Origin of the sequence: Pseudomonas sp. (assembly GCF_049590575.1) — a bacterium.
Lineage (GTDB): Bacteria > Pseudomonadota > Gammaproteobacteria > Pseudomonadales > Pseudomonadaceae > Aquipseudomonas.
On sequence record NZ_JBAWDE010000057.1, the window covers coordinates 1 to 47,562 of the forward strand.

The following is a 47,562-nucleotide window of genomic DNA, read 5'->3' on the forward strand; positions in this document are numbered from 1 at the left end:
TGTGGGAGCGGGCTTGCTCGCGAAGGGGGCGTGTCAGTTGGCGCATCCAATAACTGACCCACCGCATTCGCGAGCAAGCCCGCTCCCACATTTAGGCTGTGTTTTTTCAGGCATACCGCATAAAGAAAAGGCCTGGTTTTCGTGGAACCAGGCCCTTTCCGTGTTGCTCTTTAAATCAGCTGCGCTCGAGGGCCAGGGCCACGCCTTGGCCGCCGCCGATGCACAGCGTGGCCAAGCCTTTTTTGGCATCGCGCTTGATCATTTCATGCAGCAGGGTCACCAGCACGCGGCAGCCCGAGGCGCCGATCGGGTGGCCGATGGCGATGGCGCCGCCATTGACGTTGACCTTTTCCGCATCCCATTCCAGCTCTTTGCCGACTGCCAGGGATTGCGCGGCGAAGGCTTCGTTGGCTTCGATCAGGTCCAGGTCGCCCAGACTCCAACCGGCTTTGTCCAGGCAGCGGCGGGTGGCGGAGACCGGGCCGATACCCATGATCGCCGGGTCGACGCCGGCATTCGCGTAGCTGGCGATACGCGCGAGTACCGGCAGGCCGAGGGCCTTGGCCTTGTCGGCGCTCATCAGCAGCACTGCGGCGGCGCCGTCGTTGAGGCTGGAGGCGTTGCCGGCGGTCACGCTGCCGTCTTTCTTGAACGCTGGCTTGAGTTTGGCCAGGGACTCGGCGGTGGTACCTGCGCGTGGTTGCTCATCCACGGCGAAGGCCACCGGCTCGCCTTTGCGCTGGGGAATCAGGATCGGTGTGATCTCGTCGACAAACCGCCCAGCCTCAATGGCGGCGCTGGCTTTTTGTTGCGACGCGGCCGCAAAGGCGTCCTGGGCTTCACGGCTGATACCGTATTTGTCCACCAGGTTCTCGGCGGTGATGCCCATGTGATAGTCGTTAAACGCATCCCACAGGCCGTCGGTGATCATGCTGTCGATCATCTTCGCGTGGCCCATGCGCAAACCGGTGCGCGCGGCAGGTAAAACGTACGGCGCCAGGCTCATGTTTTCCATGCCGCCGGCGATGATCACCTCGGCGTCGCCACAACGGATGGCTTGGGCGCCCAGGTGCAGGGCCTTCAGGCCCGAGCCGCAGACTTTGTTCAAGGTCAGGGCCGGTACGGCGTGGGGCAGGCCGGCGAGGATCGACGCCTGGCGTGCGGGGTTCTGGCCGCTGCCGGCGGTGAGGACCTGGCCGAGGATCACTTCATCGACTTCAGCCGGGTCCAGGCCGGTCTGCTCCAGCAGGCGACGGATCACGGCGGCGCCCAGTTCCGGTGCCGGGATAGCTGCCAGCGAACCTTGAAAGCTGCCCACGGCGGTGCGGGTGGCAGCAACAATCACGACGTCTTGCATGGAATCTGTCCTCACTGGAAGTGCATTTCTGGAACGTGGTCCGGGACGATCAGTTTACCGGCGGTCTTGCTCACAATCTCTTCAACGCTGACGCCAGGTGCGCGTTCCTTGAGGACAAAAGCGCCATTTTCGATTTCCAGGTATGCGAGGTCCGTCAGTACACGCTTGATGCAGTTGGCGCCGGTCAGCGGCAGGCTGCATTGGCTGAGCAGTTTCGACTCACCGTCCTTGGACGCGTGGGTCATGATCACGATGATGTTTTCCGCGCCTGCCACCAGGTCCATCGCGCCGCCCATGCCCTTGACCAGCTTGCCGGGGATCATCCACGAGGCGATGTTGCCCTGCACGTCCACCTCAAACGCGCCGAGCACGGTGAGGTCGACATGCCCGCCGCGAATCATGGCGAAGGACTCGGCGGAGGAGAAGATCGAAGCGCCGATGCGCGCGGTCACGGTTTGTTTGCCGGCGTTGATCATGTCGGCATCGATGGTTTCTTCAGTAGGAAACGGCCCCATGCCCAGCAGGCCGTTTTCCGATTGCAGCATTACTTCCATGCCTTCGGGGATGTAGTTGGCCACCAGGGTCGGGATGCCGATGCCCAGGTTGACGTAGAAACCGTCCTGCATTTCGCGGGCGACGCGTTGGGCCATTTGTTCGCGGGTAAGCGCCATGGTTTTTTCCTCTTATTGTTCGGGCGGGGGGCGGATTATTTGCGCACGGTGCGCTGTTCGATGCGCTTCTCGAACGTGCCGCAGATGATCCGGTCGACGTAGATGCCAGGGGTGTGGATCTGCGCCGGGTCCAGCTCGCCCGGTTCGACGATTTCTTCGACTTCGACCACGGTGATCTTGCCCGCGGTGGCGGCCAGCGGGTTGAAGTTCTGGGCGGTGTGGCGGTAGATGACGTTGCCGAAGTGGTCGGCTTTCCAGCCTTTGACGATGGCGAAGTCGCCGGTGATCGACTCTTCCATCAGGTAAGGGCGCCCGTTGAACTCGCGGGTTTCCTTGCCTTCGGCGACCGGGGTGCCGACGCCGGTGGCGGTAAAGAAGGCCGGGATGCCAGCACCGCCTGCGCGCATTTTTTCGGCCAGGGTGCCTTGGGGGGTGAGGACCACTTCGATTTCGCCGCTGAGCAGCTGCTTCTCGAACAGCGCGTTTTCACCCACGTACGAGGCGATCACTTTGCTGATCTGCTTTTCTTCCAGCAGCACGCCCAAACCGAAACCGTCGACGCCGCAGTTATTGGAAACCACGGTCAGGTCGCGGGTGCCTTTGCGTTTGATCTCGGCGATGAGGTTTTCCGGAATGCCACACAGGCCAAAACCACCGGCGAGTACGGTCATGCCGTCCTCCAGGCCTGCCAGTGCTTCCTCGTAGGACGCCACGCGTTTATCGAAACCTGCCATATGCACCTCTTTTATTATGTGTGGGGCCAGCCAATGACGTGAGTGTTGCGCCGACGCATTGATTTGTTAAGTTGTTTTTTAAGGTTGATTGATTTAAAAAACAGCATAGTCGAGCCTTGGTCCGGAGCAGCTTCATGACAGTTAAACAGATGCGCGCCTTTCTCGCCGTGGCCCAGAGCCTGAGTTTTGCCGCTGCTTGCGAGCGCTTGCATCTCTCTCAATCGGCGCTGAGCCTGACCATCAAGGGGCTTGAAGAAGGCCTGGGCGGGCGCTTGTTCAGCCGCAATACGCGCAATGTCGCGCTCACCCCTGAAGGCGAATCGCTGCTGCCCCTGGCACGTCGGCTGATTGCCGATTGGGACAACGCCGAGGATGAACTGCGCCAGCGTTTCACCTTGCAGCGTGGGCGGGTCACGGTGGCCGCGATGCCGTCGTTTGCAGGCAACCTGTTGCCGCCGATCCTGAAGATATTCCGCGCACGTTACCCTCAGGTGAATGTGACGGTGCATGACCTGATCAACGAGCAGGTGCTGGAGATGGTCCGCGACCGCCAAGTGGAATTGGGCGTGGCGTTCGAGCCGTCGGAAAGTTCGTCGCTGGTCTTCACCCCACTGTACCTGGACCGCTTTATTGCCGTGGTGCCGGGTGACTCGCCCTTGGCGCAGCGTGGCGAGATCGACTGGAAAACCCTGCTGGAGCAACCCTTCATTACCCTGCAACGGCCTTCCACGGTACGCGTGATGCTCGAAGAGCACCTGGGCGCCTTGCAGATGAAGTTACCGGTCGCTCTGGAGAGCCATCAACTGGCGACGGTGGGCAAGATGGTCGCCAGCGGCTTGGGGGTCAGCGCCGTGCCGGCGTTGTGCGCACGGCAGATGGAGGAGGCGGGCGCCCGGTGCATCACCTTGAACGGCCCGGTCATCGAGCGGCCGATTGGCGTATTGAGCAAACCTGGGCATGAACTCTCGGCGGCGGCGCAGGTGTTGTTCGATATCTTCCGCGAGGAAGCAGCGAAGGGCAGGTTTCCCGCGTTGTTGTAATGCAGGAAATAAAAAGCCCGCTCGATCAAACGAGCGGGCTCATATATTGAGTGGCGCTGTTATCAGCAGTATCTATCAATCACTTTAACGTGCGATTGGCCTTTAAGGTTCTGCCATTCGGTATTAAGTGTATGGAACACTTGCTCGATAAAGTTACGATCGGCCGCGGCTTTCTTGCCGACATAACCCTGACCGCGGCGGTACATCTTCAGGCGCGCCGCCAGTTCACGGTGATTGCGGTCGAACTCGGCTTCTTCGGTGTGGGGCGCCAGGCAGTCAATTTGCACTTCGCCGGATTTTCCAATCCACAGGATATGGTCGTCGAGTGTGTCTTTCTGCGCTGCGAACATCTCAGCCAATTCATCGATAGTTGGTTGGTTGTTCAGATTCATAGTGTAAGCCCCTTGACCAGTTGGCGATCTATCAGTTGATTCCGTTAAAACTGCTTAGTTGTCTCCGGCTTCGAAAACCGGGCGTCAGTGACGGTCTGCCGAATACGGGCAGGGTCTTGAACCTGATGCATGTAGTCTTGCTGATGAACTGCTACGCAATGGTTTCATAACGAAGACAAGCAGCGTTTGAGCTCCTTGTACCGAACCTTGCGGGCCGGTCAGCTTCATCAATCTGCCTTGTGGGCAGTGCACATCCGGAAAAAACAGCTCGGCGGTCAGACGAGCTCTTTCAAAACACGTGTTACCAACGCTCCCGATCCGGGAGACGTCTAGATCATGCAAGGACAAAAAGCCTACGTCAACGATTATGTAGTGATTATTTTAAGGCACTACATAAATCGTTGTCGGGGCGGGAGAATACGGAAAAACGTGACTTGGGCGTCATTTTCTGGCGGTACAGGTCGCGGGGATGGTTTGCGGCGAGTCGGTTTCCTGTGGCAAGCCCGCTTGCCACAGGAGGCCACTGTTCAGTCTCAGCTCAACCGGTCTACAAGCAATGGCAATAGCCGCTCGCAGGATGCCTGGATCTTCACCTGCAACAGCTCATCCCCACGGGTTTTGCCCAAGTTGATGGCAATCACCGGCTTGCCTTGTTCGACCATGGCCTTGCACAGGCGAAAGGCTGAATAGGCCATCAGCGACGAGCCCACAACCAGCAAACCGTCGGCATGCTGCACCGCGCTCATTGCCCTGGCGGCTGTCGCCGGCGCCACGTTTTCGCCAAAGAACACCACATCCGGTTTCAGGCGCTCTCCACCGCAATGGGGGCAGCGCGGCACCTGGAAGTGTTCTTCAAATGTCGGGTCGAGCAGGGTGTCGCCGTCGGGCGCCTGCACGGCATGTACCTGCGCCAGGTACGGGTTATCCATTTCCATCTGCCGCTGAACCACATCGCGGGCACTGCGTAGTTGGCAGTCCAGGCACAGCACCCGGTGCAGGCTGCCATGCAGCTCGATCACAGCATGGCTGCCCGCCTGGTCATGCAGGGCATCGACGTTTTGCGTGATCAGCCCGGCGATGCACTGGCGTTGCTGCAGCGTCGCCAGTGCCAGGTGGGCCTTGTTCGGTTGCGCAATACGTACCCTCGGCCAACCCAGCATCGCTCGCGCCCAGTAGCGGCGGCGCGCCTGTGGGGTGGCAAGGAATTCCTGGTACATCATCGGCGCCTTGCCGCGCCGCACGCCTTCGCTGTCGCGATAGTCAGGGATGCCCGACGACGTGCTGATCCCTGCACCGGTCAACACCACGAAGCGCCGTTCAGCCATCGCGCGTTGCAGTATGTCCAGGTGGTCTTCTTGATGTTCCAGTGTGTCGAGCATGGGGTCCCCTATTCGCCGCGGATGTACTGCTCCAGCTGTTTGATCAAGTCGGCCTGTTCGGCGATGGCTTCTTTTACCAAGTCTCCGATCGACAACAGGCCCAGCAGTTTGCCGTCTTCGACGACGGGCAAGTGGCGCAAGTGGCTGTCGGTCATGATGTTCATGCACTCATCGACACTTTTATGGGTATCCACGGTGATCACAGGCGAACTCATCACCTCATCGACCCGTGTGGTGACCGACGACAAACCTTTGAGAATGAGCTTACGTGCGTAATCCCTTTCGCTGATGATCCCTACCACTGCGCCTTCCTTGACGACCGGCAAGGCCCCGACGTTTTTCTCCGACATCCGCACCAGCGCTTCAAATACGGTGTGGTCCCATTGGATGGTATGGACGTCCTGGTTTTTCTGGTCCTTGGCTTTGAGCACTTGTGCAACGGTTTTCATGGCGGCCACTCCGGTGTTGTTGTTTGGAAGTCAGCGGGTCCCCTACAGAATCCTAGACCGCCTACGCCGGGGCAAGGTCCAAAGCGGCGTTAAACCCGTCGAAAAACGTCATTTGCCGGATTTTTTCAGTGTTTACCCGGTACTTGTCGGCTTTTTGGCCCGTTTGGGGCTGGCCGCCGTCTTGCTCTTGGTGGACTTGCGCTTGGTTTTCCAGGGCGTGGCACCTCGGCCTGCCGGGCTCGCGGGCCCGGTAATGGTCATGCGCATGCCGTTGCAGCGGGCCACTTGTTTACTCATCCAGGCCGCCTGTTTGGCGACGAATTCTTCCAAACTCATTTCACCGCTTTGCACCATGTCCAGCGCCTGCTCCCAGATCGCGGTGGTGCCAGGGTCGGCGATAGCCCGCGGCACCGCGTCGATCAGGCTGAACGCTGCCGGTGTGGCCGACAGCGCCTTGCCGTTCTTCACCAGGTAACCACGGTCCAGCAAACCCTGGATAATCCCGGCACGTGTGGCTTCGGTGCCAATGCCGGTGGTGTCCTTGAGCTTTTGCTTGAGCAGCGGGTCCTGCACCAGCTTGGCAACATTTTTCATCGCCTTGATCAGGTCGCCTTCGGTAAAGGGCTTGGGCGGCTGGGTCCACAGGTCCTTGAGATTGACCTTGGCCACCGCGTAATCCTGGCCCTGTACCAACCTTGGCAAGGCTTGAGGGGCAGGCGCTTCACGGCCCTTGGCCGGCGCCAGCGCTTCGGGCAACGCGCGTTTCCAGCCGGGCTCGATCACGACTTTGCCCACGGCGCGCAAGGCCTGGCCTGCGCAATCGAAATCGGCCTGGGTGCGATCAAACTCATGGTTGGGCAGAAATTGCGCCAGGTAACGCGCGCGAATCAGGGTGTAGACCGCGCGATGTTTGCCGGTGAGTTGGCCGACATCCTTGCCGGCCCCGGTGGGAATGATGCCGTGGTGGGCGCTGACCTTGGCGTCGTTCCAGGCCCGCGAGCGGCGTTGCGGGTCGATGTGCGGCATCAGTTCATGCACCGCCGCATCCGCACGGCCCAGCGCCGCGAGTATTTTTGGCGCCTCACTGTGCTGGCTCAGTGGCAGGTAGCCGCAGTCGCTGCGCGGGTAGGTGATGACTTTGTGGGTTTCGTAGAGGGATTGGGCGATATCCAGGGTTTCCTGGGCGCCCAGGCCGAGTTTCTTCGAGCAGATTTCCTGCAGGGTGCCGAGGTCGAAGGGCAGGGGGGCCACCTCGCGCATGCGTTCGGTGCGCAGCTTGACCAGCCGCGCGCTCGCGGCATGGGTCATGGCGGCGGCAGCCTCGCGGGCCAATTGCTGATTAAGGCAGCGGCCCTGGTCATCACAGGCATCCTCCGTGGCGCGCCATTGTGCGGTGAAGGTCATGCGCTCGTGTTGCAGGTCGACATCGATGGCCCAGTACGCCACCGGCACAAAGTCAGCAATGCTACGGTCGCGGTCCACCACTAGGCGCAAGGTCGGGGTTTGCACCCGGCCCACCGGCAACACGCCCTGGTAGCCGGATTGACGCCCCAGCAGGGTAAACAGGCGGCTCATGTTCATGCCGATCAGCCAGTCCGCGCGGGAGCGGCCCAGGGCCGAGTGATACAGGCTGAAAGTTTCGGCGCCGGGCTTGAGCGCGGCCAAAGCCTTGCGAATGGAGGCATCGTCCAGCGCCGACAGCCACAGCCGCTGGATCGGCCCGCGGTAGCGGCAATGCTCCACCAGCTCGCGGGCAATCATCTCGCCCTCCCGGTCGGCGTCGGTGGCGATCACCAGTTCCTGGGCTTCCCCCAGTAAACGCTTGACCGCCTTGAACTGGCTGGCGGTCTTGGGCTTGACGCGCATCTTCCATTTATCGGGGACGATCGGCAGGTCGGCGAGTACCCAGCGCTTGTACTTGGCGTCGTAGGCATCGGGCGGGGCGGTTTCCAGCAGGTGGCCGATGCACCAGGTGACTGTGATGCCACTGCCCAGCCAGCACCCGTCGCCGCGCCGATTGGCGCCGAGTACGGCCGCGATATCCTTGGCCTGGGAGGGTTTTTCACAGAGGTACAGCCGCATGGTCATCACATCAGATCAGGTCGATGCCTGGCAGGATGCTGAGTCGGAGCGCTTTGATCAACCTTTATCTGTATGGATGTACAGCAATATGTGTGTTTATCACAAAACAAATGTGGGCGCGGGCTTGCTCGCGAAGGCGGTGTGTCAGTCAAAAGTGCAGTGACTGATGTACCGCTTTCGCGGGCAAGCCCGCTCCCACAGGGGATTTCCACTGTTCAGGAGATCGGGTCAGTTGTTATCGATGTCCACGTGCCGGGTTTCCTTGAGGCAGAACAACCCGACGATCAGGCTCACCCCGGTCACCACCACCGGGTACCACAAGCCATAGAAGATATCGCCGGTGTACACCACCAACGCAAACGATACGGTCGGCAGGAACCCGCCAAACCAGCCGTTACCGATGTGGTAGGGCAGGGACATCGAGGTGTAGCGAATGCGCGTCGGGAACAGCTCTACCATCAATGCCGCCAGCGGGCCGTAGCACATCGCGGCAATCAGGATCAGCGCGACGATCAGCACCACCACCATGGTTTTGTTGACCTGGGCGACGTCCGCCGAAGACGGGTAGCCGGCCAGGGTAACGGCGCCGCGCAGGGCTTTTTCGTCGAACCCGTCGATACGCACGTCGCCCACGCTCACCTGCACCGGGCTGCCCGCCGGGGCGGCGGCGCTGCTGTACGGCAGGCCTTGCTTGACCAGGAACGTCTTGACCTTGTCGCACGGGCTGTCAAATTTCGCCTTGCCCACCGGGTCGAACTGGAAGGTGCAGGTAGCCGGGTCAGCCAATACGGTGATCGGCGCCTGGCGGCTGGCCTGGTCCATCGCCGGGTTGGTGTAGTGCGCCAGGCCCTTGAAGATCGGGAAGTACAGCGCAGTCGCCAGTAGCAAACCAAGCATCAGCACCGGCTTGCGCCCGACTTTGTCCGACAGCCAGCCAAACAGGATAAAGAACGGCGCGCCAATCACCACGCTGATGATCAACAGCATGTTGGCCAGGGCCGGGTCCATTTTCAGGAATTGCGTGAGGAAGAACAGCACATAGAACTGCGCCGCGTAGAAGGTCACGGCTTGCCCGCCGTTGATGCTGAACAACGCAATCAGCACCACCTTGAGGTTTTCCCATTTGCCGAACGAATCGCGGATCGGCGATTTGCTGGCCTTGCCTTCTTCTTTCATTTTCAGAAAGGCCGGCGACTCGTGCAGGCTCAAGCGAATCCAGGTGGAAATACCCAGCAGCACGATGGAAAACAGAAACGGAATACGCCAGCCCCAGACTTCAAACTGGTCACCGGTGAAGTAACGGCAGGCCAGCACCACCAGCAACGACAGCAGCAGGCCGAGGGTGGCGGTGGATTGAATCCAGCTGGTGTGCAACCCGCGTTTGCCGGCCGGCGCGTGCTCGGCCACATAAGTGGCGGCGCCGCCGTACTCGCCGCCCAGGGCCAGGCCTTGCAGCATGCGCAGCACAATCAGGATCACCGGCGCGGCGATGCCGATGCTGGCGTAGGTCGGCAACAACCCGACGCAGAACGTCGCTACGCCCATCAAAATGATCGTGACGAGGAACGTGTACTTGCGCCCGATCATGTCACCCAGGCGGCCGAATACCAGCGCGCCGAACGGTCGCACCACAAAGCCGGCCGCAAAGGCCATCAAGGCAAAGATAAACGCCGTGGTGTCGTTGACCCCAGCAAAGAATTGCTTGCTGATCACCGCCGCCAGCGCGCCGTAGAGGAAAAAGTCATACCACTCGAACACCGTCCCCAGGGACGAGGCGAAGATGACCTTTCTTGAATCATTGCCGGCGCTCGCGGTAACCGCCGAGCCCAGGGGTTGAGCATGTTCTGACATCGGGTAGCCCTCACAGTGATTATTTTTGTTGTTCCACTGTCGGCGCCAGGTGTGGCGCCGCTATTCAGATTGCATGAACCAGTTCTTTCTCCGGGGCGAGACTCCTTGTATTCGGCGAAAGGATCAGCTGCGCGGCCTTCTCCGCGATCATCAGCGTAGGTGAACAGGTATTGCCGGAGGTGATACGCGGCATGACTGAAGCATCGGCGATGCGCAGGCCCGGTACACCGTGAACGCGCAGTTGCGCGTCGACCACTGCGTCTTTGTCGTCGCCCATGCGGCAGGTGCCCACCGGGTGGAAAATCGTAGTGCCGATGCGCGCAGCGGCTTCGTGCAATTCTTCCTCGGTTTGCAGCGAATCCCCAGGCAGGTATTCCACCGGTTTGAATTGGCTCAGCGCCGGTGCGGCAACAATGCGCCGGGTCAGGCGGATGGCATCGGCGGCCACCCGCAGGTCTTCCGGATGGCTGAGGTAGTTGGGCCGGATCAGCGGCGCATCCGCCGGGTTGGCCGAGCGAATGTCGATGCGGCCACGGCTTTGCGGGCGCAGGTCGCAGACCGACGCGGTAAACGCCGGGAAGGCGTGCAGCGGTTCGCCGAAGCGCTCCAGGGACAGCGGTTGCACATGGTATTCAAGGTTGGCCGAAGCCTGTTCCGGGCCGGAGCGGGCAAACGCGCCGAGCTGGCTGGGCGCCATCGACAGCGGGCCGCTGCGGTCATACAGGTAGCGCAGGCCCATGCCCATTTTGCCCCACACGGTGCCGGCGATCTGGTTCAGGGTGCGGGCTTTTTCCAGTTTGTAGATAAGCCGCAGTTGCAGGTGATCCTGCAGGTTGCCGCCGACGCCGGGCAGTTCATGCAACACATCGATGCCGAGCGGTTTGAGCACGTGGGACGGGCCGATGCCCGAGCGCTGCAGGATGCCGGGCGAGCCGACGGAGCCGGCGCACAACACGATTTCCTTGCGCGCCTTCCAGCTCATCTGCTGGCCGTTTTGGCGCCCGAGCACTTTTGAGGCGCGGCCGTTTTCCAGCAGCACGCGGTCCACGTCCACTTCGGTCAGCACGGTGAGGTTGGGGCGTTGACGGATCGGTTTGAGAAACGCCTTGGCCGCATTCCAGCGCACGCCGGCCTTCTGGTTGACCTGGAAGTAGCCGCAGCCGTCGTTATCGCCTCGGTTGAAGTCAGTGATAGGCGCGATGCCGCTCTGCGCTGCCGCATCGCGAAAAGCATCGAGAATCGGCCAGTGCAGCCGCTGTTGCTCAACCCGCCATTCGCCACGGTCGCCGTGGAATTCGGCGTCGCCGGCAAAGTGGTTTTCGCTCTGTTTGAACAGCGGCAGCACATCTTTCCAGGCCCAGCCGGGGTTGCCTTCGGCCGCCCAGCCGTCGTAATCGCGGGCCTGGCCGCGCATGTAGATCATGCCGTTGATGGAGGAACAGCCGCCGAGCACCTTGCCCCGTGGGTAACTCAGCGCACGGCCTTGCAGGCCTTCCTCGGCTTCGGTCTTGAAGCACCAGTCGGTGCGCGGGTTACCGATACAGAACAGGTAGCCGACGGGGATATGGATCCAGGGGTAGTTGTCGCGGCCACCGGCTTCGAGCAGAAGCACGCGATGGGCGGGGTTGGCGGACAGTCGATTGGCCAGCAGGCAGCCTGCGGGGCCGGCGCCTACTACCACGTAATCGTATTCAGCAGCTGCAATGGGCATCTGGGGCCTCGCTTGTTTTTCTTATGGGGCCCATCCTAGTTGTTAGTTTTCGTCTTAAAAATGTTAGTTTTTACCCAGCTGCTGTGCGTTTTTAGACAGTGCAGCTCAGGCGCTTGCAAGGGAGGCAACATGTTCGACTGGAATGACCTGCGGTTTTTTCTCGAGTTGCAGCGCAGTGGCCGCCTGCTCACCGCCGCGCAGCGCCTCAAAACCACGCACGCCACCGTGGCGCGGCATATCGAGGCGATCGAAAAGAGCCTCGGCACCGCGCTGTTTGTGCAGCACGCCCAGGGCTACGAACTGACCCCATCCGGCGAGGCGCTGCTCAAACACGCCGAAGCGATGGAAAACGTCGCGCTGCTGGCCGAAGACGAACTCACCCATTCTGCCGCGCCCCTGGGCAAGATCCGCCTGGGTGTGGCCGAAGGGTTGGGCGTGATGTTTCTTGCCAGTCGCATGGGCGGCCTGTTCGAACGCTACCCCGGGCTTGAGGTGGAGCTGCTCGCGGTGCCGCGTTTTGTCAGCATTCTTAACCGCGAAGCGGAAATCAGCATCCACCTCGAGCGGCCCAGCGTCGATCAACTGGTCACGCGCAAGCTCACCGACTACCGCCTCGCGCTCTACGCCAGCCGCGCCTACCTGGAGCGCAACCCGCCGATTGAAAAGCGCGAAGACCTCGCCGCCCACTCATGGATCGATTACGTGGACGATCTGCTGTTCAGCCAGGAGCTGAAATTCCTCAGCAGCTTCTGCCGCAACCCCAAGGTGGTGTTTCACAGCACCAGCGTCATCGCCCAGCACCAGGCCGCGCGCTCAGGGCTGGGAATCGCCGTGCTGCCGTGCTTCATGGCCTCCGGCGATCCGGACCTGGTGCCGTTGCTGCCGGCGGAGGGGATACAGCGCAGTTACTGGATCAGCTCGCGCCGGGAGTTGCACAAGTCGGTGCGGCTGAGGGTGTTGTGGGATTACGTGGTGGAGTTGTGCGCGCGGGAGCAGCCCCTGTTGCTCGGCGAATCTACCTGAAGAAACCCGGGCGAATGTGGGAGGGGGCACTGCCCAACTTGGAGCAAGCCCCCTCCCACAGTTGATCGGTGGTGTGAATTGGAGCGCGTCAGTCGCGCAATTCAAATTCGGCGCTGCCCAACCGCTCGCCATTCACCAACACATACACCTTGTGCTTGCCGGGGTAGTGCTTGCGCGTCGTCAGCTCGCGGATGTGTTGCGCGCGGCTGATGTGTTGATGTTCACCCGCGCCGAGGGTGAATGCCTTCAGCTTGAACACCTTGGCCGCGCTGTGGCCGGCGCTCTTCACGTAGTCGATGGCGTAGTCGACCACCAGCTTTTGCGCGGTTTCAGCGGTGGATTCCAGGCTGAACGACAGGTTGATGCGCTCGCCTAACGCGATCACCGCTGGCGTGACGCTCAGGTGATGGAGCTTCACTTCAGCCTTGGCACCCGCGCCCATGATCGTCAGCGCGCGGGTGTTGCCCTGTTTGATCAAGCTGCGCAGCGCATGGCGGGCGATCCAGGCGGTGTGGGGGTTTTCCAGGTTCCAGCCTTCGATCAGGCTGAGTACCCAGTCCGGGTGGTCCTTGGTGATGTCGTTGAGGTGGTTGGCCACGGACTTGCGCACATACAGGCTGCTGTCGGCCTTGAGGTTATCGAGAATCCGTACGCACAGCTCAGGGTCGGCTTGCACCTCGGCCAGGCGGAACGACCACGGCAGGCGTGGCCGCGAGCCTTCGCTGGCAAGGCGGCGCACGTGTTCGTTGGCATCCAGTGACCAGTCGTGCATCACCGCCAGGGTGCGCTTGAAGTCGTGCAGCAGGAAATGCCGGATCGCGAATTCGGCGGAACCAAAGGTGGTGAAGTAGCTGAGCGCGGCCATCGAACGCTTGAAGTCGTCCCGGCCGTAACTCGCCACGTAGTGTGGCAGGCTCAGGCTGACAAACCCGCTGTTCAGGCGCGGGGCCAGGGCGTAAAGCAGCTTGAGCGTCTGCGCATAGTCCAGCGGGATCACCGCGTGCAGGCTTTCGCTGACCCGCGCCATGCGCTGCATCACCGACAACTCGGCAAGCCCGGCCGTGGCGTGCTTGAGAAAGCCCTTGGCGTCGAACGCCGGGTACACCGCCGTCATCTCGGTCGCGATGTGTTGCAGGCGTTCGAGGTTGAAGAGTTCCTTGAGGGCCGGGGCGCTTTGGTCGGTCATCGGTAGTCCATGGTTAGAGAAACCAGCGGTATTCCCGCGCGTTGATCTCTTGTTGAAAGGCCAAGTGATCCTGGCGTTTGTTCTCGCAATACACGTCGACAAATTCGGCGCCCAGCTTATCGCGTAACACCGGCTGATGTTGCATGGCGCGCACGGCGTCGAGCATTTCCAGGGGGAAATCGGCGCCGCTGTGGCGGTCCTCGTTGAGTGGCGCGATGGGCTCCTGCTTGGCTTCGAGGCCATGTTCAAGCCCGGCCAGGATCGCCGCCAGCACCAGGTACGGGTTGGCGTCGGCACTCGCCAGGCGGTGTTCGATGCGCAGGTTGCGCGGGTCGGACTCAGGGATGCGCACGCACGCATCGCGGTCTTCAAAACCCCAGCTGGCGCGAGTCGCCGCGTTCACCGTGCCGCCCAGGCGGCGGAACGCATTGTGGTTGGGCGAGAAGATCGGCATGCAATGCGGCAGCAGTTCCAGGCAGCCGGCCACGGCATGGCGCAGCGGTTGTTGCTGATGCGCCGCGAGCAAATTATTGCCCGCCGCGTCATACAGGCTGACATGCACATGCATGCCACTGCCGGGGAATTGCAGGTAGGGCTTGGCCATGAAGCTGGCGCGGTAGCCGTGTTTGAGTGCCACGCCACGGGTGCTGCGGCAGAACAGGGCGGCCCAGTCGGCGGCGCGCAGGCCGTCTTCCAAGTGGCCGAAATTGATCTCGAACTGGCCAGGGCCGAGCTCGGCGGTGATCACCGTGATGTCGATGCCCTGGGCCTTGGCGGTGTGCGCCATGTCGTCGAGCACGTCACTGAAACGCGACAGCCTGTCGATATGCAGGGTGGGCTGGTCGTCGGCGTCGTCGCTCAGCGGGTCGCGGGCGAATTGCGGCAGGCCGTTGTCGAGCTTTCTGTCGAGCAGGTAAAACTCCAGTTCAAACGCCACCACCGGGTGAATGCCTTTGTGGTGCAGGCGGTCCAGGACCTTGGCCAATACTTCCCTGGGTTCGAATTCGATGGGTGCGTCGGTGCCGTCGGAGGTAATCAGCATCTGCCCCAACGGCTGCGATTCCCAACTTACCGGCTTGAGTGTGCCGGGCACCAGGCGGCGGTTGGCGTCCGGGTCGCCGTCGTGAAAGCAGTAGTCGCCAATCTTGAACAGCCCGCCCTGAGTGCCGAGCAGCACGGCATTTTGCGGCAGCTTCAAGGGGCTGCCGGCGGCGACCTTTTCCAGCATCTCTATCGGGTAGCGCTTGCCGTAAAAATGCCCGGGAATGTCCAGGGCGATCAGGTCGACATAACGCACCTCGGGGTGATGCTGGCGAAAGGTCCGTACTTCGGCCAGCAACGTGGAAGATTGGCTTTTCACAGGTGTTGCTCCTAGTTGTAAACCCACAGCACGCGGGCGGGCAGGTCGGTCAGGTTGGCGTATCGGCAGTGGGCGAAACTGGCCAGGTGGAAGCTGTCGCCGGGGCCGAGGGTGACCGAATCGGCTTCACCTTCCACCCACAGGGTCAATTCGCCCTCCAGCACAAAACCGGCCTGTTCGGCGCGGTCGCTCATGGTGTGCTCGCCGCTGTTGGCGCCGGGGGCCAGCAGGCTGTCGAGCATCGAAAACGCGCCGTTCATGCTCGGCGAGACGAGGATGTCAGTGATGCCATTGGCGTAATACACCGTGCGTCGCTCGGTGGGGCGGGTCACCCAGGCCACGGCCTTGGGTTTGGGCAGGCTGTAAAAATAAGTGGTGGGCACGCCGAGCGCGTGGCTGATCGCGGTCAGGTCCGCCACCGTGGGCCGCGACAGGCCGCGCTCGACCTGCGACAGGAACCCCACCGAGCGCTCGATCTTTTGCGCGAGTTGGGCGAGGGTGAGCTTCTTGTGCTTGCGCAGGTCGTGGATCAGGCTCGCGAGGGCGTCGAGTTCTTCTTTCTGGTTCATGAAATTTATATCTAATAATTTCATGAAAAATTACAGGATTAATTTCATGGCGGCAATGGGCGCGATGCTGTCTCTGGTTTATGGACTGATCTGGGGCGCTCCCTCACCACAAGGCTTTGCCTCAAACGCTGCTGAATGATTCCGTGCGCCTGCGGTCCGAAGCTGGGTACGCGTCATTAATTGAAGGAGCACCCATGAAGTCCAAATCCCTGATTGCCGGCGTTTTCCTTGCTGCCAGCCTGTCCACCGCCAGCTTTGTCGTGCAGGCCGGTGATACCCCGCAGGAAACCGTGCAGCCTTCCACTATCAACACCCGCGATCTGAAAGAGGGCGACCGCGCCCCGGACATGCTGATGCGCAAGGAGTCGGCGGTCAGCGACTGGAAAAAACGCGGCCTCAAGCAGCCCGAGGAAGACAGCCAGTGGGCGCGGGTGGGTGACAAGTTCGTGCTGCTGAAAACCACCAACGGCACAATTCTCGAGATCACCCCGGTCAAAAAATAGTTCGGCGTTTTTGCTTGCTCTTGCGTTAAGGTAACCGGCCCTGAAAGGCCGCGTTACCCTTAAGAAAGAGAGCAGGATGCTTGCCAGAATAAGACACTACCCCCGCACCGTTACCTTGTTGTTGTCCGCCACGCTGATACTGACGCTGGCCAGGGCAATCACGTTTCCCTACCTGGTCATTTACCTCAGCAGTCACTTCTCCCTGAGCATCACCCAGGTCGGCCTGGTGATGGGCAGTTCGCTGGTGGTCGGTTCATTGCTCAGTGTGTATGGGGGTTTCCTGGTCGACCGCATCAATAGTTATCGGTTGTTGCTGGGCTTGAGCGCACTGTATGTACTGGGCTTTATCGGCACCGTCGTCGCGCAAGATATCTGGACGTTCTATAGCTGCCTGATTCTGATCAACCTCGCCTACGCGGTGGTCGACATCGCGGTCAAGGCCGGTTTCGCCAGCCTGCTGCCCGAAGAGGCGCGCAGTGAAGTGTTTTCCATCAAATACACGCTGACCAACATCGGTTACGCCGTAGGGCCGTTTTTTGGCGCGATGCTGGCCAAGCTGGATATCAGCCTGCCGTTCATATTCTCGACGCTCTTGGGGGCGGTGTTTTTCCTGCTGTACTGGCGCTGGGGTGATCGCACGCTGGTGACCGTCGACGCTACGCAAAAGCCGGTGTCGTTCCTCGCCGTTGGCCGTGTGATGCTGCGTGACTACCGTCTGGTGTGCTTCACCGTTGGCGGCTTGCTCAGTGCCGTGGTGTTTGGCCAGTTCGTCGCCTATTTGTCGCAATACCTGGTGACCACCACCACGGCCGAATACACCTACACCATTATCAGCGCGGTGCTTACCACCAACGCGGTGCTGGTGATTGCCTTGCAGTACGTGATTGGTCGCCGCATTTCCCACCGTCACCTCAGCCGCTGGCTGATCTTCGGCCTGAGCATGTTCATGTTAGGGCTGATTGGCTTCGCGCTGTCCACCAGCGTGCTGTCCTGGGTGCTGGCGATGGCCGTGTTTACGGTGGGGGAGATTGTCGTATTTCCGGCCGAGTACATGTTTATCGACCGGATCGCACCGGACCACTTGCGGGGCATGTACTACGGCGCGCAAAACCTGTGCAACCTGGGCGGCGCGCTGGGGCCGGTGTTGTGCGGGCTGGTGCTGGCCAGCCTGCCGGCCCACTACATGTTCTACATGTTGGGGATGTTTATCGTGGCGGGCGGGGTGTTCTATTTCATTGGTTCGTCGTTGAAGGCAAGTCATCCAGCGTGAGCTTGCCCATGTTGTTGCTCTGCAGCTCGTAGCGCAGCTCTTCCACCATTTTTTCCACTTCTTGCGGGGTCTGCAGCCGGTTGGTGCTGATCCCCGTCACCACCAGGTCCACCCGGCCGGTGTCGGCGTCATAGACCTTGAGGGTCAATGAGGCATCCCGGCACAGTGTGAACTCGCACGTCAGCGGCGCGAGGCCTTCTTCGATGCAATTTCGCAGTTGAGAGAGCGTAAACATGTGGGTTCCTTCAAGGTGTCGTTTCGCGACGGCACAGGGACTGGCCCTGTACTCACCCCTGAAGGTTAAGGATTACGCCCCTGCGCCATAAGGCGAATTCGCACTAGCCGTGCTAGTGCATTTGCACTTTCAGCGCTTGCTTTTTATGCGCAGTTCACCGGCAAACAGCCCGCGTTCACGGGCCCAGACGATGGCTGCGCTGCGGCTATGCACCCCCAGTTTGGAATATACCGTGGCCACATGGTTGCGTACGGTGTTGGGGGCCAGTTTCAGGCGCGAGGCGATTTCCTTGTCGGCCAGGCCTTCGCAGATCAGCCCCAGCACATCACGCTCGCGTGCGGTCAGGTCGGTGAAGGCCACGTTCGGCAGGTTGGGGCTGTTGACGCTCTTGGCGTTGGCCAGCTTCTCGATCAGGGTCTGGCTGAACCACGAGGCGTCCTGCATGACTTCCTCGATGGCTGCCACCAGCTCCAACTCCGAGCGTTTACGCTCGGTGATGTTCATCAGCACCAGCAGGTAGCACGGCACATCCTGGATGATCACGGTGTCGGCGGACAGCACGCAGTCGATCACTTCATTGCCTTTCTTGCGCACCTTCAGGTCTTGGCCGTCGAGGTTGCCGGCTTTCTCCAGCGTGGCGAACAGCTGCGCAGCCGCCGGGCCGCTGTCGATAAAGTTGATTTCTTCAATGGCTTTGCCGATCAGTTCTTCACTGGTGTACCCGGTAATGGTCATGAAGGCTTCATTGATATCCACCACCTGCCGGTTGGCGGCGTTGCACACCAGGGTCGGCACTGGCGTCAGGCGGAAGGATTTTGCGAAGCGCTCTTCACTCTGGCGCAGGGCGATTTCTGCCTTGCGGCGCGGCTCCAGGTCGGTGAAGGAAAACAGCATGCAGTCTTCCTCGTTCATGTCCAGCGGCTGGCCGGCGACGATCACCAGTTTGCTGCCGCCTTCGGGTAATTTCAGCTCGGCCTGCATCTGCGGGATGGTCGCGCCTTCGCCCAGGCGCTGCACGGCCAGGTCCTTGCGCTCGGCCTGCTCCAGCACATCCAGCTCGTACACCGAACGGCCGATGACCTGGTCGCGGTTGTAGCCGGTCATTTCCAGAAAGCCCTGGTTCACCTTGATATAGCGCAAATCGCTGAGACGGCAGATCACTGCGGGCGCTGGGTTGGCGTTGAAGGTTTTCTCGAAACGCTGCTCGGCGCTGGCCCACTCGGTGGCGTCGCTGAGGATCAGCACCAGCAGTTCCGGCTCGCCGTGGGAGTCATTGATCAGCAGGCTGCGCAGGCGGTGGACCCAGGTCTTATCTTCATCGGCGACAGGCGTGACTTCCACCACCACGTCACTGAATTCCTCCCCCGCGGCCGCGCGCGCGAGCGGGTAGCTCTCAAGCGCAAGCGGATGATTATTGCGATAGCGCAAAGCGAAGCGTTCGGCGTACTCCTGGGTGTTGGCGCCCAGGGCGGCGACTTCATCGACCCCATGCATTTTCAGCGCGGCTTCGTTGGCCCAGAGGAGGGTCTGGTCGACCTCGGCAAGGATGATCCCGTCGGATAGCCCGGAGATGATCTGCTGCAATTGGCGGCGGTTGGTTTCTTTGGCAAGAACATCCTGGCTCATGGTTTCTCCTGGAAAAAGACGCATAAACCTACGACAGATGGGGCTCGGGATAGTGCAAAGAAATTGCACCTATGGGAGTGCGAATGCACCAGTGGTGCTGGTGCATTTGGGCCACGACTGAACCGATGTCCTTTCGCCACACTCACACCCAACAAGGCAACTTGCCTTGCTCCTATAACTTGTGAAGGACCTTTGTATGACCACTGTCTATGAAACCAATCGATCGCTGTTTCGTGTGTCCTGGAGCTCGGTATTGGCCGGTAGTGCAATTGCCCTGGTGACCTACCTGGTGCTCAGCGTACTGGGCACTGCCATCGGCGCGAGTGCCGTCGACCCGATGCAGGCCGGCAACCCGTTGAGCGGTTTCGGCACCGGCGCCGGTATCTGGCTGTTTGTCTCGACGCTGATCTCCATCGCCCTGGGTGCATTCGTGGCTGGCCGCACCGCGCCGGATCGCGGCGGCCTGCACGGTGTGCTGACCTGGACCCTGACCACCTTGTTCACCACCTGGCTGCTGGCCGGTCTGGCCGCCAGCGTCGTCGGCACTGCCGGTAATGTGGTGGGCAAAGGCTTGTCGGCTGCCGGTAGCGGCATTGCTGCAGCGGCGCCGGGCATCAGTGACAGCGTCAAGCAGCAACTGAACGAGCAGGGCATCCAGCTGGACTGGAACAGCCTGCAAGGCGAGCTGGATACGTTGCTCAAGCAGAGCGGCAAGCCTGAGTTGGACCCGTCCAACGTCGAGCAGAAAACCGACCAGGCCGCAGCGGATGGCAAGCAATCGGCAACTGACGCAGCAGCCAACCCAGCCCAGGCTGGCGACGCGCTGAAGCAGTGGTTCGAACGCGTGAAAGCCTCCGGTGAGCCAGCGCTGAATGCAGCGGACAAAGACGCGTTGGTCAACATCGTGGCCGCCCGCACCGGCAAGAGCAAAGAAGAAGCCACGCAGATCGTCGACAACTACGCCCAGGCTTATCAGCAAGCCATGCAGAAGGTTGACGAGCTGAAGCAGCAGGCCGAGCAGAAAGCCCGCGAAGCCGGTGAAGTGGCTGCCAAGCAACTGTCCCGCGCAGCCTGGAGCACCTTGGCCATGCTGTTGTTGGGCGCGGCGTTGAGCTTCTTCGTGGGCCGTATGGCGCTGACTACACGTCGCGTGCCGTTGGCTTAATCGTTCGTTGAGTTCAAGTGTGGTTAGGGGGCAAGCCCCTAACCACATCCTTCAAGCGGCCAGCCAACCTACGACTGGCACAATCATCAGCGTACTCAAAGCCATTGAGCTGACGTTACCGATATAGGGATGAAAGTGAGCCGGCAGCCTCGCTGCAATGGCACACGCCAGAGGTGGTGCGATCAGCGCACCTAACAAGGCGCTTGAGCCGATCACCATCCAACTCCCGCCATGGGTCAGCACGGCCGCTGGAACGACCGATACCAGCGGAACGTACGTCGGATACCAGCTCCGCTTTATCCACTGATGTCTCCAGATCATGACGCCCAATGCTGACGTCAGCGCTTGCGCGCCTATCAGGTGCAGAATCAGGCCCGACCCGTAAGCCGGGCTCATTGGGTTCAGAAAATAGGCCATCAGCACGCCCGCTAACAGCCCAAGACTGGCGAGTTCATTGCCGAAGAAGGGCGCTTCAGAAAAGTCCGCCAGCACTCTACGCAAGCTCCATATCAATCCATAGTTGGGCGCCGTGGCGGGAATTGGCATGGTTGGGCTGATGTAGTCTGAACGCACCAGCGAAGGTATCAGGCGGCACAGCACGAATGCGATGACACTTCCAACCGCCATACCCAGCACACTACCGATCACTGCTGGCAACCCCAGCGGTACGCACACGAAATTGACGATCAGTAAGCACATCGGGGTGACCAGCAACGCCCCCAGCACCGCACCATTGAGCGCGACTTTCCAACCGCCACCGAACATCAGCACCATCGCTGCCGGCAGAGAAACAAAGGCTGCAAAAGTAGGCTGCCAAGTGTCGGCGGTGACGCTCCAGCCCCACAGCAGGTTGCTGAGTAATAGCCCGATCAGTGAACTCGTCACCAACCAAGGCCATAAACCACTGCCATAGCAGATCGAAAAACCTTGCCATGCCTTGCCGCGCTTGCTCGCCCACCAGGCCAGGTAGGCGCCGCTCAGCAGACCCAGTGAAGCGAGTTCATGCTTGTAGAAGGCAACCTCGCTGACATCCCCTACTATCCAACGCAACCATGCGAGAGGATCATGCAAGGCTGTCACCATCTCTGCGTATCCCGGCCAGGAGCCTTGATAGCTGAATACAATCCACAGCACCAGCGCGGTGGTGAACAGCCCCAGGGCTAGCACCGTGATATCCGCTCGTGAGTGGGTTGGCGCCTTCTTGGTGAGTAACGTTTCCATGGTTTGCCCTCCACTCAGCGAGGCAGGGCAGGGTGTTGGGAATACCCGAGCATCTGATCATAAAGATCATTGCGTCGGTCGCGTTGCAAATCATTGAGGCTGTTCCAGATCGGCGCACTGCGGGCGCTCGTGATATCGATGTCGGCGAAGAGAATTTCCTGGCGATTGGCAGAAGCCACTGCGCCGATTGGCCATCCATTGGTCCCGGCAATCAACGAGCATCCAAGGTAGCGGGCATCACGCTCTTCGCCGATGCGACTGGCAGCAGCGATAAACACATTGTTAACGTGTGCTGCTGTCATCGTCAGGTAGGACGCCATGCACTTCCCGGCCTCATCGAACAGCGGGGGAGGCGTCCACACCCAGTTGTTCAGGCTGCAAATGATATCGGCACCTTGCTGGCCGAGAATTCGCGGCACTTCCGGGAACCAGATATCCCAGCAAATCAGCAAGCCGATGCGCCCGATTGGCGTTTCAAACACTGGAAAGCCAGTGTCACCTGGCGTGAACCAAAGCTTTTCCATGTTCCATAGATGGGCTTTGCGGTACTTGCCGATGAACCCTTCGGGGCCCACCAAAACGGCAGTGTTGAATAACTGCATGCCATCAATTTCGCTGAGGCCTGCTACCAGATACACCTGGTGCCTGCAGGCAAAATCAATCCATTCCCGGGTACTCGGCCCCTGCGGAACCGCCTCGGCATGATCAAAGGCGTCCTGGCGGTTACTGAAAAAATAGCCGCAGTTGGATAGCTCCGGCAGCACGATCAGGTTGGCGCCACCGTTTGCCGCTTCGGTTGCCAGTACCAGGGTTTGGCGCAGGTTGTCGCCCCGATTCGCCATGCCGACTTGTGGGTCGAATTGAATAACGGCAACGCGGGCAGGGCTGGTTCGTTCACTCATGGGGTTGACCTCTTATTGTTATGCAACCGGGATTGGTTGGATGTTTATAAGAGGCGACAAAATGTTTAAATGAAAGTCAGATGGTTCCTGCTGCTCTGTAGTCGATTTCTCTTATATAGATTCAATTCTCTGTTTTATATTCAGGGTAGTCCTGCATCGTAAAGCCACCATTGAAGCGTGCGTGGGTTTTGCTGCAGATGTTAATCACAGTGTCTAAGGCGCCTCTGAAGCAAGGTTCTGTCCAGCCGGCGTCAACGGAAAAAGATTCACCGCAGAGATAAAGACCCGAGTGGTGGGAAAAATCTCTGTTGTATTTCATCAGGCTGACAGCGTCGTAGTAGGTGCCGGGGCGATAGAGCTTTGCACAGCCAAGGGCGTGTTTGTCATTCATCCAGCGTTGGACGACGGCCTGCTCACGTCCTATATAGGGGGAGATTCGCTCTTTGATGTTTGTTGACTTTAAAAGTATTCTGTCTAGCTCTGCTATGCATTTATCGATAAGTTCTTTATCGCTGAACAGTGATAGCTTTGTCGCGTCATCTTCCCAGGTATAACTCAAAAGTATACAGTCGTAAGTGTTGTTGTCGTTGTATCGGTAGGTGTATACGTCATGTATGAAACTATCGGATACAATGGCTTGGGGGATGTTTTTATTATGTGACAGGAATGATTTTTTGAGCGGTGCATATACTTTGCAACTGGTTTCCCAATGAGCTGTTTTGTACGCTGATATTATTTCAAAAGGAAGCATCTCTTGAGTGAAACCCTCAAGAAGGACTTGAGTTTCTATCAGCCATGAAGGGAGTGTCATGACAACGGAGTCAACGTCAATAAACTCCTTCTTCATCGCCTCTGTCCGGGTAGCGTGCCAGTCGTAGTAAACTCGTGTTTTGCCATTTTTAAGTTTTTTCAATTGTGTGACTGAACTGTTAGTCAGCAGTCCTGAGTGGCGTTTAATTAGGTGCTCATAGAGTGAGTCGATTGTCTCGCTCGGCTTTATGAATAGTAGGGACTCCGCCAACGAGCCAAGCCCAATGTAATTTGGCTTGTTGAAGTTTAGGCCTCTCGAATCCCGTGTTTCTCCAGCGTTTAAGTAGGGTGATGCGATAGGTTTACCATCTGAATTGACACGGCCATGAATCAACTGTAAATGGCTGCTGAAACCAAATATTGCCGTACGTATCGGGTAGATCGAACAGACATCATAAAATGCTCCCCAGCTACCGTCGCCGATACCGATGGAATAGAACACGGCAGACTCTTGTGCAGTCATACCCATCCCACCGAAATTCCCAGGGTCACTTTGGCGCCAGTGATCGATAGATGACATCTTCACCAAGTCACGAAATGAAGTGCCTTCGTATTTTTTTACTATAGCTGCCCACATGAACTCCCAGTGTTGGGAGCCGTAATACTCGGAGACGTGAAGTGTCATGCGTTCGGCGAATATCTTCCACTTGGCAAAGACAGCACCTAATATCTCGCCTGGAGGCGGTGTTTTTCCATCAGTATTTGTCCAGATCAGCAGGGTGGGTTCGCTGGCACTCTCTAGGCTTCCTTCGCGTAGGTAGATGCCGGTTGAATGCACTGCAGAACTTCCAGGGTTGGGGAAGTCGGAATGCACCAGTTCAAATTCGTTAGCGTAATAGGCCATGAGCGAGCGACCGTTTTTGGGGGGCTCGTTTGATTTATTGAAGAAAGGCATTCTCATAGCGCCCATTTCAAACGGCGGTCGACCATCAGTTCGGGTGTTGTTATTCCCAAGTGCGGTCAGGTGGCGCCCGCCTATGCGATTTGATTTTTCAATTAATGTAATGTTCGCGAATCCACATCTATGCAATTCTCGTGCAGTGGTCAGGCCTGTAATTCCAGCGCCGATAATGCAGATGGTATGGCCTGTATCAGTTGCTTGGGCAATGCCATTTTGTTGCTCTACCAGTGCACGATAGTCAAAGCATAAATCCGGAGGGTTTGGGAATCGTGCTGTCCATTTTTTGTGAGTGGCGCGCTTTTCACGACGTTGTTTTTGAGCGATATCTGCTGGGTGATTGAACGTGGAGCCGATGGTCATTCTGATGTTCCCTGCTGAGAGCTAATGGTCCCTTAACAGGTTGGGCATAGGGGCCAAAGCCGAAAATAAGCAGCATGTGATTTCGGGCTAAGGCACGTCTTGTTCTTTTGTAGGTGGAAGCAGGTGTGCTGTTTCTGAACTTGCCAAACCCACCCAATTCTGGGAAAACCCCACCCTTTACGCATCCAGCGAGCCCCCATGAGCAACGACGAACTGCAGATCACCGACATCCGCCCAGGCACCGGCAAAACCGTGGTCAAAGGCGCGCTGATCACCACTCAATACACCGGCACCCTGGAAGACGGCACAGTGTTCGATTCGTCCTGGGAGCGCGGCAAGCCGTTCCAGTGCGTGATCGGCACCGGGCGGGTGATCAAGGGCTGGGACCAGGGCTTGATGGGCATGCAGGTCGGCGGCGTGCGCACGCTGTTTGTGCCGGCGCACCTGGCGTATGGCGAGCGCTCGATGGGCGCGCATATCAAGCCCAACAGCCATCTGCGTTTTGAGATTGAGTTGTTGGAAGTGCTGACGCGCGACGATTGAGGGTAAATGAACATGGACGTTGAGAATCAGGCGTTGCCTGGCTGCTCCCTGGAGGGCATCCGGGTGGTTGAGCTGTTGAGTGACGATGCGCCCGAGTTGCAGTGCTTTTTTGAACGCGCGCCGGCGTACTTTATTGCGGTCAACGGCGAGCCGGCCACGCCGACTGAAGCGCACGAAGAATTGCAGGGCGAGTTACCGCCGGGCTGGCGTTGCAGCCGGATGTACTGGCTGGGTTATCGCGACGCTGAACAGCGGTTGGTCGCCGTGGTAAATATCGCGGCGGATTTGCTCGCAGTCGGGGTGTGGCATATCGGGCTGTTGCTGGTGGATACGCGGCTGCATGGCACTGGGCTGGCGCACCGGCTGCATGCGGACCTCGAAGCCTGGGCGGTGCTGCAGGGCGCGCGGTGGCTGCGGCTGACGGTAGTGATCGGTAATACCAAGGCCGAGCGTTTCTGGCCAAAGCTGGGCTATGTGCAGGTGCGTACCCGCGAAGGGATCAGCATGGGTCAGCAGGTCAACAGCGTGTCGATCCAGGTCAAGGCGCTGCCTGGCGAACAGGTTGATGAGTACTTGCAATGGGTGCCGCGAGACCGGCCGGATTCGCCTTCCTGAACCCTCCCTGAAGAATTTTCTGATTCACCATGCGGACGCTTTCCTACGGTTTACTCTCCTATCACCGGGGCGTAAGCTTCGCGCGTTTTCATCAATAGCGGAGACCCTCAGTGGGTACTTGTTCGAGTGACAGTTGTCGGCCGGTCTCGGTAACCGGCACATACTTGGCAAGATAACGCGCATTTTTCCGATGCCGTTGTCTCGCCACCTAGCGAGAAGCGGCATCCCGGCAGTGGCCAGCCCTGGCCCTGTGCGATCCCTCTCATCGACGCTGACCAGCACCTGACTGACCTCGGGATGCTACGGACGCGCCTGCCTTTCACGGCGGGCGGGCCACCCTGGCTGTGCCTGTAGAACGGGCGCGGCGCAGAAGGGCAGTACCTGCACGACGGTTTTTCCTCGCGCAGGAGTAACACCATGAACCTCACTCTATTGAAAGAGTTCTTCGCCGGCTTCCTGCGGACCCGGCATATCGCCCGGCATTTCCGCCGCCTGGCGATGCTCGACACCGTCACTGACGCCAGCGTCAGCCGTGAAGTGCCGCCAACCCTGGCGCAAACCCTGGTGGGCGCGGCCAACAGCAGTGCCGGGCAGTTGCTGGGCACGCTGGGCAGCCATTCGGAGGGTTTGAACGCCCTGGAAGCCGACGCGCTGCGCGTGCAATACGGCCTCAACGAGGTGGAACACGAGCAGCCGCTGCCCTGGTGGGTGCACCTGTGGCACTGCTACAAAAACCCGTTCAACCTGCTGCTGACCTTGCTCGCGGTGATCTCCTGGCTGACCGAGGACATGAAGGCGGCCACGGTGATTTTTTCCATGGTGGTGCTCTCGACGCTGCTGCGCTTCTGGCAGGAAGCCAAGTCGAACAAAGCCGCCGACGCCTTGAAGGCGATGGTCAGTAACACCGCCACCGTGTTGCGTCGCGATGCGGCCAAGCGCATCGAGCTGCCGATCAAACAGCTGGTGCCGGGCGACCTGATCGTGCTGTCGGCCGGGGACATGATCCCTGCCGATTGCCGCGTGCTCAGTGCCAAGGACCTGTTCGTCAGCCAGGCGGCGATGACCGGCGAATCGATGCCGGTGGAAAAATTCGCCCATCAGCAGGACGCCCATACGCGCAACCCGCTGGACCTGGAAAACATCCTGTTCATGGGCACCAACGTGGTGTCCGGCGCCGCGACGGCGGTGATCCTGACCACCGGCAACAGCACCTATTTCGGCGCATTGGCCCAGCGCGTGACCGCCACCGACCGCGCGACCACTTCGTTTCAGCATGGCGTGAATAAAGTCAGCTGGTTGCTGATCCGCTTTATGTTCGTGATGGCGCCGTTGGTGCTGTTCATCAACGGGTTCACCAAGGGCGACTGGACCGAAGCGCTGCTGTTCGCGTTGTCGATTGCCGTGGGCCTGACCCCGGAAATGCTGCCGATGATCGTCACGTCCACCCTGGCCAAGGGCGCGGTGTTTCTGTCGCGCAAAAAAGTCATCGTCAAGCGCCTTGACGCAATCCAGAACTTCGGTGCCATGGATGTGCTGTGCACCGACAAGACCGGCACCCTGACCCAGGACCGGATTTTCCTGGCGCGGCATGTGGACGTGTGGGGCGAAGAGTCCGACGACGTGTTGGAAATGGCCTACCTCAACAGCTACTACCAGACCGGCCTGAAAAACCTGTTGGACGTGGCGGTGCTGGAGCACGTGGAAGTGCATCGCGAGCTGAAAGTCGGCACTGCGTTCGAGAAGGTCGATGAGATTCCGTTCGACTTCAACCGCCGGCGTATGTCGGTAGTGGTGGCCCAGGAAGGCTTGCCGCACCTGTTGATCTGCAAGGGCGCCGTGGAGGAAATCCTCTCGGTGTGCAACAGCGTGCGCCATGGCGACAGCAATGAAGCGCTCACCGATGAGTTGCTGGCGCGCATTCGCCAAGTGACCGCGGCGTTCAACGAAGAAGGCCTGCGCGTGGTGGCCGTGGCCGCACAACCGATGACACCGGGGCGCGAGACCTACAGCCTGGCGGATGAACAAGACCTGACACTGATCGGCTACGTGGCGTTTCTCGACCCACCGAAGGAAAGCACCGCGCCCGCCCTCAAGGCCCTGAAGGCCCACGGCGTGGCGGTCAAAGTGCTGACCGGTGACAACGAGCTGGTCACCGCAAAAATCTGCCGCGAAGTGGGCCTGGAGCAACAGGGCTTGCTGATGGGCAACGACATCGAGGACATGACCGACGCCGAGCTGGCCAAGGCCGTGGAGACCACCAATGTGTTCGCGCGCCTCACGCCGTCCCACAAGGAACGCATCGTCCGCCTGCTCAAGGCCAACGGGCATGTGGTGGGCTTTATGGGTGACGGCATCAACGACGCGCCCGCTCTGCGCACTGCCGATATCGGCATCTCGGTGGACAGCGCCGTGGACATCGCCAAGGAAGCGGCCGACATCATCCTGCTGGAAAAAAGCCTGATGATCCTGGAGGAGGGCGTACTGGAAGGCCGGCGCACCTTCGCCAACATGCTCAAGTACATCAAGATGACTGCCAGCTCGAACTTCGGCAACGTGTTCTCGGTGCTGGTGGCCAGTGCGTTTATCCCGTTCTTGCCGATGCTGCCGATGCACCTGCTGGTGCAAAACCTGCTGTATGACATTTCGCAGATCGCGATTCCGTTCGATAACGTCGACGCCGAAATGCTCGCCAAACCGCAGCGCTGGCAGCCGGGTGATGTGGGGCGCTTCATGCTGTTTTTCGGGCCGATCAGTTCGATCTTCGACATCACCACATTTGCACTGATGTGGTATGTCTTCGATGCCAACACCCCCGACCACCAGACACTGTTCCAGTCCGGCTGGTTCGTGGTGGGGCTGCTGACCCAGACGTTGATCGTGCACATGATCCGCACGCCGAAAATTCCGTTCCTGCAAAGCCGCGCGGCCATGCCGTTGATGGTGATGACCGCGGTGATCATGGCTGTGGGGATTTTCCTGCCGATGGGGCCGCTGGCGCACTACTTCAAATTGCAGGCGCTGCCATCGCTGTATTTTGTGTTTTTGCCGGTGATCCTGCTGGCGTACATGGCGCTGACCCAAGCGGTGAAGGGCTACTACATCCGTAAGTTTGGCTGGCAATGAACAGGGACGATGTCCTATGCAAGCAATCAACAACATCAACCTCAATTCCCTGATCGATACCCTGGTCAGCCTCACTGCCGCGTTCATCCTCGGAGGCTTGATCGGCTTTGAGCGCCAGTACCGCCAGCGCACGGCGGGCTTGCGTACCAATGTGCTGGTGGCGGTGGGCGCGGCGATTTTTGTCGACATGGCCAACCGCCTGGGCGGTGCCGAAGGCGCGGTGCGGGTGGTCGCGTATGTGGTGTCGGGCATCGGCTTCCTGGGGGCCGGCGTGATCATGCGTGAAGAAGGCAATGTGCGCGGGCTGAACACGGCCGCGACGCTCTGGGCGTCGGCGGCGGTGGGGGCCTGTGCCGGTGCCGACCTGATCCTTGAGGCGCTGCTGGGCACATTGTTCGTGCTGGCGGCCAATACGCTGCTGCGGCCGATTGTCAACAATATCAACCGCCAGCCACTGGATGTGGTGTCGGCGGAGGTCACCAATATCCTGTATGTGATCGCCCGGCGCACCCAGCAGAAAGCCGTGCTGGCATTGCTGGAAGCCGAGCTGGCGCGCTGTAACTACCCGGCCAGTGATGTCGACGTGCGACCGTTTGGCGCTGATGAGGTCGAGATTGAAGCCAAGCTGGCGGTGACCTCGGTCGACGGAGATGAGCTGGACGCCCTGGTGGCGCGCATCTCTCTGTCGACCCTGGTGGTGCAGGCTTTCTGGAGTCCTAGTACCACGGAGTAAGTCCCCTACGATTACGAGGAAAAGTCCCACAAGTACGCAAGATTATCCCTTCATTTGAAACAACACGCCGTTGTTAAGGTTGCGCGCCGCACTCGCTCAGGAATCCAGCTGCGGTTTGCGGGGCAAGCGTTTCTCCAAGCGTGTTATTTCAACAGGAGGGGCCTGTACTGCCTGGTGTGTTGCACCGAGTAATCAGTACCGTTTATCGGAACTGGTACTTTTCACAGGTAGATAGGTCTCGCGTGATATGTGAGCGTACTGATCCTCTCAGGGGAGTTTTATGAGCAACAAAGCTTTAGTTGTGGATGACCATCCTTTTATACGCGCTACGGTCAAGTATCTGTTGAAGCAAGAAGGCTTCGACAGCATTTTCGAAGCGGGTAACGGCGCTGACGCCCTACAGCTCGCACGCCAGGAATGTCCGGACATCATCATTCTTGACCTGGCGATGCCCAGGCTCGGCGGGTTGGAGGTGATCAGTCGGATCAAGGCGCTGGATCTGCCTTGCAAGATCCTGGTACTGACCTCGTACCTGGCGGTGTTCTTTTCCACCCGTTGCATGCGTGCCGGTGCGATGGGTTTTGTCGCCAAGACCGGCGAACTGGATGAGCTGCAAAAGGCGATTAGGGCCATCCGGTCCGGCTACAGTTGCTTTCCGAGCCTGCCTACCAGTTCAGTGCGCCGCGACGATTTGCAGTCCACCGAACAGGAGTTGATAGAGTCGCTGTCCGATCGAGAATTGACCGTACTGCAAATGCTGGCCTTGGGCCTTGGCAATAATGAAATCGCCAGGAGCATGTTGTTGAGTCACAAGACCATCAGCACCTACAAGACCCGACTCAAGGAAAAGCTGCGTATGTCTTCGGTAGTGCACCTGTCCAAGTTCGCGCAGCGCAATCATCTGATCTGATATGCGCACCTCCTTGCGGATCAACCTCCCAGCCATCCTGCTGATGGGCTTGCTGCCGCTGATGGCGATGGCCCTGGACGAACCGCAGAACTTGCGGTTGCTGGGCCATTCATCGCTTGAAAATGCCACGGTGAAGCTCGACGAATCCGACTGGCGCTGGTTGCGTGAGCGGCGCACGTTGTACATGGGCGTGTCGGCGCCCGATTACGCGCCCTTTGAAATGAGCAACAATCAGGATGAAATTGAAGGCATCAGCGCCGACTACGTAGCGCTGGTCGCCCAAATACTGAACATTGATGTTGAAGTGCGACGCTACGACACCCGCGACGAGGTGATTGAGGCACTCAAGACCGGCGCTGTGGATTTTGTCGGTTCGGCCAACGGTTATGAGGCGGTCGACCCGGAGTTGGTGCTGTCACGTGCCTACGCCAATGATCAGCCCACGCTGGTGACGCGGGTGAGTGACACCCAGGTGCTCAGCGCCGACCTGGCGGGGCGTCGCGTGGCGATGCTTTATCACTATATGCAACCCGAGGCCGTCCAGGCCTTTTACCCCAAGGCGCAGTTGCTGTTGTTTGGCTCGACCTTCGAAGCCCTTGGCGCCGTGGCGTTTGGCCAGGCGGATGTGTACTTGGGCGACGCCATCAGCACCCGTTACCTGATCAACAAGAACCACCTCAATAATGTGCGGATGGCGGATTTTTCCGCGATGGAAGCCTATCCGTTCGGGCTTGCCGTCGTCAGGGAAAACCGGCGCCTGCGCAACATTCTCAATGTCGCGCTGGCCGCTGTTCCGGCCGAAAAACAATTGGAAATCCTGCGCCGCTGGAGTGCCGGCGGTATCGGCTTCCTGGGCGCCGAGCGCCTGCGCCTGAGTGACAGTGAGCAGCGTTGGCTGGAAAAGCATCCGCGGGTAAAGGTGGTGGCGTTCGACAAATTTGTGCCGCTGTCGTTTTTTAACGAGCAAGGCCAATTCGAAGGGTTGAGCGCCGAGGTGCTGTCACGGATCAGCCTGCGCACCGGCTTGAAGTTCGATGTGCAGCGGGGCGGTTCGATGCTGAGCCAAATTGACGCGGCGAATATCGGCGAAGTGGACATGTTGGGGGTTGTCACGCCGAGCGTCGAGGGGGCCGAGAAGATCCGCTTTACCCGGCCCTACCTGACCACCCCCTATGTATTGGTGGTGTCCGCCAACAATGACCGCCTGACTACTCTGGAGAATATGCCCGGCAAACGCCTGGCGCTGGTCAGCGGTAACAGCCTGGTCGCGCAGGTTGCCGCGGATTACCCCGGCATTGAGTATGTCGGCGCGGAGAACACCGAGCATGCCTTGGCGCTGGTGGCCAAGGGCACTGTGGATGCGACCGTGGTTTCGTTGATCAGCGCCCGCTACATGATCACGCGCTTCTACCGTGACCGCCTGCGTATCACCAGCACCGTCGGCAGGGAGCCCGCGCGCTTCACGTTTGGCGTCAACCGCAGCCAACTGGAGTTGTATTCGATCCTCGACAAAGCCTTGTTGAGCATTACCCCCGAAGAAATGGATGAGCTGACCAACCATTGGCGCAGCGAAATCATTATTGAGGACAGCTACTGGATACATCACCGCAGCGTGATTATTCAGGGCTTTGGTTTGGCTGTGTTGCTGCTGCTGGTTACCCTCGGTTGGGTGTTCTACCTGCGCAACCTGATCCGCAAGCGTTCCCAGGCCGAGCGGGCCTTGAGTGACCAGATGCGGTTCATGAGCGTGCTGATCGACGGCACGCCGCACCCGATCTATGTACGCGATCGCCAAGGCCGGTTGATGGCCTGCAACAACGCCTACCTCGATGTGTTTGGGTTCAAATTAGAAGAAGTCATCGGCAAGACTGTGATCGAGACCGACACCGGCAACCCGCCCCAGGCTCAGTCCTTTCATACCGATTACTTGCGTTTGATGGAACTGGGCGAGCCGCAGATCCATGACCGCGTACTCAAGTTGGCTGATGGCGGTGTGTTGACCATCTACCAATGGATGCTGCCGTACCGGGACAGCAATGGCAGCGTCGTGGGCATGATTGCCGGCTGGGTGGATGTCAGCGAGCGCCAGCGCTTGTTGGGCCAGTTGCAGGAGGCCAAGGAGGAGGCTGACGCCGCCAACCGTGCCAAGACCACGTTCCTGGCGACCATGAGCCATGAGATTCGAACGCCGATGAACGCGGTGATCGGCATGATCGAGCTGGCCCTGAAAAATGCCGAGCAGGGCCGGGCCGATCGCGATGCGTTGGAGGTGGCGTCGGTAGCATCGCGGAGCATGCTGGAGCTGATCGGCGATATTCTCGATATTGCACGCATCGAATCCGGCCACCTGTCCTTGACCCTGGAGCCGGCCAATGTGCACGACATTCTGGCCTCGGTGGTGCGGGTGTTCGAGGGGCTGGCGCGGGACAAGGGCCTGCTGCTGCAGGTTGAGCTCGACCCGTTTATCGACCGCTCCGTGCTGATCGACCCGCTGCGGTTCAAGCAGGTGGTGTCGAACCTGCTGGGTAACGCGATCAAATTCACCGGCGCTGGCCAGGTGCGCCTGGGCGCCCAGGGGGGGCAGGGCATGAATGACGGGCAACTGAACCTGCGTCTGTGGGTAGAAGACACGGGGATTGGCATCAGCGCCGAAGATCAGCAGCGCTTGTTCAATCCGTTTGTGCAGGGTAGCAATCACGAGCAGTCGGCGCGCAGTGGTTCGGGCCTGGGGCTCATGATCAGCCGTAACCTGTGCGAGATGATGGGTGGCCAGTTGCACTTGAGCAGTGTGCTGGGCAAGGGCACGCGAGTGGATGTGACCTTGACGTTGATGATGACCACGGCGGTGCCGGCGTCCGCGCCTGTTGCGCAGAACCCGGCGGCGCGTGCATTGAATATCCTGGTGGTGGATGACTACCCGGCCAACCGCCTGCTGCTGGCGCGACAGCTGAGTTTCCTGGGGCATCGCATTGTCACGGCCGATGACGGCGCCCAAGGGTTTGAAGTATGGCAGGCCGGTGATTTTGATGGCGTGATAACCGATTGCAATATGCCCGTCAAAGACGGTTACGCATTGGCGCGTGATATTCGTGAACAAGAACGCCAGCGTGGCGCCAAGCCGTGCCTGCTGCTCGGGTTTACCGCCAATGCCCAGCCCCAGGAGACCGAACGTTGCCGGGAGGCCGGCATGGACGGTTGCCTGTTCAAGCCTACCGGGCTGGATGATTTGCGCTCGGCGTTGGCATCGCGCACCGCCAGTGCCGATACGCGTGAGCCTGAACCTGAACCTGAACCGGTGTTTGATTTAAATGCGCTGATCACGCTGACAGGCGACGACAAGGGGGCGCTCATCGAACTGCTGGTGCCCTTGCTTGGCAGCCTGGAAGAAGACCGCGCATTATTGATGGCCCAACCGGAGCGGCCTGACTTCGCCAACTTGTACGACCTTGCCCACCGCGTCAAAGGGGGCGCGCGCATGGTCAAGTCCCTGGCGCTGGTCGCATCCTGCGAGACGTTGGAGAGCGTGTGTGAACGGCGTGATCACAGCGCATTGGCTGCTGCGGTGGAGGCAGTAGGCGTCGCCATCGACCGTTTGCATCAAAACCTGGGCCGTTTTTGCCAGCAGGCTTGACCGGGTTGGATGCCCGCTCGGAGGATTTGGGACAACTCCTACGAGAACGGGGAACATTGCTGATTTTGTCTTTGGGAGATGTCTGGAAAATGGGCCGCGCTCACTGCCGAGCACTGCCTGCCCAGGGGTTTGCCATGCCGAACAAAGCACTCACCATCCTGATTGCCGATGAGCAACACCAGCAACGGTTGTACATCGAAAAAATGCTCAACCAGTTGGGATACCACCGGATCGTGCCGGTGCAGACCTTTGAGGAAGTCCAGATCCTCACCGCCATTCCGGCTGAGCCGTTTGACGTGCTGATCATCAATGCGGGCCTGGCGCTGCATACCTGCGGGCCTCAACCCCAGGTACGCCATGTGCTGCTCTACGATCTCCTGGAACCGGGCACACCGATCGGCGCAACGCCGACCTTGCTGGTGCGCCTGCCCGGCATGCCGGACAACGTCAACCTCGAACACTTCATGGACATCATCGACCCACCCGCAGCCACTGCTGGCCTGCGGGTGTTGCCGTGGCTGCGCGAGTTATCGCGCACGCCCATTGCCGCTGCTTAGTCCCACGTCGGCGCTATGCCCTTGGGGCTGGTCAGGCGGTGGCCGCGCTCCAGGCCGGCAATCTGTGCCATCTCGGCCTCACTCAAGGTCAGTTGCAAGGCCTTGAGGTTGCTTTGCAGGTTGTCGCGCTTGGTCGACGAAGGGATCACCGCATAACCCAGTTGCATGGCCCAGGCCAGGGTCACCTGTGCCGGTGTGGCTTGGTGATGCTCGGCGATCTGCTGGATGACCGGGTCCTTGAGCACTTCGCCGTAGGCCAGGGTCATGTAGGAGGTGATCTGAATACCATTCGCGGTGGCGAAATCCACCACTTTGCGGTTTTGCAGGTACGGGTGCAGTTCGATCTGGTTGGTGGCGATGTTCTCGGCGCCGACGACGGCGATGGCTTGCTTCATCAGGTCGATCGTGAAGTTGGAAACGCCGATCTGGCGCGTCAGGCCCAGGCGCTTGGCTTCCAGCAATTGGCCCATGAATTCGGCGACGGGCACCTGGTCTTCCGGCGACGGCCAGTGGATCAGGGTCAGGTCGAGGTAGTCGGTCTTCAGCTTGCGCAGGCTTTCCTTGAGGCTCGAGATCAACTGGCCTTCGGCGAAGTTGGCGATCCAGATCTTGCTGGTGATGAACAGCTCATCACGCGGCACTCCACTGTCGGCGATCGCCTGGCCGACATCGGCTTCGTTCTCATAGATCTGCGCAGTGTCGATGACGCGATAGCCCAGTTCGAGGCCGGTGCTCACGGAATCGATGACCACTTGGCCTTGCAGGCGGAAGGTGCCGAGGCCGAAGGCGGGTACAGCGTGCGTGGGGGTAGACATCAGTAACTCCTGAAGGGATATGAACAATGGAGTCGAGTATCCGCCCGTCGTTCCTTCGGAAAAACCGCCGTGTCCGAAAAGGACTTTTGACCAGCGATCACGAGTGGCGCCTGGCGCAGATCCGCTGTGGGATGCGATTTGCCCCCACAGTAGATCGTCATTGGTCACGCGATTGAGTGTTGCGCGCGCAAACGTTCTGCGGCGTTGCGCAACAGCTGCTCGGTGCCGTCCCAGCCCAGGCAACCATCGGTCACCGACACGCCGTATTGCATCGACGCGCTCAGCGGTTGGCAACCCTCGAACAGATGGCTTTCGAGCATCATGCCGATCAACGAGGTGTCGCCTTGCAGGCGCTGTTCCAGCACGTCATTGAACACTGCCGGTTGACGCAGCGGGTCCTTGCCACTGTTGGCGTGGCTGCAATCGACCATGATCCGCGCGGCGACCTTGGACTTGGCCAGGTCGTGTTTCACCTGCGCCACGTGCTGCGCATCGTAGTTCGGCCCACGGTGGCCGCCGCGCAGCACCAGGTGCGTGTCGGGGTTGCCCGGGGTTTGAATGATCGCCGGGTGGCCCTGGCTGTCGACGCCGAAGTGGCGGTGCGAGTGGGACGCCGAGCGCATCGCGTCACAGGCAATCGCGACGCCGCCGTCGGTGCCATTCTTGAACCCGACCGGCATGCCCAGGCCGCTGGCCATTTCGCGGTGGATCTGCGATTCGGTGGTGCGTGCGCCAATCGCGACCCAACTGAGCAGGTCATCGAAGTAGCCGGCAGCCATGGGTTGCAGCAGCTCGGTGGCGACCGGCAGGCCCAGGCGCAGCATTTCGCGCATCAGCTCGCGGGACAGGCTGAGGCCAGCCGCCATGTCATCGCTGCCATCCAGGTGCGGGTCGTAGGCCAGGCCTTTCCAGCCGATGGTGGTGCGTGGTTTCTCGACGTAGGCACGGATCACCAGCAGCATCTGGTCGCTGACTTCCAGGGCCACCTTCTTCAGGTTGCGCGCGTATTCCATGGCCGATCCCGGGTCGTGGATCGAGCACGGGCCGACGATCACCAGTAAGCGTGAATCTTCGCCATTGAGGATGGCGCGCACGGCTTGGCGATGGGCGTGGATCTGTTCGTTGAGGAACGGGCTGAGGGGCAGTTGGTGCTTGAGCTCTAGAGCGCTGGGCAGACGCTGGGTCAGGGCTTCATTGGCGCTGATCAGGTTCGAAACGGGCAGGGCGGCGACGGAGGAGTTCATATTCAAGGCTTCCTGGGCAAGCGGCGGGCTGTTCCCGCACGCTCTGCCCTACTGGGGTGTTCGACAAAGGGCCGTATTGGCTGCGTGTGTTGGCTTGCCACCAATAGGTGACCGATCGGAGGCGGCAGGCTGTCCCGAACGGAGCTGGCTAAATCGCCATGCAGTGCAAGTGTCGTAGCGGTAATAAGTGGCGTGGTTCATGTCGTGAGTCCTTTTAGTGTTGGGTGCGAAGCAAAATTGATCAGGGCTGAAAAAACAAAACCCCCGGTCGGGGAGCCGACCGGGGGTTAGATTTCTCTGGTAGGCGACCCCTTGAGTAGTGGGCGCCGATTTCAGGTATCAGGCGCGCCAGTGGCTAAACCAATACCCAAAATAAAAGCTGACCAGTGCGCTCGAACCGTTCACACGGGCAGCCGACACCGAGCGCGTGGCGCTGGCAGCAGGGCAAGCCTGAGTGTGGGTGAGTTGCAACATGGTAGCTCTCCAAATGATGGGGGGAGCTTACTCGAGGCGCGCAGGAGGTTTCAATCAGTAATTTCTATTGTGTGGGGGTACTTACGGCTATGAGTGACTGGCGATATGCTGTTCATACTTAGACATTGATTGCTTGGACGCGACCATGACTGCCTTGACCCTTGCTGCTGCCCAAACCCTTTCCATTGCAGGCGACGTGCCGGCGAATATCCAGCGGCACCTGGCATTCATGCGTGTGGCGGCGGAGCACGGTGTGCAATTGCTGGTGTTTCCGGAACTGTCGCTGACCGGGTACGAGCCGTCTTTGGCGGATGAGCTGGCGATAGCGCCCGAAGACGCGTCGCTGACACCACTGCGCGACATGGCGCGCGAGTTGCGTTTGACGGTGATAGTGGGGATGCCGATTCGGCTCGCGCCGCATGCGGGCGTACTGATTGGCGCCTTGATACTCGGGGCGGACGGTTCACTCGGCGTCTACTCCAAGCAGCACCTGCACCCCGGTGAAGCGGTGGCGTTTACAGTCGGGCAGGGCGGGGCCGCCCTCGAGCTCGCAGACGAACGCATCGCACTGGCCGTGTGTGCGGACTTTTCCCACGCCGGCCATCCACGCCAGGCAGCTGAGGCCGGCGCCAGTGTGTATGCGGTCGGGGCGCTGGTCAGTGACGGCGGTTACGCCGCCGACAGTGCGCTGCTTCAGGGCTACGCCAGCGAGCATCGGATGCTGGTGCTGATGGCTAATCACGGTGGCCCATCGGGTGGCTGGAACTGCGCCGGACGCAGTGCAATCTGGGGGGCTGATGGCAGCTTGCTCGTAGCCGCACCGGGTACTGGCAGTGCGTTGGTCATTGGCCGCCGCGAAGGCGGGTGCTGGGCTGGCCGAGTGGTTGCGCTCTAAATGGCGTTCCATCTGCGTGCCGCGACGAGCCGGGACCTGCCATTCGCGCGGGCACTGACCCATGAAGCAATGAACAGCTACTACAGGCAGTACGGTTTGTTGTGGTCTGACGGTGGCTTCGATGTCGGCTGGGGCGATCGCGAAAATTGGCTGATCTGCAACGATGATGCTGTGATGGGCTTTATCAGCCTGAGTCGAGACAGCCAGGCCCTGTATATCCGTGAGCTGCATATGCTCGAATGTTTTCGCAAGCAGGGGGCGGGCAGTTGGGTGCTGGACCAGATGGCACGCAAGGCAAGCGCTCAAGGCTTGGGGCTGCTGCGTTTGACGGTGTTCAAGACCAACCCGGCTAGAAGGCTGTACCAGCGCCAGGGGCTGAACATCGTGGGCGAAGAGGATTGCTTCTGGCGCATGGAGCGCGAGTGTCGCGGCGGGGCATCGGAGTAAATCAGGCACGTCCTGTGAATAAGCGCATACTGCCTTCAGGAAACTACTTCTCTATCGCTGTGCTGGGCGGCAGGCTCGTCCAGGATAATCCCTTCTTTCATGCCCAACAGGACCGCCACCTTGTGGGCTTCTCCACGCCGTCCCTTTTTACGCCCCGCGAGCACTTGATAGGTGGTAGCCGGATCAACCCCGTGCTCGCGCGCGAACGCTTGAACTGATTTTCCTTGATGTTCCAACCAAGCCTTGGCTTGTGCAGCAGTGCGAATACCGGGCATAGTTCAAAACCGTTCAAGTTTGTGTAAAACGAGATGAGTGTGTCACCTCTTGGGGTGTGCCAGATAGGATCATACATCCAAATGAGTGGAATCGGTTCGCGTTTAAGGCAAGAAAGGGAGCGACTCGGCTTGTCGCAAAAAGTATTTGGTGAAATAGGAGGCGTTGAGGCCAACGCGCAAGGCAAGTATGAAAACGGTGGTCGTGCACCCAAGGCCGACTATTTGTCCCGTGTCGCCGAAAGAGGAGTGGATATCCTTTATGTATTGACCGGCAGCCCAACGCCGAGCCAGGTGGATAACCTCAGTCATATCGAAGAAAAAGTGCTGGGCAACTACAGGGCAATGTTCAAGGAAGACCAGGATGCAATCCGTCGCCTGACCACGACCTTGGCCGAGCATTCAGCAATACAGAACGGAAAACCCAAGCCGCAGCCCCAGGATTCCTGACCTTTTACCCAGGAAACAGCGCAGTTCGCCCTCCGGCGAACGGGCGCAGCGCGTTGAAACTCTATATATATGACACTTGCAACTAGGTCTGCGCCTTGGTTTTTTGCTAAGGTGTTCAGCAACCTATAAGACCATATCGCGAGGTGTCTGCTTGATTAGGGTGCTAGTAGTCGATGACCATGATCTCGTTCGTACAGGCATTACACGAATGCTGGCTGACATCGATGGCCTGCAAGTAGTCGGCCAGGCCGAATCGGGTGAGGAATCCCTGATCAAGGCCCGGGAGTTGAAGCCCGATGTGGTATTGATGGACGTCAAGATGCCGGGTATCGGCGGTCTGGGTGCCACGACCAAATTGTTGCGCAGTCATCCAGACATTAAAGTCGTGGTGGTGACTGTGTGCGAGGAAGATCCGTTTCCTACTCGCCTGTTGCAAGCGGGTGCGGCCGGTTACCTGACCAAAGGCGCCGGCCTCGCGGAGATGGTGCAAGCCATCCGCCTGGTCTTTGCCGGGCAGCGTTATATCAGCCCGCAGATTGCCCAGCAGTTGGCCATCAAGTCTTTCCAGCCCACCAGCGACTCGCCGTTTGATGCGCTGTCGGAGCGGGAAATCCAGATCGCCTTGATGATTGTCGGCTGCCAGAAAGTGCAGTCGATTTCCGACAAGCTGTGCCTGTCGCCCAAGACCGTCAATACCTACCGCTATCGCATATTCGAGAAGCTCGCTATCAGCAGTGATGTTGAATTGACCCTGCTCGCGGTGCGCCACGGCATGGTGGACGCCAGCGCCTGACATGACCACACCGTTTGATCCAAGTGCCTTCCTCTCGACCTGCAGTGGCCGCCCCGGCGTGTACCGCATGTTCGACAGCGAGGCGCGCCTGCTTTATGTCGGCAAAGCCAAGAACCTGAAAAACCGCCTTGCGAGCTACTTTCGCAAGACCGGCCTGGCGACTAAAACCGCCGCGCTGGTGGCGCGTATCGCCCAGGTCGAAACCACCATCACCGCCAATGAAACCGAGGCGTTGCTGCTTGAGCAGACGCTGATCAAGGAGTGGCGGCCGCCTTACAACATCCTGTTGCGTGATGATAAATCCTATCCGTACGTGTATTTATCCGACGGAGCCTTTCCGCGCCTGAGCATTCATCGCGGTGCGAAGAAGGGCAAGGGCAAGTATTTCGGGCCTTACCCCAGCGCCGGTGCGATCCGTGAAAGCCTGAGCCTGCTGCAAAAAACCTTTTTCGTGCGCCAGTGCGAAGACAGCTTCTACAAGAACCGCACAAGGCCCTGCCTGCAATACCAGATCAAGCGCTGCAAGGCGCCCTGTGTGGGGCTGGTCGAGCCTGCGGAATACGCTGAAGATGTGCGCCACTCGGTCATGTTCCTCGAAGGTCGCAGCAATGCGCTGACCGATGAGTTGTCGGGCGCCATGGAGCAGGCTGCCAGCACCCTGGATTTCGAGCGCGCAGCCGAGCTGCGTGACCAGATCTCGTTGCTGCGCCGCGTTCAGGACCAGCAGAGCATGGAAGGCGGCACCGGTGACGTGGATGTGATCGCCGCCTTCGTCAACCCGGGCGGCGCCTGTGTGCACCTGATCAGCGTGCGTGGCGGGCGCGTGCTGGGCAGCAAGAACTTCTTCCCGCAGACCGGTATCGACGAGGAGGTGGCCGAAGTCATGGCCGCGTTCCTTGGCCAGTATTACGTGAGTAACCCCGAGCGCGACTTGCCGTCCGAGCTGATTGTCAACGTGGTGCATGAAGACTTCCCGGCACTGATCGAAGCCATTCACGAATTGCGCGGCCGCGAACTGGACATCAGCCACCGCGTGCGCGGCACTCGTGCGCGCTGGCAGCAATTGGCGGTGACCAACGCCGAACAGGCCCTGGGCGCGCGCCTGGCGAATCGCCAGCACGTCGCCGCACGTTTCGACGCCCTCGCCGAAGTCCTTAACCTCGACGAGCCGCCCCAGCGCCTCGAGTGTTATGACATCAGTCACTCCAGTGGCGAGGCCACGGTGGCGTCCTGCGTGGTGTTCGGGCCGGAAGGGCCGATCAAGTCCGACTACCGGCGCTACAACATCGAAGGTGTCACCGCTGGCGATGACTATGCGGCCATGCACCAGGCGCTGACGCGGCGTTTCAGCAAACTCAAAGACGGGGAGGGCAAGCTGCCGGATATCCTGTTGGTGGACGGCGGTAAAGGTCAGCTGTCCATGGCCCGGGATGTGCTCAACGAACTGGCGGTACCCGACCTGATCCTGCTCGGCGTGGCCAAGGGCGCCACGCGCAAGGCCGGGTTCGAGACGTTGTACTTGAATGATGCTGCCCATGAGTTCACTTTGAAGGGCGACTCACCCGCGCTGCACTTGATCCAGCAGATTCGCGACGAAGCTCACCGTTTCGCGATTACCGGCCACCGCGCCCGGCGTGGCAAAACCCGGCGAACCTCAACCCTGGAAGGGGTGGCAGGTGTTGGGCCGACACGTCGGCGCGACCTGCTTAAACATTTTGGTGGCTTGCAGGAGCTATCCCGTGCCAGCATTGACGAAATAGCCAAAGCTCCCGGTATCAGTAAAAAGCTCGCTGAGTTGATTTATGCAAGTCTGCACAGCGAATAGAATGCCTTTCCACCTCGTAGCCAGTTGTGCCGATGAATATCCCTAATCTGATCACCGTTCTACGCGTCCTGCTTATTCCGATTTTCATTCTGTTGTTCTATTTGCCGTACGAATGGAGCTACATGGCCTCCAGCTCGGTGTTCGCTTTCGCCGCTGCTACCGACTGGCTCGACGGCTACCTGGCGCGCCGCCTGGAACAGAGCACGCCGTTCGGCGCGTTCCTCGACCCTGTGGCAGACAAGCTGATGGTGGCGGTGGCCCTGGTCCTGCTGGTGCAGGAACACGGCAACCTGTGGCTGACCCTGCCGGCCGCGGTGATCATCGGCCGCGAGATCGTTGTGTCGGCCCTGCGCGAATGGATGGCCGAAATCGGCGCACGCGCCCACGTTGCCGTCTCTAACATGGGCAAATGGAAAACCGCCGCACAGATGCTTGCATTGGTGATCCTGCTGGCCAACCCGTCGGACTTCACCTTCTGGGTCCTGCTCGGCTACGCCTTGCTGCTGATCGCCGCCGGCCTGACGTTGTGGTCCATGCTCCAGTATTTACGCGCCGCCTGGCCTCACCTGCGCACCACCGTTGAAAAGAAATAAAACTTTTTTGAATCAAGGGGTTGACGGGGGTTCTGGATTCTATAGAATGCACACCACCAAGACGCGGGAATAGCTCAGTTGGTAGAGCACGACCTTGCCAAGGTCGGGGTCGCGAGTTCGAGTCTCGTATCCCGCTCCAAACACAAAAAAAGCCACTCAATAGAGTGGCTTTTTTTGCCTGCGATTTGATGGCCCAAGCCGCGCTGTTGGCAAATGCCCCAGGTGTTATCGACCGGTCCGCGCTTCTGGCTGCCTGATGCCCTGCTGCTCATCCACTTTGAACTAATCATAACGCCCATGTCCCTAATGCTGTGCAGCTAGCCCTGGCTCGGGTCGACCCTGAGCTATCTCATTACACGCAAAGGTTTGGTGAATCATGAAGAGTGAACAAGTAGAAGGCGTTGCAGAAAAACTCGCCGGTAAGGCGCAGAGCGCGGTGGGTAAGTTGCTGGGTGATTCGAAGGTTGAAGCTGAAGGTGCTGGTCGCCAAGCTGCGGGTCAGCTGACTCAAACCTATGGCGATGCACTGGACAGCGTATCGACCTTCGTTAAAGAGAAGCCAGTGGCCGCCATTGCAATCGGTGCAGTCGCCCTGTTGGTGCTGGACCGTCTCCTGCGTCGCTGAGTCAGAAAGGGCGGCCCTCCGACCGTCTGCCGTTACTCACCCTTGTACTCCCGGCGAGTGCAAGGGCTGTGATTATGCCATTGAATTTGTGGCATTTATGACAAGCTTTTTCTCGTCATCTGGTTGATTTTTTACTATTATCGGTAGTCTGCGCACTCAAGGAAGAGAGGCTGAGCGCCTTGAGTCTGGTAGAAACGTTGCTCAATCATTGAATGAGTTATTACCTTTACCCAGAACGTATCGACTCAGCCGTCCATAACGACCTCTTTGGTGAGACCGATGAATAAGATTTGTGGCATTGTTGTATTGGTAGGACTCGCCCTCTCGGGATGCGCTACGAAAACTCCAGAAAAACCTAAAGTCGCTCCACCCCCTGCCGTTGTCCAGCAAACACCTCCTGAGCCCGCGACTCCGACACCTGCAAAACCGCCGGTGCAATATAAGTCTGCGTCTGCGAATGCCAGTGCTGAGGCCCCAACGCCTGCCTCGCCTGAGATCGCTCAGCCAGAATCAGAGACTGACCTGAACCAGAACCGCGCCGAACAGTGCCGCAAAGAGATCGATGTATTAAAGGTTTATAACAAAGCGTCTTACGATAAGTACGAGGCGGAATACCAGGCGATTGCCAGCAAGACTGGTAAATACATGCAAATCAAAGACTCCATGAGTGCAGATATAAACTATATGGTTCTGCCGGCCTATCAATTCCAAATTCGTGAGTTCTGCTTCCGAGTTAAGACCCGCCTGTCGGAACTCGTGCTTCGCCAAGCCAGACAATGATTCCACACCGGGCCGCGTCTTACGCCAGTCAAGCAAGCGCTGAAATAGCCTTCCACCGCTGGTGAAATACTCGCCGTGAGTTTCGTTTCCCGTTGCGGACACACAAAAAATAGCCACTCGATAGAGTGGCTTTTTTTTGCCCGCACTATTCAGTCCAGATCCCCCTCAACGAAACGCCGGCACCACGTGCTTGATAAACAGCTCCAGGGATTTTTTCTTTTCTGCGTGGGGCAGGCTGTTGTCGCACCAGAAGCTGAATTCGTCGACGCCCAGCTCTTTGTAGTACTGGATGCGCGGGATGATTTCTTCCGGCGTGCCGATCATCGCGGTTGTGTGCAGGCTCTCCAGTTCGAACTCCGGGCGGCCGGCGAATTTCTCTTCGGGGCTGGGTTCGAGGAAGCCGTTGACCGGTACGGATTTGTTGCCGAACCAGGCATCGAAGGTGCGATAGAACCTGGCGATCGCCTTGGCCCCGACTTTCCAGCCTTCCGGGTCGTCCACGGCGTGTACGTGGGTGTGGCGCAGCACCATCAGTTGCGGGCGTGGCACGTCCGGGTTGTTGTCGAGGGCGGCCTGGAATTTGTTTTTCAGGTCGAGGACTTCTTCGTCGCCTTTCATCAGCGGTGTGACCATTACGTTGCAGCCGTTGGCCACCGCGAAGTTATGCGAGTCCGGGTCGCGGGCGGCGATCCACATCGGCGGGTTGGGTTGCTGGATCGGTTTGGGCACGCTGGTGGAGGTGGGGAATTTCCAGATGTCGCCGTCGTGGGCGTAGTCGCCTTTCCACAGCGCGCGGACCACCGGCACCATTTCGCGCAGGGCCTGGCCGCCGCTGGAGGCGGGCATGCCGCCGGCCATGCGGTCGAATTCAACCTGGTAGGCGCCACGGGCCAGGCCGACTTCCATGCGCCCGTTACTGATCACGTCGAGCAAGGCGCATTCGCCCGCCACGCGCAGTGGGTGCCAGAACGGCGCAATGATGGTGCCGGCGCCCAGGTGAATGGTGGTGGTCTTGGCCGCGAGGTAAGCCAGCAATGGCATCGGGCTGGGCGAGATGGTGTATTCCATGGCGTGGTGTTCGCCAATCCATACGGTGCTGAAGCCACCGGCCTCGGCCATCAGGGTCAGTTCGGTCAAGTCTTCGAACAACTGGCGATGGCTGACACTTTCATCCCAACGTTCCATGTGTACGAACAGGGAAAACTTCATGGCGCTTACCTCGGATCTATTGTGATCGGCCTGTCGACTGCGGGCCCTTAAATGCTCTCGCCAATGTGAAGCGTGCCGGCAATGACGGCTGTTCGGCGGATTGATTGTTGGTATACCATAATACGGGATATCCGCAAAACTTTTCTCTCCAACGGTTGCACCCTCACCTCACAAGGAAGGCGAGCTCGATGAACATAAAACAAAAACTGATCCTGGCGTTTGCGGTGATTGCCAGCCTACCGGTAATCCTGGTGGCGGTGATAATCATCCTCAACGTGCGCCATGAAGCACGCGACGGCTTTGTCGACAGCAGCGGGCGGGAGATCCGCCAGGTCGACAACGCCATGCAGCTGTTTTTCGAAGGCATCAGCCAGAACGTCGCTTACCTGGCTGCGCACCCGCAATTGCAGGGTATCAATGGCGACGTGAAACGCTACCTGGCCAGCGATGCGGCGCAAGTCGCCCCGGGCGAGCGCGACCAGCAACTGTTCACCTTGTTCGAGGGCCTGGCCAAGAGTCACTCGGCCTACACCTATTTGTCCCTTGGCACCGAAGACGGCGGCTATGTGTTCTGGCCGGGTGACCCCAAGCTGGCCGGCTACGACCCGCGCACGCGGCCGTGGTACAAGACGGCCATGGCGCAACCGGGCAAGACCCTGCGCACCGAAGCCTATTATTGGGCCGCCGATGATGTGGTGCTGGTGAGCACCGTGCAAAGCTTCAACGACCGCCAGGGCAAGGCGAGCGGGGTGGTGAACATCGACGTTTCGCTCAAGCAACTGACTGATCTGGTCAAGCAGATCAAGCTCGGCGACAGCGGCTACCTGATGCTGATGGAGGCCAACAACACCGTGCTGGTTGATCCGCATGACCCCTCCCACAATTTCAAGCCGTTGGGCCAGTTGGGTGAAGGCTATCGGCAGTTGAGCGAGGCCGGCGAGGGCCTGGTGCAGGTCGAGCTGGCGGGGCAGCGCTACATGGCGCTGGTGTGGCCATCCAAGGCGTTGGGCTGGCGGTTTGTAGGGCTGGTGCGCGAGAGTGAAGTGATGGCCGGCGCGGCCCGCCTGACCTGGCTGATTGCCGCCATCGCGATTGCGTGCGCGGCGTTGTTCGCGGCGGCGGGGGCCTGGTTTGCCGGGCTGATCGTCAAGCCGATTCGTGGCGTGGCCAGCGGCCTTGAAGGCATCGCCCAAGGCGAAGGTGATTTGACCGCGCGCCTGGAGGTGAAGGGCCGCGACGAGACGGCGCAACTCGCCGGTTGGTTCAACCAATTCCTTGAAGCCATCCGCACACTGATCCAGCGCATTGGCGAGGCCGCTGGGCAGATCCACAGCAGCTCCGGCAGCGCCACGGAGGTCTCGGTGGAAATGGCCGAAGTCGCCGGACGCCAGCGCGAGGCGGTGGACATAGTTTCCACGGCGTTTCATGAAATGGTCGCCACCTCCAATGAGGTCGCACGCTCCTGCAGCCAGGCCGCCGACTCGGCCGACAACGGCCAGCGCCAGGCTCACACCGGGCAGCAACAGATCGACGCGGCGGTAAGCAGTGTCGGGCGCTTGAGCGAAGAAATCGGCCACTCCGCCCAGGCCATGGAGCAGTTGGAAAAAGACAGCAACGACATCCAGTCGATCCTCGGCACCATCCGCTCTATCGCCGAGCAGACCAACCTGCTGGCGCTCAACGCCGCCATCGAAGCCGCGCGTGCCGGCGAGCAGGGCCGAGGGTTTGCAGTGGTGGCGGACGAAGTGCGCGCACTGGCCAAACGCACCGCGGATTCCACCGGTGAAATCGACGGGCTGCTCGGCAACCTGGCGCGCCGCACCCACCAGATGGGCAAGCAGATGCATGCCAGCCTTGAGGTGTCGCAGGAAACCGTGGTGTCGATCAATGATGCGCGCGCCAGTTTTGGGTTGATCCGTGAGTCGGTGGACGTGATCCGCGACATGAACACGCAAATCGCCACGGCTGCCGAAGAGCAGCATCAGGTGGCTGAAGACATCAATCGGCATATCAGCCAGATTCACGGGGATGCGCAGTTGGTGGCGAGCCTGGCCGAGTCCACGCGTGGGGATGCGCAGCAATTGACGGCGTTGTCGCAGACGTTGAATCAGTTGGTCAGCCGGTTTCGCACCTGAGTGCATGGGGCTGACATCCTGCAAAACCACGGTGGGAGAGGGCTTGCTCGCGAATGCGGTGGATCAGTGACAGACGCATAATCTGACACGCCGCAT

Annotated in this window: 42 protein-coding genes, 1 tRNA gene and 2 pseudogenes; 24 read left to right on the plus strand and 21 right to left on the minus strand. The window is 59.7% G+C overall.

Annotated features, from left to right (window positions below):
• Positions 1–175 precede the first annotated feature (175 nt).
• The 3 genes from WBR57_RS04140 to WBR57_RS04150 are packed head-to-tail and all read right to left on the minus strand — an operon-like array spanning position 176 to position 2,762.
• Positions 176–1,357: an acetyl-CoA C-acetyltransferase gene (locus tag WBR57_RS04140; protein WP_424082385.1), complete on the minus strand. Its 1,182-nt coding sequence runs from the start codon at positions 1,355–1,357 to the stop codon at positions 176–178.
• An 11-nt stretch (positions 1,358–1,368) separates the two neighbouring features.
• Positions 1,369–2,028 (minus strand): CoA transferase subunit B, encoded by a 660-nt coding sequence (locus tag WBR57_RS04145; RefSeq protein ID WP_003211625.1) that lies wholly within the window; start codon positions 2,026–2,028, stop codon positions 1,369–1,371.
• A gap of 35 nt (positions 2,029–2,063) precedes the next feature.
• Positions 2,064–2,762, minus strand: coding sequence for a CoA transferase subunit A (locus WBR57_RS04150; RefSeq protein ID WP_131699992.1), 699 nt, complete (start codon positions 2,760–2,762; stop codon positions 2,064–2,066).
• Between the two features lie 134 nt (positions 2,763–2,896).
• Between WBR57_RS04150 and WBR57_RS04155 the strand changes: the two genes are divergently transcribed.
• Positions 2,897–3,802, plus strand: coding sequence for a LysR substrate-binding domain-containing protein (locus tag WBR57_RS04155; protein WP_424082387.1), 906 nt, complete (start codon positions 2,897–2,899; stop codon positions 3,800–3,802).
• Between the two features lie 62 nt (positions 3,803–3,864).
• Here the strand turns inward: WBR57_RS04155 and WBR57_RS04160 are convergent, their stop codons facing one another.
• The 4 genes from WBR57_RS04160 to WBR57_RS04175 all read right to left on the minus strand — a co-directional run bounded on the left by WBR57_RS04160 (position 3,865) and on the right by WBR57_RS04175 (position 8,104).
• A complete protein-coding gene (locus WBR57_RS04160; RefSeq protein ID WP_424082389.1) occupies positions 3,865–4,194 on the minus strand; it encodes a hypothetical protein in 330 nt (109 codons plus the stop codon).
• Between the two features lie 533 nt (positions 4,195–4,727).
• The gene (locus WBR57_RS04165) at positions 4,728–5,573 is read right to left on the minus strand and encodes an NAD-dependent protein deacetylase (RefSeq protein WP_424082391.1); all 846 of its coding nucleotides are present in this window, start codon (positions 5,571–5,573) and stop codon (positions 4,728–4,730) included.
• A gap of 8 nt (positions 5,574–5,581) precedes the next feature.
• Positions 5,582–6,022 carry a CBS domain-containing protein gene (locus WBR57_RS04170; protein ID WP_424082393.1) on the minus strand — a complete coding sequence of 147 codons (441 nt, stop codon included), beginning with the start codon at positions 6,020–6,022 and terminating at the stop codon, positions 5,582–5,584.
• Between the two features lie 132 nt (positions 6,023–6,154).
• Positions 6,155–8,104: a DNA topoisomerase III gene (locus WBR57_RS04175; protein WP_424082395.1), complete on the minus strand. Its 1,950-nt coding sequence runs from the start codon at positions 8,102–8,104 to the stop codon at positions 6,155–6,157.
• On the opposite strand from WBR57_RS04175, the gene WBR57_RS04180 reads away from it, so the two are divergent.
• Positions 8,103–8,267 carry a hypothetical protein gene (locus WBR57_RS04180; RefSeq protein ID WP_424082397.1) on the plus strand — a complete coding sequence of 55 codons (165 nt, stop codon included), beginning with the start codon at positions 8,103–8,105 and terminating at the stop codon, positions 8,265–8,267. The genes WBR57_RS04175 and WBR57_RS04180 overlap by 2 nt on opposite strands.
• Before the next feature lie 65 nt (positions 8,268–8,332).
• Here the strand turns inward: WBR57_RS04180 and WBR57_RS04185 are convergent, their stop codons facing one another.
• A complete protein-coding gene (locus tag WBR57_RS04185) occupies positions 8,333–9,955 on the minus strand; it encodes an MFS transporter (RefSeq protein WP_424082399.1) in 1,623 nt (540 codons plus the stop codon).
• 64 nt (positions 9,956–10,019) lie between these two features.
• Positions 10,020–11,666: a GMC family oxidoreductase gene (locus WBR57_RS04190; RefSeq protein WP_424082401.1), complete on the minus strand. Its 1,647-nt coding sequence runs from the start codon at positions 11,664–11,666 to the stop codon at positions 10,020–10,022.
• A 129-nt stretch (positions 11,667–11,795) separates the two neighbouring features.
• Here WBR57_RS04190 and WBR57_RS04195 point away from each other — a divergent pair, with 129 nt between their 5' ends.
• Complete coding sequence (locus WBR57_RS04195; protein WP_424082403.1) at positions 11,796–12,689, plus strand: LysR family transcriptional regulator; 894 nt, start codon at positions 11,796–11,798, stop codon at positions 12,687–12,689.
• 88 nt (positions 12,690–12,777) lie between these two features.
• Here the strand turns inward: WBR57_RS04195 and WBR57_RS04200 are convergent, their stop codons facing one another.
• The 3 genes from WBR57_RS04200 to WBR57_RS04210 are packed head-to-tail and all read right to left on the minus strand — an operon-like array spanning position 12,778 to position 15,804.
• Positions 12,778–13,875 carry a DNA alkylation repair protein gene (locus tag WBR57_RS04200; protein WP_424082405.1) on the minus strand — a complete coding sequence of 366 codons (1,098 nt, stop codon included), beginning with the start codon at positions 13,873–13,875 and terminating at the stop codon, positions 12,778–12,780.
• A 13-nt stretch (positions 13,876–13,888) separates the two neighbouring features.
• A complete protein-coding gene (locus WBR57_RS04205) occupies positions 13,889–15,235 on the minus strand; it encodes a glutamine synthetase family protein (RefSeq protein ID WP_424082407.1) in 1,347 nt (448 codons plus the stop codon).
• An 11-nt stretch (positions 15,236–15,246) separates the two neighbouring features.
• Positions 15,247–15,804, minus strand: a complete 558-nt coding sequence (locus WBR57_RS04210; RefSeq protein ID WP_424082409.1) for a helix-turn-helix domain-containing protein — start codon at positions 15,802–15,804, stop codon at positions 15,247–15,249.
• Positions 15,805–15,998: 194 nt separating this feature from the next.
• Here WBR57_RS04210 and WBR57_RS04215 point away from each other — a divergent pair, with 194 nt between their 5' ends.
• Together WBR57_RS04215 and WBR57_RS04220 are read left to right on the plus strand one after the other, a co-directional pair.
• On the plus strand, positions 15,999–16,307 hold the full coding sequence (locus tag WBR57_RS04215) for an RcnB family protein (RefSeq protein WP_424082411.1): 309 nt from the start codon (positions 15,999–16,001) through the stop codon (positions 16,305–16,307).
• A gap of 76 nt (positions 16,308–16,383) precedes the next feature.
• Positions 16,384–17,577, plus strand: coding sequence for an MFS transporter (locus WBR57_RS04220; RefSeq protein WP_424082413.1), 1,194 nt, complete (start codon positions 16,384–16,386; stop codon positions 17,575–17,577).
• On the opposite strand, the gene WBR57_RS04225 is transcribed toward WBR57_RS04220, so the two are convergent.
• Positions 17,540–17,812 (minus strand): DUF1652 domain-containing protein, encoded by a 273-nt coding sequence (locus WBR57_RS04225; RefSeq protein ID WP_424082415.1) that lies wholly within the window; start codon positions 17,810–17,812, stop codon positions 17,540–17,542. The genes WBR57_RS04220 and WBR57_RS04225 overlap by 38 nt on opposite strands.
• A 129-nt stretch (positions 17,813–17,941) precedes the next feature.
• Positions 17,942–19,438: a PAS domain S-box protein gene (locus WBR57_RS04230; protein ID WP_424082417.1), complete on the minus strand. Its 1,497-nt coding sequence runs from the start codon at positions 19,436–19,438 to the stop codon at positions 17,942–17,944.
• 196 nt (positions 19,439–19,634) lie between these two features.
• On the opposite strand from WBR57_RS04230, the gene WBR57_RS04235 reads away from it, so the two are divergent.
• Positions 19,635–20,603, plus strand: a complete 969-nt coding sequence (locus WBR57_RS04235; protein ID WP_424082419.1) for a hypothetical protein — start codon at positions 19,635–19,637, stop codon at positions 20,601–20,603.
• Between the two features lie 51 nt (positions 20,604–20,654).
• Here WBR57_RS04235 and WBR57_RS04240 read toward each other — a convergent pair whose 3' ends face one another.
• The 3 genes from WBR57_RS04240 to WBR57_RS04250 all read right to left on the minus strand — a co-directional run bounded on the left by WBR57_RS04240 (position 20,655) and on the right by WBR57_RS04250 (position 24,797).
• Complete coding sequence (locus WBR57_RS04240) at positions 20,655–21,824, minus strand: hypothetical protein (RefSeq protein WP_424082421.1); 1,170 nt, start codon at positions 21,822–21,824, stop codon at positions 20,655–20,657.
• Between the two features lie 14 nt (positions 21,825–21,838).
• The gene (locus WBR57_RS04245; RefSeq protein WP_424082423.1) at positions 21,839–22,726 is read right to left on the minus strand and encodes a nitrilase family protein; all 888 of its coding nucleotides are present in this window, start codon (positions 22,724–22,726) and stop codon (positions 21,839–21,841) included.
• A gap of 121 nt (positions 22,727–22,847) precedes the next feature.
• Positions 22,848–24,797, minus strand: a complete 1,950-nt coding sequence (locus WBR57_RS04250; RefSeq protein WP_424082424.1) for a flavin monoamine oxidase family protein — start codon at positions 24,795–24,797, stop codon at positions 22,848–22,850.
• Positions 24,798–24,995: 198 nt separating this feature from the next.
• Between WBR57_RS04250 and WBR57_RS04255 the strand changes: the two genes are divergently transcribed.
• The 7 genes from WBR57_RS04255 to WBR57_RS04285 all read left to right on the plus strand — a co-directional run bounded on the left by WBR57_RS04255 (position 24,996) and on the right by WBR57_RS04285 (position 34,909).
• Positions 24,996–25,340, plus strand: a complete 345-nt coding sequence (locus WBR57_RS04255) for an FKBP-type peptidyl-prolyl cis-trans isomerase (RefSeq protein WP_424082426.1) — start codon at positions 24,996–24,998, stop codon at positions 25,338–25,340.
• Between the two features lie 12 nt (positions 25,341–25,352).
• Positions 25,353–25,955 carry a GNAT family N-acetyltransferase gene (locus WBR57_RS04260; protein WP_424082428.1) on the plus strand — a complete coding sequence of 201 codons (603 nt, stop codon included), beginning with the start codon at positions 25,353–25,355 and terminating at the stop codon, positions 25,953–25,955.
• Between the two features lie 417 nt (positions 25,956–26,372).
• Entirely contained in the window at positions 26,373–29,078 is a 2,706-nt protein-coding gene (gene mgtA, locus WBR57_RS04265) for a magnesium-translocating P-type ATPase (protein WP_424082430.1), read from the plus strand.
• A gap of 16 nt (positions 29,079–29,094) precedes the next feature.
• A complete protein-coding gene (locus tag WBR57_RS04270) occupies positions 29,095–29,811 on the plus strand; it encodes an MgtC/SapB family protein (RefSeq protein ID WP_424082432.1) in 717 nt (238 codons plus the stop codon).
• Positions 29,812–30,091: 280 nt separating this feature from the next.
• A complete protein-coding gene (locus WBR57_RS04275; protein ID WP_424082434.1) occupies positions 30,092–30,721 on the plus strand; it encodes a response regulator in 630 nt (209 codons plus the stop codon).
• A 1-nt stretch (position 30,722) separates the two neighbouring features.
• The gene (locus WBR57_RS04280) at positions 30,723–34,352 is read left to right on the plus strand and encodes a transporter substrate-binding domain-containing protein (protein ID WP_424082436.1); all 3,630 of its coding nucleotides are present in this window, start codon (positions 30,723–30,725) and stop codon (positions 34,350–34,352) included.
• 134 nt (positions 34,353–34,486) lie between these two features.
• A complete protein-coding gene (locus tag WBR57_RS04285) occupies positions 34,487–34,909 on the plus strand; it encodes a chemotaxis protein CheY (protein WP_424082438.1) in 423 nt (140 codons plus the stop codon).
• Here the strand turns inward: WBR57_RS04285 and dkgB are convergent.
• Together dkgB and WBR57_RS04295 are read right to left on the minus strand one after the other, a co-directional pair.
• Positions 34,906–35,724, minus strand: a complete 819-nt coding sequence (dkgB, locus tag WBR57_RS04290; protein WP_424082440.1) for a 2,5-didehydrogluconate reductase DkgB — start codon at positions 35,722–35,724, stop codon at positions 34,906–34,908. The genes WBR57_RS04285 and dkgB overlap by 4 nt on opposite strands.
• Before the next feature lie 164 nt (positions 35,725–35,888).
• The gene (locus WBR57_RS04295) at positions 35,889–36,968 is read right to left on the minus strand and encodes a 3-deoxy-7-phosphoheptulonate synthase (protein WP_424082442.1); all 1,080 of its coding nucleotides are present in this window, start codon (positions 36,966–36,968) and stop codon (positions 35,889–35,891) included.
• Positions 36,969–37,587: 619 nt separating this feature from the next.
• On the opposite strand from WBR57_RS04295, the gene WBR57_RS04300 reads away from it, so the two are divergent.
• On the plus strand, positions 37,588–38,337 hold the full coding sequence (locus WBR57_RS04300) for a carbon-nitrogen hydrolase family protein (RefSeq protein ID WP_424082444.1): 750 nt from the start codon (positions 37,588–37,590) through the stop codon (positions 38,335–38,337).
• Complete coding sequence (locus WBR57_RS04305; RefSeq protein ID WP_424082446.1) at positions 38,338–38,784, plus strand: GNAT family N-acetyltransferase; 447 nt, start codon at positions 38,338–38,340, stop codon at positions 38,782–38,784.
• A gap of 35 nt (positions 38,785–38,819) precedes the next feature.
• Here WBR57_RS04305 and WBR57_RS04310 read toward each other — a convergent pair whose 3' ends face one another.
• The gene (locus tag WBR57_RS04310) at positions 38,820–39,059 is read right to left on the minus strand and encodes a DNA-binding protein (protein WP_424082448.1); all 240 of its coding nucleotides are present in this window, start codon (positions 39,057–39,059) and stop codon (positions 38,820–38,822) included.
• Between the two features lie 81 nt (positions 39,060–39,140).
• Here WBR57_RS04310 and WBR57_RS04315 point away from each other — a divergent pair, with 81 nt between their 5' ends.
• The 7 genes from WBR57_RS04315 (at position 39,141) to WBR57_RS04345 (ending at position 44,122) form a co-directional block, all read left to right on the plus strand.
• Positions 39,141–39,506: a helix-turn-helix domain-containing protein gene (locus WBR57_RS04315; protein ID WP_424082450.1), complete on the plus strand. Its 366-nt coding sequence runs from the start codon at positions 39,141–39,143 to the stop codon at positions 39,504–39,506.
• A gap of 151 nt (positions 39,507–39,657) precedes the next feature.
• A complete protein-coding gene (gene gacA, locus WBR57_RS04320) occupies positions 39,658–40,299 on the plus strand; it encodes a response regulator transcription factor GacA (RefSeq protein WP_017530522.1) in 642 nt (213 codons plus the stop codon).
• A 1-nt stretch (position 40,300) separates the two neighbouring features.
• On the plus strand, positions 40,301–42,124 hold the full coding sequence (uvrC, locus tag WBR57_RS04325) for an excinuclease ABC subunit UvrC (protein ID WP_424082453.1): 1,824 nt from the start codon (positions 40,301–40,303) through the stop codon (positions 42,122–42,124).
• A gap of 32 nt (positions 42,125–42,156) precedes the next feature.
• Entirely contained in the window at positions 42,157–42,717 is a 561-nt protein-coding gene (pgsA, locus tag WBR57_RS04330) for a CDP-diacylglycerol--glycerol-3-phosphate 3-phosphatidyltransferase (protein WP_012723427.1), read from the plus strand.
• Between the two features lie 63 nt (positions 42,718–42,780).
• Positions 42,781–42,856: transfer RNA gene (locus WBR57_RS04335), tRNA-Gly, on the plus strand.
• A gap of 237 nt (positions 42,857–43,093) precedes the next feature.
• Entirely contained in the window at positions 43,094–43,342 is a 249-nt protein-coding gene (locus WBR57_RS04340) for a CsbD family protein (protein WP_424082456.1), read from the plus strand.
• 279 nt (positions 43,343–43,621) lie between these two features.
• Positions 43,622–44,122, plus strand: a complete 501-nt coding sequence (locus WBR57_RS04345) for a hypothetical protein (RefSeq protein ID WP_424082458.1) — start codon at positions 43,622–43,624, stop codon at positions 44,120–44,122.
• A gap of 165 nt (positions 44,123–44,287) precedes the next feature.
• Here WBR57_RS04345 and WBR57_RS04350 read toward each other — a convergent pair whose 3' ends face one another.
• Entirely contained in the window at positions 44,288–45,331 is a 1,044-nt protein-coding gene (locus tag WBR57_RS04350; protein ID WP_424082460.1) for an LLM class flavin-dependent oxidoreductase, read from the minus strand.
• Positions 45,332–45,675: 344 nt separating this feature from the next.
• Here WBR57_RS04350 and WBR57_RS04355 point away from each other — a divergent pair.
• Together WBR57_RS04355 and WBR57_RS04360 are read left to right on the plus strand one after the other, a co-directional pair.
• A pseudogene (locus WBR57_RS04355) lies at positions 45,676–46,560 on the plus strand (cache domain-containing protein); the annotation flags it as partial.
• Between the two features lie 309 nt (positions 46,561–46,869).
• Positions 46,870–47,466: pseudogene (locus tag WBR57_RS04360) on the plus strand (methyl-accepting chemotaxis protein); the annotation flags it as partial.
• Between the last annotated feature and the right edge of the window lie 96 nt (positions 47,467–47,562).

Coding starts and splice junctions, on each gene's coding strand:
- WBR57_RS04275 (WP_424082434.1), top strand. CDS start 30,092: ATGAGCAACAAAGCTTTAGTTGTGGATGACCATCCTTTTATACGCGCT.
- WBR57_RS04315 (WP_424082450.1), top strand. CDS start 39,141: ATGAGTGGAATCGGTTCGCGTTTAAGGCAAGAAAGGGAGCGACTCGGC.
- WBR57_RS04140 (WP_424082385.1), bottom strand. CDS start 1,357: ATGCAAGACGTCGTGATTGTTGCTGCCACCCGCACCGCCGTGGGCAGC.
- WBR57_RS04190 (WP_424082401.1), bottom strand. CDS start 11,666: ATGCCCATTGCAGCTGCTGAATACGATTACGTGGTAGTAGGCGCCGGC.
- uvrC (WP_424082453.1), top strand. CDS start 40,301: ATGACCACACCGTTTGATCCAAGTGCCTTCCTCTCGACCTGCAGTGGC.
- WBR57_RS04225 (WP_424082415.1), bottom strand. CDS start 17,812: ATGTTTACGCTCTCTCAACTGCGAAATTGCATCGAAGAAGGCCTCGCG.
- WBR57_RS04230 (WP_424082417.1), bottom strand. CDS start 19,438: ATGAGCCAGGATGTTCTTGCCAAAGAAACCAACCGCCGCCAATTGCAG.
- WBR57_RS04310 (WP_424082448.1), bottom strand. CDS start 39,059: ATGCCCGGTATTCGCACTGCTGCACAAGCCAAGGCTTGGTTGGAACAT.
- WBR57_RS04200 (WP_424082405.1), bottom strand. CDS start 13,875: ATGACCGACCAAAGCGCCCCGGCCCTCAAGGAACTCTTCAACCTCGAA.
- WBR57_RS04220 (WP_424082413.1), top strand. CDS start 16,384: ATGCTTGCCAGAATAAGACACTACCCCCGCACCGTTACCTTGTTGTTG.
- WBR57_RS04210 (WP_424082409.1), bottom strand. CDS start 15,804: ATGAACCAGAAAGAAGAACTCGACGCCCTCGCGAGCCTGATCCACGAC.
- pgsA (WP_012723427.1), top strand. CDS start 42,157: ATGAATATCCCTAATCTGATCACCGTTCTACGCGTCCTGCTTATTCCG.
- WBR57_RS04340 (WP_424082456.1), top strand. CDS start 43,094: ATGAAGAGTGAACAAGTAGAAGGCGTTGCAGAAAAACTCGCCGGTAAG.
- WBR57_RS04350 (WP_424082460.1), bottom strand. CDS start 45,331: ATGAAGTTTTCCCTGTTCGTACACATGGAACGTTGGGATGAAAGTGTC.
- WBR57_RS04185 (WP_424082399.1), bottom strand. CDS start 9,955: ATGTCAGAACATGCTCAACCCCTGGGCTCGGCGGTTACCGCGAGCGCC.
- WBR57_RS04270 (WP_424082432.1), top strand. CDS start 29,095: ATGCAAGCAATCAACAACATCAACCTCAATTCCCTGATCGATACCCTG.
- WBR57_RS04280 (WP_424082436.1), top strand. CDS start 30,723: ATGCGCACCTCCTTGCGGATCAACCTCCCAGCCATCCTGCTGATGGGC.
- WBR57_RS04150 (WP_131699992.1), bottom strand. CDS start 2,762: ATGGCAGGTTTCGATAAACGCGTGGCGTCCTACGAGGAAGCACTGGCA.
- WBR57_RS04305 (WP_424082446.1), top strand. CDS start 38,338: ATGGCGTTCCATCTGCGTGCCGCGACGAGCCGGGACCTGCCATTCGCG.
- WBR57_RS04260 (WP_424082428.1), top strand. CDS start 25,353: ATGGACGTTGAGAATCAGGCGTTGCCTGGCTGCTCCCTGGAGGGCATC.
- WBR57_RS04345 (WP_424082458.1), top strand. CDS start 43,622: ATGAATAAGATTTGTGGCATTGTTGTATTGGTAGGACTCGCCCTCTCG.
- WBR57_RS04235 (WP_424082419.1), top strand. CDS start 19,635: ATGACCACTGTCTATGAAACCAATCGATCGCTGTTTCGTGTGTCCTGG.
- WBR57_RS04245 (WP_424082423.1), bottom strand. CDS start 22,726: ATGAGTGAACGAACCAGCCCTGCCCGCGTTGCCGTTATTCAATTCGAC.
- mgtA (WP_424082430.1), top strand. CDS start 26,373: ATGAACCTCACTCTATTGAAAGAGTTCTTCGCCGGCTTCCTGCGGACC.
- WBR57_RS04175 (WP_424082395.1), bottom strand. CDS start 8,104: ATGCGGCTGTACCTCTGTGAAAAACCCTCCCAGGCCAAGGATATCGCG.
- WBR57_RS04300 (WP_424082444.1), top strand. CDS start 37,588: ATGACTGCCTTGACCCTTGCTGCTGCCCAAACCCTTTCCATTGCAGGC.
- WBR57_RS04180 (WP_424082397.1), top strand. CDS start 8,103: ATGGTCATCACATCAGATCAGGTCGATGCCTGGCAGGATGCTGAGTCG.
- WBR57_RS04195 (WP_424082403.1), top strand. CDS start 11,796: ATGTTCGACTGGAATGACCTGCGGTTTTTTCTCGAGTTGCAGCGCAGT.
- WBR57_RS04155 (WP_424082387.1), top strand. CDS start 2,897: ATGACAGTTAAACAGATGCGCGCCTTTCTCGCCGTGGCCCAGAGCCTG.
- WBR57_RS04215 (WP_424082411.1), top strand. CDS start 15,999: ATGAAGTCCAAATCCCTGATTGCCGGCGTTTTCCTTGCTGCCAGCCTG.
- dkgB (WP_424082440.1), bottom strand. CDS start 35,724: ATGTCTACCCCCACGCACGCTGTACCCGCCTTCGGCCTCGGCACCTTC.
- WBR57_RS04160 (WP_424082389.1), bottom strand. CDS start 4,194: ATGAATCTGAACAACCAACCAACTATCGATGAATTGGCTGAGATGTTC.
- WBR57_RS04250 (WP_424082424.1), bottom strand. CDS start 24,797: ATGACCATCGGCTCCACGTTCAATCACCCAGCAGATATCGCTCAAAAA.
- WBR57_RS04165 (WP_424082391.1), bottom strand. CDS start 5,573: ATGCTCGACACACTGGAACATCAAGAAGACCACCTGGACATACTGCAA.
- WBR57_RS04170 (WP_424082393.1), bottom strand. CDS start 6,022: ATGAAAACCGTTGCACAAGTGCTCAAAGCCAAGGACCAGAAAAACCAG.
- WBR57_RS04295 (WP_424082442.1), bottom strand. CDS start 36,968: ATGAACTCCTCCGTCGCCGCCCTGCCCGTTTCGAACCTGATCAGCGCC.
- WBR57_RS04145 (WP_003211625.1), bottom strand. CDS start 2,028: ATGGCGCTTACCCGCGAACAAATGGCCCAACGCGTCGCCCGCGAAATG.
- WBR57_RS04255 (WP_424082426.1), top strand. CDS start 24,996: ATGAGCAACGACGAACTGCAGATCACCGACATCCGCCCAGGCACCGGC.
- WBR57_RS04285 (WP_424082438.1), top strand. CDS start 34,487: ATGCCGAACAAAGCACTCACCATCCTGATTGCCGATGAGCAACACCAG.
- WBR57_RS04240 (WP_424082421.1), bottom strand. CDS start 21,824: ATGGAAACGTTACTCACCAAGAAGGCGCCAACCCACTCACGAGCGGAT.